Origin of the sequence: Longivirga aurantiaca (genome assembly GCF_042660085.1) — a bacterium.
Taxonomy (GTDB): domain Bacteria; phylum Actinomycetota; class Actinomycetes; order S36-B12; family CAIYMF01; genus Longivirga; species Longivirga aurantiaca.
This window is the reverse complement of sequence record NZ_JBHSTI010000003.1, coordinates 1-43,961: the sequence shown is the minus strand read 5'-3', so window position 1 is coordinate 43,961 and position 43,961 is coordinate 1. Positions and strand designations below refer to the sequence as shown.

40 protein-coding genes, 1 tRNA gene and 1 pseudogene are annotated in these 43,961 nt (G+C 71.9%); 13 read left to right on the top strand and 29 right to left on the bottom strand.

The features are described 5' to 3' along the window. The 4 genes from ACFQGU_RS03605 to ACFQGU_RS03590 all read right to left on the bottom strand — a co-directional run. Positions 1–442, bottom strand: a 442-nt coding sequence (locus ACFQGU_RS03605; protein WP_386763995.1) for a GAF domain-containing protein, incomplete at its 3' end; no start/stop codon positions are given. Positions 443–490: 48 nt separating this feature from the next. Then, the gene (locus ACFQGU_RS03600; protein WP_386763994.1) at positions 491–1,672 is read right to left on the bottom strand and encodes an FAD-dependent oxidoreductase; all 1,182 of its coding nucleotides are present in this window, start codon (positions 1,670–1,672) and stop codon (positions 491–493) included. 1 nt (position 1,673) lies between these two features. Then, complete coding sequence (locus ACFQGU_RS03595; protein WP_386763993.1) at positions 1,674–1,871, bottom strand: ferredoxin; 198 nt, start codon at positions 1,869–1,871, stop codon at positions 1,674–1,676. A gap of 4 nt (positions 1,872–1,875) precedes the next feature. Next, the gene (locus ACFQGU_RS03590; RefSeq protein ID WP_386763992.1) at positions 1,876–3,036 is read right to left on the bottom strand and encodes a cytochrome P450; all 1,161 of its coding nucleotides are present in this window, start codon (positions 3,034–3,036) and stop codon (positions 1,876–1,878) included. 391 nt (positions 3,037–3,427) lie between these two features. On the opposite strand from ACFQGU_RS03590, the gene ACFQGU_RS03585 reads away from it, so the two are divergent. From ACFQGU_RS03585 to ACFQGU_RS03555, 7 genes are all read left to right on the top strand, one after another. Then, a complete protein-coding gene (locus ACFQGU_RS03585; RefSeq protein ID WP_386763991.1) occupies positions 3,428–4,786 on the top strand; it encodes an aldehyde dehydrogenase family protein in 1,359 nt (452 codons plus the stop codon). Positions 4,787–4,876: 90 nt separating this feature from the next. After that, the gene (locus ACFQGU_RS03580) at positions 4,877–5,173 is read left to right on the top strand and encodes an indolepyruvate ferredoxin oxidoreductase subunit alpha (RefSeq protein ID WP_386763990.1); all 297 of its coding nucleotides are present in this window, start codon (positions 4,877–4,879) and stop codon (positions 5,171–5,173) included. Between the two features lie 14 nt (positions 5,174–5,187). Next, entirely contained in the window at positions 5,188–6,303 is a 1,116-nt protein-coding gene (locus ACFQGU_RS03575) for a zinc-binding dehydrogenase (RefSeq protein ID WP_386763989.1), read from the top strand. A gap of 73 nt (positions 6,304–6,376) precedes the next feature. After that, on the top strand, positions 6,377–7,852 hold the full coding sequence (locus ACFQGU_RS03570; RefSeq protein WP_386763988.1) for an aldehyde dehydrogenase family protein: 1,476 nt from the start codon (positions 6,377–6,379) through the stop codon (positions 7,850–7,852). Between the two features lie 35 nt (positions 7,853–7,887). Beyond that, positions 7,888–8,625: a gamma-glutamyl-gamma-aminobutyrate hydrolase family protein gene (locus ACFQGU_RS03565; protein WP_386763987.1), complete on the top strand. Its 738-nt coding sequence runs from the start codon at positions 7,888–7,890 to the stop codon at positions 8,623–8,625. Positions 8,626–8,659: 34 nt separating this feature from the next. Next, entirely contained in the window at positions 8,660–9,835 is a 1,176-nt protein-coding gene (locus ACFQGU_RS03560) for an iron-containing alcohol dehydrogenase family protein (protein WP_386763986.1), read from the top strand. A gap of 84 nt (positions 9,836–9,919) precedes the next feature. Then, a complete protein-coding gene (locus ACFQGU_RS03555) occupies positions 9,920–10,117 on the top strand; it encodes a hypothetical protein (RefSeq protein ID WP_386763997.1) in 198 nt (65 codons plus the stop codon). Here ACFQGU_RS03555 and ACFQGU_RS03550 read toward each other — a convergent pair. From ACFQGU_RS03550 to ACFQGU_RS03520, 7 genes and pseudogenes are all read right to left on the bottom strand, one after another. Beyond that, positions 10,062–10,424 (bottom strand): annotated as a pseudogene (locus ACFQGU_RS03550) (pyruvate dehydrogenase); the annotation flags it as partial. The gene ACFQGU_RS03555 and the pseudogene ACFQGU_RS03550 sit on opposite strands and share 56 nt — an antisense overlap. Then, a complete protein-coding gene (locus ACFQGU_RS03545; protein ID WP_449280323.1) occupies positions 10,424–11,305 on the bottom strand; it encodes a trans-sulfuration enzyme family protein in 882 nt (293 codons plus the stop codon). The pseudogene ACFQGU_RS03550 and the gene ACFQGU_RS03545, both read right to left, overlap by 1 nt. 163 nt (positions 11,306–11,468) lie before the next feature. Then, on the bottom strand, positions 11,469–12,212 hold the full coding sequence (locus tag ACFQGU_RS03540; RefSeq protein WP_386763985.1) for a transposase: 744 nt from the start codon (positions 12,210–12,212) through the stop codon (positions 11,469–11,471). Continuing rightward, positions 12,131–12,685 (bottom strand): IS110 family transposase, encoded by a 555-nt coding sequence (locus ACFQGU_RS03535; protein ID WP_386763996.1) that lies wholly within the window; start codon positions 12,683–12,685, stop codon positions 12,131–12,133. Before ACFQGU_RS03535 ends, ACFQGU_RS03540 begins: the two co-directional genes overlap by 82 nt. 306 nt (positions 12,686–12,991) lie before the next feature. Next, the gene (locus ACFQGU_RS03530) at positions 12,992–13,129 is read right to left on the bottom strand and encodes a hypothetical protein (protein ID WP_386763984.1); all 138 of its coding nucleotides are present in this window, start codon (positions 13,127–13,129) and stop codon (positions 12,992–12,994) included. A 3-nt stretch (positions 13,130–13,132) separates the two neighbouring features. Further along, the gene (locus ACFQGU_RS03525; protein ID WP_386763983.1) at positions 13,133–14,221 is read right to left on the bottom strand and encodes an IS110 family transposase; all 1,089 of its coding nucleotides are present in this window, start codon (positions 14,219–14,221) and stop codon (positions 13,133–13,135) included. A 518-nt stretch (positions 14,222–14,739) separates the two neighbouring features. After that, positions 14,740–15,102: a hypothetical protein gene (locus ACFQGU_RS03520; RefSeq protein ID WP_386763982.1), complete on the bottom strand. Its 363-nt coding sequence runs from the start codon at positions 15,100–15,102 to the stop codon at positions 14,740–14,742. Between the two features lie 454 nt (positions 15,103–15,556). On the opposite strand from ACFQGU_RS03520, the gene ACFQGU_RS03515 reads away from it, so the two are divergent. Both ACFQGU_RS03515 and ACFQGU_RS03510 read left to right on the top strand, forming a co-directional pair. Then, positions 15,557–15,790 (top strand): DNA-binding protein, encoded by a 234-nt coding sequence (locus tag ACFQGU_RS03515; protein WP_386763981.1) that lies wholly within the window; start codon positions 15,557–15,559, stop codon positions 15,788–15,790. A gap of 139 nt (positions 15,791–15,929) precedes the next feature. Then, positions 15,930–17,033, top strand: coding sequence for a tyrosine-type recombinase/integrase (locus ACFQGU_RS03510; RefSeq protein ID WP_386763980.1), 1,104 nt, complete (start codon positions 15,930–15,932; stop codon positions 17,031–17,033). A gap of 35 nt (positions 17,034–17,068) precedes the next feature. Here the strand turns inward: ACFQGU_RS03510 and ACFQGU_RS03505 are convergent. From ACFQGU_RS03505 to ACFQGU_RS03490, 4 genes are all read right to left on the bottom strand, one after another. Next, positions 17,069–17,145, bottom strand: a tRNA-Thr gene (locus ACFQGU_RS03505). 122 nt (positions 17,146–17,267) lie between these two features. After that, positions 17,268–18,854 carry an alpha/beta hydrolase gene (locus tag ACFQGU_RS03500; protein ID WP_386763979.1) on the bottom strand — a complete coding sequence of 529 codons (1,587 nt, stop codon included), beginning with the start codon at positions 18,852–18,854 and terminating at the stop codon, positions 17,268–17,270. A gap of 176 nt (positions 18,855–19,030) precedes the next feature. After that, entirely contained in the window at positions 19,031–19,861 is an 831-nt protein-coding gene (locus ACFQGU_RS03495) for a PSP1 domain-containing protein (RefSeq protein ID WP_386763978.1), read from the bottom strand. A gap of 78 nt (positions 19,862–19,939) precedes the next feature. After that, positions 19,940–20,794, bottom strand: a complete 855-nt coding sequence (locus tag ACFQGU_RS03490) for an alpha/beta fold hydrolase (RefSeq protein WP_386763977.1) — start codon at positions 20,792–20,794, stop codon at positions 19,940–19,942. A 304-nt stretch (positions 20,795–21,098) separates the two neighbouring features. Here ACFQGU_RS03490 and ACFQGU_RS03485 point away from each other — a divergent pair, with 304 nt between their 5' ends. After that, the gene (locus ACFQGU_RS03485; protein ID WP_386763976.1) at positions 21,099–21,923 is read left to right on the top strand and encodes a hypothetical protein; all 825 of its coding nucleotides are present in this window, start codon (positions 21,099–21,101) and stop codon (positions 21,921–21,923) included. 94 nt (positions 21,924–22,017) lie between these two features. On the opposite strand, the gene ACFQGU_RS03480 is transcribed toward ACFQGU_RS03485, so the two are convergent. Further along, positions 22,018–22,515, bottom strand: coding sequence for a MarR family winged helix-turn-helix transcriptional regulator (locus tag ACFQGU_RS03480; RefSeq protein WP_386763975.1), 498 nt, complete (start codon positions 22,513–22,515; stop codon positions 22,018–22,020). Positions 22,516–22,609: 94 nt separating this feature from the next. Between ACFQGU_RS03480 and icmF the strand changes: the two genes are divergently transcribed. Further along, positions 22,610–25,855, top strand: coding sequence for a fused isobutyryl-CoA mutase/GTPase IcmF (icmF, locus tag ACFQGU_RS03475; protein ID WP_386763974.1), 3,246 nt, complete (start codon positions 22,610–22,612; stop codon positions 25,853–25,855). A 19-nt stretch (positions 25,856–25,874) separates the two neighbouring features. On the opposite strand, the gene ACFQGU_RS03470 is transcribed toward icmF, so the two are convergent. From ACFQGU_RS03470 to ACFQGU_RS03460, 3 genes are all read right to left on the bottom strand, one after another. Then, positions 25,875–27,059, bottom strand: coding sequence for a DNA polymerase III subunit delta' (locus tag ACFQGU_RS03470; protein ID WP_386763973.1), 1,185 nt, complete (start codon positions 27,057–27,059; stop codon positions 25,875–25,877). Next, positions 27,056–27,781 (bottom strand): dTMP kinase, encoded by a 726-nt coding sequence (gene tmk / locus ACFQGU_RS03465; RefSeq protein WP_386763972.1) that lies wholly within the window; start codon positions 27,779–27,781, stop codon positions 27,056–27,058. The genes ACFQGU_RS03470 and tmk overlap by 4 nt, the downstream gene beginning before the upstream one ends. Positions 27,782–27,947: 166 nt before the next feature. Beyond that, positions 27,948–28,535 carry a DUF5701 family protein gene (locus ACFQGU_RS03460; RefSeq protein WP_386763971.1) on the bottom strand — a complete coding sequence of 196 codons (588 nt, stop codon included), beginning with the start codon at positions 28,533–28,535 and terminating at the stop codon, positions 27,948–27,950. Between the two features lie 232 nt (positions 28,536–28,767). Between ACFQGU_RS03460 and ACFQGU_RS03455 the strand changes: the two genes are divergently transcribed. Further along, on the top strand, positions 28,768–29,487 hold the full coding sequence (locus tag ACFQGU_RS03455) for a spermidine synthase (RefSeq protein WP_386763970.1): 720 nt from the start codon (positions 28,768–28,770) through the stop codon (positions 29,485–29,487). A 12-nt stretch (positions 29,488–29,499) separates the two neighbouring features. On the opposite strand, the gene ACFQGU_RS03450 is transcribed toward ACFQGU_RS03455, so the two are convergent. The 4 genes from ACFQGU_RS03450 to ACFQGU_RS03435 all read right to left on the bottom strand — a co-directional run bounded on the left by ACFQGU_RS03450 (position 29,500) and on the right by ACFQGU_RS03435 (position 36,593). Continuing rightward, the gene (locus ACFQGU_RS03450) at positions 29,500–30,315 is read right to left on the bottom strand and encodes a transglutaminase-like domain-containing protein (RefSeq protein ID WP_386763969.1); all 816 of its coding nucleotides are present in this window, start codon (positions 30,313–30,315) and stop codon (positions 29,500–29,502) included. Positions 30,316–30,574: 259 nt separating this feature from the next. Then, positions 30,575–33,310, bottom strand: a complete 2,736-nt coding sequence (topA, locus tag ACFQGU_RS03445) for a type I DNA topoisomerase (RefSeq protein WP_386763968.1) — start codon at positions 33,308–33,310, stop codon at positions 30,575–30,577. Positions 33,311–33,483: 173 nt separating this feature from the next. Then, a complete protein-coding gene (locus tag ACFQGU_RS03440) occupies positions 33,484–33,888 on the bottom strand; it encodes a globin domain-containing protein (protein ID WP_386763967.1) in 405 nt (134 codons plus the stop codon). Next, on the bottom strand, positions 33,885–36,593 hold the full coding sequence (locus ACFQGU_RS03435; RefSeq protein WP_386763966.1) for a LuxR C-terminal-related transcriptional regulator: 2,709 nt from the start codon (positions 36,591–36,593) through the stop codon (positions 33,885–33,887). The genes ACFQGU_RS03440 and ACFQGU_RS03435 overlap by 4 nt, the downstream gene beginning before the upstream one ends. Before the next feature lie 168 nt (positions 36,594–36,761). Between ACFQGU_RS03435 and ACFQGU_RS03430 the strand changes: the two genes are divergently transcribed. Then, positions 36,762–36,926 (top strand): hypothetical protein, encoded by a 165-nt coding sequence (locus ACFQGU_RS03430; protein ID WP_386763965.1) that lies wholly within the window; start codon positions 36,762–36,764, stop codon positions 36,924–36,926. Positions 36,927–37,026: 100 nt separating this feature from the next. Here ACFQGU_RS03430 and ACFQGU_RS03425 read toward each other — a convergent pair whose 3' ends face one another. The 6 genes from ACFQGU_RS03425 to ACFQGU_RS03400 form a co-directional block, all read right to left on the bottom strand. Further along, positions 37,027–37,827 (bottom strand): acetoacetate decarboxylase family protein, encoded by an 801-nt coding sequence (locus ACFQGU_RS03425; protein ID WP_386763964.1) that lies wholly within the window; start codon positions 37,825–37,827, stop codon positions 37,027–37,029. A gap of 198 nt (positions 37,828–38,025) precedes the next feature. Next, entirely contained in the window at positions 38,026–39,081 is a 1,056-nt protein-coding gene (locus tag ACFQGU_RS03420; RefSeq protein WP_386763963.1) for a Rieske 2Fe-2S domain-containing protein, read from the bottom strand. An 11-nt stretch (positions 39,082–39,092) separates the two neighbouring features. Beyond that, positions 39,093–40,067, bottom strand: a complete 975-nt coding sequence (locus ACFQGU_RS03415; protein WP_386763962.1) for a PDR/VanB family oxidoreductase — start codon at positions 40,065–40,067, stop codon at positions 39,093–39,095. Positions 40,068–40,069: 2 nt separating this feature from the next. Beyond that, the gene (locus ACFQGU_RS03410; RefSeq protein ID WP_386763961.1) at positions 40,070–41,332 is read right to left on the bottom strand and encodes a cytochrome P450; all 1,263 of its coding nucleotides are present in this window, start codon (positions 41,330–41,332) and stop codon (positions 40,070–40,072) included. 112 nt (positions 41,333–41,444) lie between these two features. After that, positions 41,445–42,665: an NAD(P)/FAD-dependent oxidoreductase gene (locus tag ACFQGU_RS03405; protein ID WP_386763960.1), complete on the bottom strand. Its 1,221-nt coding sequence runs from the start codon at positions 42,663–42,665 to the stop codon at positions 41,445–41,447. An 80-nt stretch (positions 42,666–42,745) separates the two neighbouring features. Continuing rightward, entirely contained in the window at positions 42,746–43,531 is a 786-nt protein-coding gene (locus ACFQGU_RS03400) for a maleylpyruvate isomerase N-terminal domain-containing protein (protein ID WP_386763959.1), read from the bottom strand. Positions 43,532–43,961 lie beyond the last annotated feature (430 nt).

Below are 43,961 nucleotides of genomic sequence, written 5' to 3'. Positions count from 1 at the left end.
TGGGCACGATGAGACAGGAGCGGAACTCGCTCTCCTGCAGCTCGGGGAAGATCACCACGCGCGGATCCTCGGCCAGCTGTTCGCCGATCAGCACCGGACGCCGCATCAAGGCGGACCATCCCGCCAGCCCCTCGCCCGGACGCAGGAAGATCCGCCCGACGAAGGCCTTCTGATGGCCCTCGGTCGCCGAGCGAAGGACGAAGCGGCCGCCCTCGTTGTCCCAGAGGTAGACGAATGCACCGCTTGCGTCGATGGCTCGCACGACGGCCTCGACCGAGCGCTGCAGGAGCGAGACTGCGTCGCGCGACTGGTTCAGCGCCTCGACGAGCTCGTTGAGGAGCGCCCCGCGGCGCTCGGCGTCCCGCAGCGCCTGGTGCAGGATCTCGACGTCCGCGGCGGCCAGGGCGGCGGCCGACGCGCTCGTGCTCTGCTTCCGCGGCAACGCTGGACCTTTCACGAGTGGTGCGGCTCGACGATCATCCCTCGGCCATCATCCCTCGGACGGTGCCCAGTCCGCGACGGATCCCGGCTGCGTCTGGAGCATGGCCACCAGACGTTGCGCGTTCACGCCGACATAGGCGACGACTGCGCCACCGAACGTGGCCTGGTAGAGGGCGCCGTGGGTCTTGGGCACCTCGGCGACGAGATGCAGCGCGGCCCCCAACGGAATGGAGCCCAGCACCTGGACCATCCGTCCGAACTGCCGGGTCCAGAAGTACGGGACCTCGTCCGGACCCGCGCCGTCGCCGAGGATCTCCCGGGCGACCGCCTCTCCGTCGATCCTGGCCGCGGTCCAGGACTCGCTGCGTACCAGCGAGCCGCCGGCGTCGCGCTGGAAGGCGAAGTCGCCCGCCGCGAGGATCCCGTCGAAGACCCTGCCGTCGAGGTCGACGAGCCGACGACGCCGGTCGACGACCGCGGTCCCCACCGGCCCGGCCGGACCCATCAGCATGAGGGGGGCGGGCACGCTGCCGACCGCCGTGATCATGCAGTCGAACACCTCGGCGGCACCTGTGCTGCGCACCGCCTCGACACGCCCACCGTCGCCGAGGGCGGACACCTTCGTGATCTTCGTGTCCAAGAGCAGCCGCACCCCCGCATCCCGCGCCCAGCCGGACACCTCCTCCCCGAGCGCGCCGCCGAGCAGTCTCTCCATCGGCGCCGACGCCGGGTCGACCACGGTGACCTCGGCGCCGTCGGACGCGAGCGTCGACGCGAGCTCGAGTCCGAGGGGCCCGGCGCCCTCGATGAGGAACCGTGACGCGCCGGACCTGCGCAGCTCCCTGACCCGCCGGGCGTCCTCCGCGAACCGCACCGTGATCACGCGGTCGGGACGGCCCGGCAGCGTGCGAGCCAGCGACCCTGCCGCGAGCACGACGGTCTCGGCGGTGAGCGATCGACCGGATGCCAGCCGGACGGCCCGACCCATGAGGTCGACGGCGACCACGCAGTCCGCGAGCCAGTCCACGGCACCGGGCGCCCACGGCGGCCGCTGGGTGAGGTGGTCCTCCTCGGCCAGGAAGGCCTTGGTCAGCGGCGGCCGGTCGTAGGGAGCGTGGGGATCCGGGTCGACGACGAGGACGTCGCTCCCCCGGCCGGCATCCTCCAGCGCCCTGGCCACGGTGCAGCCTGCGAGGCCACCCCCGACGACCAGGACGCCGACGTCGGACACGTCAGTCCTCGGAGATGACGATGGCCAGCTCGGGGCAGTTGGCGGCCGCGGTGCGTGCCTTGTCGGCGAGCTCGGCCGGCACCTCTCCGCCCCGCTGCGCGCTGGCGAATCCGTAGTCGTCCACCTCGAAGACCTCGGGGGCGAAGATCATGCAGCGGTTGTGCCCCTGGCACTTGCTGGAGTCCACCTGGACCTTCATCGGATCAAGCCTCTCGGACGAATCGGATGTGAAGCGGACCGACGCCGTGCCACTGCTCGGTGGGGTCCACCGCCTCGAAGAGCGGAGTGCGGGCGAGGAACTCGCGGAGGGCGACGACGACCTCACGGCGTCCGAGGTTGGAGCCCAGGCACCGGTGCACCCCCACGCCGAAGGCGAAGTGCCGGTTCTGCTCCCGGTCGATGACGATCTGGTCGGAGTCCTCGTAGGCATCCTCGTCCCGGTTACCCGAGCCGAAGGCGAGCACCACCCGATCGCCCTTCTTGATCGGGCACCCACGCACCTCGACGTCCTTGAGCGCCGTGCGCGCCATGCCCTGCACCGGTGCCAGCGTCCGGAGGAACTCCTCGACCGCTGCGGGGATCAGGTCGGGGTTCTCACGGAGCCGCTGCTGGTCAGCGGTGTTGCGCGCCAGGTGCCAGAGGCCGGCCCTGATGGTCCACGCGGTCGTCTCGAGACCGGCGATGAACAGCAGGTACTGGTAGCTCATCAGCTCGTCGTGAGTGATCGGCCGGCCGTTGATCTCGGCCTTGAGCAGGCGTCCCGTGATGTCGTCGATCTCGGGCTCGTTCCGGCGCCGCTCGACGAGCGCCTCGAGGTACGCGTGCACCTCCTGGGAGGCTCGTGTCGCGTCCTCGGCGTCCTCCGCCCGGGCGAAGATCCGGTCGATCCACTGGTCGAACAGGTGCCAGTCCTCGGGGGGATAGCCGATCAGGCTGCTGAAGACGATCATGGGGAGCGGGCGCGCATAGGTGTGGCTGACGTCCACGACGTCCTGCTTGAGAGCCTCGTCCGCGAGCTCACGAGCGGTCTGGACGACGAACGGAGTCAGCTCGTCGACCGCGGACGGGGTGAACAGCGGCAGCAGGATCCGCCGGTAGTGGGTGTGCTCAGGCGGGTCGACGTCGATGGGGATCATCGGCTCGACGTTGCCGAGATCGGGCAGCAGCATCGAGGGCGTGACGGAGTAGGTCTGCCAGTCCTGCTCCGCGTTGAAGATGTCCTCGTGCTTCGTGAAGAACCAGAACCCGCCGTAGCGATCGCTCCAGCCGACGGGGCACTCGGAGCGGAGGTCCCGATAGGTCTCGAAGATGTTGTCGAGCGCTTCGCCGTGGAAGTCGAAGTCTCGAACGGGCTGCTGCGTCATACTCGATCTCCCTGCGAGCGAGTCGTCCTGCGGAACGTCGTGAGAGGCCGCGCCGCGAGCGCGCTCGGGTAGCGCGCCCGGTGCGGTGGGGCGGCGGACATGCGACCGACCCTCCCCACCTCGTCACGACCGGGTCTCCTCGGCCGCGACGTCCTCGTCGTCCACGACCCTGCGACCTCAACCGGACAGCGGTCCTGGTCGCCGGATCGTGCATGCTCATCCAACTCCGACGCCGCACGTGGCGGTGTGGGCCGCGTGGCGACTCTCGCCGCGACCCTGTGTGCAGCGCGCACATTGATGGTCGGCGTCGGGCGCCGGAGGGTTGGCGCGTCGCGGCGATCGGCTCCGTCCACCGCGCCCACGCACCCGAACCGTCGGAACCGAGGCCCCCATGTCGCAGATCGTCAACCCGTCCAACCTCGAGGTCATCGCAGAGCCGACCGTCACCCCGGTCGAGCGCATCGATGAGGTGGTCGAGCGGGCGACGCGCGCACAGCGGCAGTGGGCAGGACTCCCTCAGCGCCGTCGGATCGAGGCGCTCCGCCGTCTCGCCGAGCTCATCCGTGCCGACGCGGAGACCCTCGCGCAGGTGGAGACCGCCAACGTCGGCAAGCCCATCGGCGACAGCCGCGGCGAGGTGGCCATGGTGGCCGACACCTTCGACTACTACGCGGGAGCCATCGACAAGAGCTTCGGCGACACGATCCCGGTGGACGGCGGACTCGACTTCACGGTGCGCGAGCCGATCGGCGTCGTCACCGTGATCGCACCGTGGAACTTCCCCCTCGTCATCGCCGCGTGGAACATCGCACCGGCACTCGCCTGCGGGAACGCGGTCATCGTGAAGCCGGCGGAGCTGACTCCGCTCTCCGTGCTCGAGCTGGAGCGGATCTTCGCCCAGGTCGATCTTCCCGACGGGCTCTTCCAGGTCGTCCACGGCCCGGGATCGACCGTGGGCGCCGCCCTGACGGAGCACCCCGGGGTCGGCAAGATCAGCTTCACCGGCTCGACCCAGACCGGCCAGACGATCATGCGCGCCTCGGCCGGCACGATGAAGCGGCTCACCCTGGAGCTGGGCGGCAAGTCGGCGGCGGTCGTGTTCGCCGACGCCGACCTGGAGAGGGCGGCCTCGGCGAGCACGGGAGCCGTCTTCGGCAACTCGGGCCAGGACTGCTGCGCACGGAGCCGGGTGCTGGTCCAGCGCGACGTCTACGACGAGTTCGTCGCCTTGTTCGTCGCCGCGACCTCGACGTTCACGGTCGGCGACCCGCTCGACTCCACGACGGCCATGGGCCCGCTCGTCTCCGCCCCTCATCTGGACAAGGTGCGGTCCTTCCTCGACCCGGCGCTCGACATCGTCGCCCCGGTCCCCGGACCGAGCGGTCCGGGCCACTGGATGGCTCCGCACCTGGTCCTGGACCCGCCGCGCGAGCACCGGATCGTGCGCGAGGAGATCTTCGGGCCGGTGGTGGCGGTGCTCCCGTTCGACGACGAGCAGGATGCGATCGCACTGGCCAACGACACGATCTTCGGCCTGTCCGGGTCGATCTGGACCCGCGACCTGGGCCGGGCGATCCGGGTGGCCAGGGGGCTGGAGTCCGGGTCGATCTCGGTCAACTCCAGCACCTCGGTGCGGCTGCAGACACCCTTCGGCGGCTTCAAGCAGTCAGGGTTCGGCCGCGAGCTCGGAATGGCCGCCATGGACGGCTACACCGAGCTCAAGAACGTCTTCATCTCCACCGCCGAGTGATGACCGACGCCGGGGCGATCCGCCGCGCCGCCTCCACCGCTCCGGGTCTCCGGGCGCACCCCGGGCCCGGCCCAGCTCACGGGAACTGACATGCCCTACGTCATCTCCGAGGTCTGCGCCACGAGCATGGACCGCTCGTGCGTCGACGTCTGCCCCGTCGACTGCATCTACGAGGCCGGCGACCAGCTCTACATCCACCCCACCGAGTGCATCGAGTGCGGCGCCTGCGAGCCGGAGTGCCCGGTCGAGGCCATCACCTTCGCCGACGGCGGCGCCGACCTGGATCGCGCGCGCCGTCTCTTCTTCGAGGTCCTGCCCGGCCACGACTCCCCGCTCGGCTCCCCCGGTGGCGCGGCCGAGCTGGGTGCCATCACCGCCATCCCCTGACGCGAGGTAGTCGCATGCCCCTTCCCATCACCGCCGCCGTGCTGCTCGACGGCAGCGACCGCCTCACCCTCACCGACGTCCTGCTCGACGATCCGCTCGACCGTGAGGTCGTCGTACGCACCGAGCACGTGGGGCTGTGCCACAGCGACGTGCACTACGTCGAGGGCTCGCTCGGCATCGACCGGCCGGCCGTCCTCGGGCACGAGGTCGCCGGCATCGTCGAGGCGGTCGGGGCGCAGGTCAGCCGGGTGCGGGTGGGGCAACGCGTGGTGGCCACCGTGACGCCCTCGTGCGGACAGTGCCCGCACTGCCTGGCCGGACGTCCGACGCAGTGCAGCCGCGTGGCCGAGGTGCGTGCCCGCCCCCGCCCGCGGTTCGCCCTCCCCGACGGCACGCCGGTCCAGGCGCTGGCGGACATGGGCGCGTTCGGCGAGGCCTTCCTGGCCTCCGAGGACTCCCTCGCCATCGTGCCGGACGACGTCCCGTCGGTCGTCGCCTGCCTTCTCGGCTGCTGCGTCACGACGGGGGTCGGGGCGGTGGTCCACGGTGCCCAGGTGAGGAGCGAGGACACGGTGGCGGTCATCGGGTGCGGCGGCGTCGGGATCGCCGCCCTCCAGGGCGCCCGGCTGGCCGGGGCCCGCCGGATCGTGGCCCTGGACAGCCAGCCGGCGAAGCTCGAGGTGGCGCGACGCTTCGGCGCGACCGACACCCTCCTCTCCCAGGGCGACCCGGCCGACGTGGTCCGCCGGCTGCACGACCTCGTGCCGGGAGGCGTCTCGCACGCCATCGAGGCCGTCGGCAACCCGGCCACGGCGGCACTGGCCTTCGACCTGCTCGCACCCGCCGGGACGGCGACGGTCCTCGGTCTCATGCCCGAGGGACGCACGATCGGCATCCCCGCCGACGCCCTCGTGTACGGCGACCGGCGGATCCAGGGCGCCTACATGGGTGCCAACCGCTTCCTCAGCGACGTCGACATGTTCGTGGACCACTACCGGTCGGGTCGTCTCGACCTCGACGGCATGGTGACCGAGGTGCTGCCGTTCGACCAGATCGACGAGGGGCTACGTCGCATGCGCGACCCCGGCACGATCCGCGTGGTGCTCCGCGTCGGGGCGGGTGCGGCATGACGGCTCCAGCCACTCGCATGCGGTCGCCGATCCCCGGACCGGCGACCGACCCGACCCCGAGGAACGGATGACGATGGCGACCCTCCCCCCGTTGCAGCCGCCCCGACCCCAGGTCGACCTGGTGGACGGAGCCTGGCAGGAGCCCGCCGTGACCCTGGGCTCGCTCGCCGACCCCAACACCGGTGCCGTGCTCGCGCCCCAGCTCGCCACGGCGTCGGACCAGGTGGAGCGGGCCCTGGCCGCCGCCGACGCCCTGCACCGGAGCGGGGCGCTGGCCACGCTGTCCATCGACGTGCGCGCGGCCGTCCTCCAGGACATCGCCGCCGGGCTGACGCTGCGTGCGGCGGACCTCGCCTACGAGGACGCGATGTCCACCGGCAACGCCATCCGGGTGGCGCGGGCCATGGCCGCCTACATCGGCCCGCGGGTGCTCGGCTCGCTCGAGCAGCTGCGCTCCGTGGGCGAGGCGGACGTGCTCGACGCGGACCGCAGCGTGGTGCTCCTGCGCCGACCGCTCGGTCCCGCTGTCGTGCTCGCCCCGTGGAACGCACCCACCTTCGTCGCGGTGGCGAAGCTCTCGAGCGCGCTCGCCGCCGGCTGCCCGGTCATCCTCAAGCCGTCGGAGTGGGCGCCCGGCGGGTGCCAGATCGTCGCCGACGTGGTCGAGGAGGTGGTGCGCCGCCACGGGCTCCCGCCGGCGACGTTCCAGCTGGTGCACGGCGCCGCCGCCGTGGGCTCCCAGCTGGCCGGCGACCCGCGCGTGCGCGCGATCTCGTTCACGGGCGGGGCACCGGCGGGTCGCGCGGTCGCCACGGCCGCGGCGCCGCACTTCACCGCCCTCCAGCTCGAGCTCGGCGGGCACAACCCGGCCGTGGTCCTCGACGACGCCGACATCGAGCTCACCGCAGCCGCTCTCGTCGACGGCATGACCAAGCTCAACGGCCAGTGGTGCGAGGCTCCGGGGAAGGTTCTGGTCCCGCAGCACCTGCACGACCCGCTGGTCGAGGCGCTGCTGGACCGGCTCGGCTCGGTCGTCGTCGGCCACTGCCTCGACGAGGCGACGGACGTCGGGCCGCTGGCGTACGAGCTGCACCGCTCACGGGTCGAGGAGGAGGTCGACCGGCTGGTGGCAGCGGGCGGCACCCGCCTGGCCACGGCCGAGGTCCCGGACCTCGACGGCTGGTTCTTCGCGCCGTCGCTGATCGTGGGGCTGCCCGCCGCCGCCTCGACCCGGGAGCTGTTCGGGCCGGCGATCACCGTCCACGCCGTGCCGACGGTGGCCGACGCCGTCGCCGCGGCGGAGGGACCGGAGACCGGCCTGGCGGGTTTCGTGTTCGGAGCGGACACGGCCGCTGCGCTCGAGGTGGCCGCGCGCATCCCGGCGGGCGAGGTCCGCGTCAACGGGTGCAAGCTCGCCGACCTCGCCGACGGCTCGGAGCAGACCTTCTGGAACAACGCCGGGATCGGCGGGCACGGCCCCACCGACATGGTTCGGTTCTTCCAGGGCCGCCGGACCATCGGCGTGGACGACCCCGCCCTGCCCATCTGATCGACCGCGAGCACGACCGACGAGAGGCAGGCAGCATGACGACGCGACCGGTGATCGGGATCCCCGCCGTGTTCACGACGGCGCAGTGGGGGTTCTGGCACGAGCACGCCCACCTCGTCGCCGACACCTACCTCGCGGCGGTCTGGGAGGCAGGCGGGCTGCCGATCATCGTGCCGCCGCTCGGGGGCGGCGACCCCGACGCGATGGACCAGGTGCTCGAGCGCGTCGACGGTCTCCTGCTCGTCGGCGGCGCCGATCTCGATCCCCTCGAGTACGGCGAGCACCCGCACGAGCTGCTCGAGGAGACCTCGCACGTGCGGGACAGCTACGAGATCCCGCTCGTCCGCCGCGCGATCGAACGGGACGTCCCCCTCCTCGGCGTGTGCCGCGGCCTGCAGGTGATGAACGTGGCGGGTGGCGGGACGCTGCACCAGGACCTCGTGCACGCGGGCTTCTCCGACCACCGCCCGGCACCCGGGCACCTGGACCACACCACGTTCCACGAGACGCGGGTGGCGGAGGGCACCGCCCTGGCGGGCATCGTGCGCGCCGACACGCTCCAGACCAACTCCCACCACCACCAGGGCGTGGCCACGGTCGCGCCTGGCGCCACGGTCGCGGCGCGGGCCACCTCGGACGGCTGCGTCGAGGCCCTCGAGTGGCCTGCCAACCGGTTCACCGTCGGGGTTCAATGGCACCCCGAGAAGCCCCGCATGACCGCGTTCTTCAGTGCTCTTGTCGAGGCGGCGTCGCAGCGCCGTACCGACGCCTGACCACCTCGAGACGACCAACGGAACGGAGCACCCCATGTCCCAGCCGATCACGGCCTTCGCCAACCACCTCCCCGTCAGGATCCGTTTCGGCGAGGGAGTGGCCGACACGCTGAACGACGTCGTGCGCGAGGCGGGCGACACGCGGGCCTTCGTCATGCTCGACGAGGGGATCGAGCAGTTCAACCCCGCGGCCGCGGCGCTGGTGGGCCAGCTGACGAACGACGCCGGGCTCGAGACCACCTTCTTCCACAAGCCGGCCGGCGAGCCGAGCATCGAGATTGTCGACGACGCCATCGCCACGCTCGCCGCGTCCGGAGCCGGCGTGGTCGTGGCGATCGGGGGCGGCTCGGTCATCGACACGGCCAAGGCCGCCCGCCTGTGCGCGGAGCTCGGCGTGGACTTCCGTGGCTTCCTCGCCTCCGACCGCACCTACCCGACGCCGTCCCGGTCGCTGATCGCGCTGCCCACCAGCGCCGGCACCGGCTCGGAGGTGTCCGGCGGCGCGGTCATCTCCGACCTGCAGAACAACACCAAGTCGGGCATCGCCAACCCGAGCCTGCGTCCGCAGTACGCGCTGGTCGACCCGCGGCTGACCTACTCGATGCCACCGTCGATGACCGCCAATACCGGGATCGACGCGCTCGCCCAGGCCATCGCCGGCATGGTGGCGAAGGTGCGCACACCGATCGGCGACGCGATCGCGCTCGAGGCGATCCGCATGATGGGACGCTCGCTGGCCCGGGCGACCAAGGACGGGTCGGATGCCGCGGCCCGCGCCGACATGGCGTGCGGCAGCACGATGGCGGGCCTGACGATGAACATCTCCGACTGCACGGCGGAGCACTCGCTCGGCCAGGCGATCGGCGGGGTCAAGCACGTGCCACACGGCCTCACCATCGGCCTCGTCCTCGCCGAGACGCTCGAGCGTGAGGCTGCGCACGTCCCGGACCAGCTCGAGCGGGTGGCCGACGCCCTCGGCGTCCCCCAGGACGGCACCTCGGACGGGTCGCGCTGCGTGCGGGCGATCCGACAGATCCTCGCTGACCTCCGGTTCCCGGTCCTGCGCGACGTCGGCGTGACCGAGGACGAGCTGGACCTGCTCACCGATCTCGCCCTGCAGGACTTCTTCGTCACCATGTCGCCCGTCGCGTGGACCAGGGACGAGGTGCACGCCGCGTTCCGGGCCGCGTACGACCTCGAGACCCGCTGACCCCTCTGCCCGACCACAGCAGCACGGCCCGGGGCCGACCGACCGCCGTGGCCGCGGAGACGCCCGCCCAGGACAGGACCCGCCATGGCCGACAGCGCCCGGCTCAAGCAGCACGTCCACCGGCACTACCCCACCGTCGACCGCGGCCACGGGGTCTTCCTCTACGACACCGATGGCAAGCGCTACCTGGACGGGTTCGCCGGACCGATGACGGTGAGCATCGGGCATCCTTGGTGCGCGACGGATAGGGTTGCAGGCCACCACGCGCGCGCAGCCGGGTGAGGTAGGACCGGTCGAGATCGCCGAGCAGATAGTTCATCGCGTGCAGCACAGGCGACGCGTGCGGCTTCACCGCCACGCGGTCCTGTGCCTCGAGATGGGCGAACCAGAGCGCGGTCATCGCTGTGACCAGTGACGCGCTCGACGCCTGGTGCCCACCGACCTTCACCCCGTCGCTGGCATCACGGTCGTGGTTGGCGGAGTCGACCATCCGCACGGCCAGCCACAGCACCCGACGCTGGATCTCGTCGAGCAGCTCGAGGTCGGCCTCGCCGCCAGACGCGAAGGAACGCGAGTGCCATTCCACCATCACGGCGCACGTAGTGCGTTGTCGAGATCGGCGATGAGGTCCTCGGCGTCCTCGAGCCCCACGGACATACGCAGGAGGGACTCGTGCGGGCGCGCCGAGGCCTCGACCGGTCGGTGCGTGAGCGAGGCCGGATGCTGCACCAGCGAGTCGATCCCCCCGAGGGAGACCGCGTGAGTGATCAGCTGCAGCGATTCGACGACGCGACGCGCAGCAGGTCCCTCGCTGAGCACGTCGAGCGCCAGCAGACTGCCCGGCCCGGCCTGCTGCTTGCCCAAGAGCCCCAATGGATCGGCGCCCGGCAGGCTCGGGTGGTGCACCGCGGTAACGGCGGGATGGCTGCTGACCCAGGTCGCGATCTCGGTGGCGGTGCGCTGCTGCGCTTCGACTCTCAGCGGGAGCGTGGGCAGTCCGCGCTGCAGCAGATAGGCGGCGAGCGGGTGCAGCAGAGCACCCGTGATCGCCCGCACCCCGCGCAGCCGCCCGGCCCAGTCCTCCTCGCACGCCACTACACCTCCGATCACGTCGCCGTGGCCCCCGAGGAACTTGGTCGCGCTGTGCATGACCAGGGCCGCGCCGTGCTGGGCGGGCTGCTGGAGGACGGGGGTTGCGAACGTCGAGTCGACCAGCACGGGCACCTCACCCGCCTGCGCCACGACGTCGGAGATTTCGAGCAGCTCCAGGGTCGGGTTCGTCGGCGTCTCGCAGATCACCAGCCCCGTGTCCGGGCGGTTCTTGTCTTCGAACACCTCCATGGCGAGGGACTGCTCGACGCCTGAGTACATCGGGCCAGAAGCGAGCCGCACCCCCGGCGGGGGTGACCGTGACTGACATCGGCGAACGGCCCTCCCGACCGACCTGGTCCATGAGCGGCGGCCGACCACCGCGCAACCATCGGACCGTCCGGCTTCCCCTTGCGGAACGTTGGCGCAGCGAGCTGCTCAGGCCCAGCGTCCACTGACCCGAGAATGACGTGCACGAGGGCGCGACAGCATCCGGCGCGGCCCGGATGAACTGCCCCGTAACGGTTTCCGGCGGTCGTAGGTGTTAGGCGACGGGGTCCAGGACGACGGTGTGGCCGAGCCGTTCGAGCTGGGCGACAAGGCGCCGTGCGTGCGCCTCGTCATTGCGCTTGGTCAGCCAGTCCGGCCCCAAGTCTTGGTAGGGCTCGTCGCGCACGAGCATCCAATAGGCGGAGACCAGCCTGGAGTGCGCGACGGCGACCGCCGCTCGACCGTGGCCTCGCCGGGAGGCGATCCGTTTGAACTGCGATGCGAGGTAGGTGTTCTTCGTGCGCGATGCGGAGTTCGAGGCCTCGACCAACATTGACGTCAGGAACTTGCTCCCCCGGCGGGATCCCGCCGGCGTTCGCTTCCCGGCCGACTCGTGGATCGCAGGGGCCAGGCCGACCCAGGCCGCCAGGCGCTCGGGCGACCCGAACTTCGACATGTCGCCACCGGTCTCGGCGATGAAGCCCTGCGCAGTCACCAACCCGACACCCGGGATGGTGCCCAGCAGCTCAAGCTGCCGCGCGGAGGGCACCATCCGGATCTCGAGCTCGGCGTCGATGCCCCGAAGTCCGGTCTCGGTCTGCTCCAGTTTGGTTGCCGCTGCCCGACGATCGCCGCGTGGTGATCGTCGAAGCGCCCGGTCAACGCATCGGTCAGATCGGGATCTTGCGCCGCAGCGTGAGTGCGCGAGGTCGGCCATCACCGCCGCGTCCCGCTCGCCGGCCACCAGCGCAGCGAGCATCTCCCGCGACGACGTCGCGGTGATGTTCGACGCGACCACCGACAGCTTGATCGAGGCGCCTCGAGCAGCTTCTCCAACCGACCCGCGGCCCGGGTCCGATCCCCCATCAGCTGGAGCCGGTACGGCGTCAGGTTCCGCAAGGTGCGGACCTCCGGCTGCGGCACGAACGACGGACTCACCAGCCCGTGTTCCAGGAGCTGAGCGATCCACTCCGCATCACGCACATCGGTCTTGCGGCCGGGGACCGCCTTCATATACGCGGCGTTGAGCAGCCAGCACTCCATCCCTTCCTCGAGACAGTAGAAGGTCGGCTTCCAGTACGTCGCGGTCGACTCCATCGCCATCAGCGTCACACCGCACTCCTCGAGCCAGTCCGCCATCACCACCAGCGACCTGGTCATCGTCGCCGAACATCCGCGTTTCCGACGACCGGTGCCCGGTGTCCGCACGCACACCGTCACCGTCGCCTTGCCGACATCGATCCCGGCAACCCGGCCGAACAACACATCCATCACGACCACCCCCGACCATCAGCGAACGAGACGCCACCCGGAGGGACCTCTGCCATGGATACAGACCCACGTGCTCGCAGCAACAACTTCGACACACCCGAGGTCCCCGCACCGGACTCTTCTTCGGGCTCTCCGGCACCAGAGTGAAAGGGCGTCGCCGAGCGGCCCCACCATTCTCATCCCCACAACCCAACGATCAAGATCGCCAGCGCGGACTGACCCGAGAATGAAGTGCACCAGGGCGCGACAGCATCCGGGCGCAGCCCGGATGAACTGGCCCGGAACGGTTTCCGGCGGTCGTAGGTGTTAGGCGACGGGGTCCAGGACGACGGTGTGGCCGAGCCGCTCGAGCTGCGCGACCAGGCGTCGGGTGTGCGCCTGGTCGTTGCGCTTGGACAACCAGTCAGGGCCGAGGTCCTGGTAGGGCTCGTCACGGACCAGCATCCACTAGGCCGAGACGAGCATGGAGTGCGCGACCGCCACCGCAGCGCGCTTGCCGCTGCGACGCGAGGCCAGGCGCGCGTACTGAGCGGCGAGGTAGGTCCCGTTGGACTGCGCTGCGGAGTGCGCACCCTCGACCAGCGCCGCGGTCAGCCACTTGTTGCCCCGCCGCGAGCCGGCGGGTGTGCGCTTGCCGGCGGACTCGTGCACCGCAGGTGCGACACCGACCCACGCCGCCAGCGACTCCGGCGACCCGAACCGGGACATGTCCCCGCCGGTCTCGGCGATGAACGCCTGGGACACCACCGGACCGATCCCGGGGATCGTGCGCAGCAGATCGAGCTCGTGGGCCCACGGCGTCATCTCCGCCTCGATCTGCGCATCGAGCCGGACCAGCGCCTCATCGACCAGGTCGAGCTCACGCAGCATCGCCCCCACCAGCAGCGCGTGGTGATCGTCGAACCGGCCGATCAGCGCCTCGGTCAGGTCAGGGATCTTGCGGCGCAGCGAGGAGTGCGCCATGTCGGCCATCACCGAAGGGTCCCGGTCACCGGCCACCAGCGCGGCCAGCATCTCCCGCGAGGAGGTCACGGTGATGTTCGAGGCCACCGACGACAGCTTGATCGAGGCATCCTCGAGCAGCTTCTCCAGCCTGCCCGCATGCCGGGTCCGGTCACCCATCAGCTGCACCCGGTAGCGGGTCAGGTTCCGCCGCCGGCGCACCGACGGCGGAGGCACGAACGAGGGCCGCACCAGCCCGTGCTCGACCAACTGCGCGATCCACTCCGCGTCACGCACGTCGGTCTTGCGGCCCGGCACCGCCTTCATGTGAGCCGCGTTGAGTAGCCAGCACTCCACCCGGTCCTCCAAGCCGTAGAACACCGGCTTCCAGTAGGTGGCGGTCGACTCCATCGCCGCGACCTGCACACCCTCCTCGACCAGCCACTCGCCCAGCACCTCGACGTGGCGGGTCATCGTGCGGAACGTGCGGATCTGCGAGACCCGCCGCCCCCGCTCCCCCGGTGTGCGCACGCACACCACCACCAGCTTCTTCCCGATATCGAGCCCCGCCACCCGATCGAAGACGACATCCATCACGCGCCTCCGCACCCTCATGGCCCCGGCACTGCACCGGCGCCACGGCGCCACCCGGAGGGAGCTCTGGACGGGAGACAGACCCACGCGCTCAACGGCAGCAATCCGGCGACCCGGGCACCCCGCACCGCACTGTTCTACGGGCTCAGCCGCACCAGAGTCTTTACGACGTCGCCGAGTGACCCACCCATTCTCACCACCACGGTGAAACGATCAAGATCGGCAGCGTCCACTCCTCTGGCTCCAAGGAGCATTCGGCCGTCGCGGCCCGATTCCGCAGCCACAGCAGGCACTCTGGCGCCCAAACCATGCCGCAGCAGATGTCACAACCCGGCACGGCTCGAGCGGTGCGGTCAACTGGCCCCTCGTGCAGTTGCGGTGCGCCTTGCGGGCGTCAGGAGCCGAGCCACAAGGCGAACGATGACGGCCGCCGACTCCGTCACGGGCAAGACCTAGAACGCCGCACACACTGGTATCTGGATACCCCGGCGCCAGCGGTCGGGTGGTCCACTCGCCGGTCAGCTTGATTCCCAGGAGCCCGGGAGGAGCACGCGTTCGGCCTCCGAGAGAGCGTGCGCCGCCCGGGCCAGCAGCAGGAGCAGGTGGGCTGACAGCCCCAAGGCTTCGGCGTCGTCGACCAGGAAGGCCACGGCGGCACGCGCCGACACCAAGCGCTCGGCCGGCCCGCCGGAGCGCACGCCGTGGCCCGTCGTCCTCGTGCTCAGAGTCTGCAGGATGGCGCTCAGGCGCCCCGTGGCGCCGACGACGCCGAGGGACACGACGTGGTCGCGCCTGTGCCGGCGCAGATCGGCCAGAAGGCCCACCAAAGCAATCTCCAGCGCCGCCCGCGCGGGGGCTCCCGCATCGTCGACGTCGTCCATGGTGGCCTCCAGTTCGCCAAGGTGACCGATGGCGAACGAACCCGCGTCAACGTCACGTGCCCACCTGTGGACAACACGCGAAGCCGAATGCGTCGATCAAACAGCGAGGCAACGACCTCGATGCCGCGGCCGGAGTCGGGGTCCTCAACGTGCGGGAGCCCATGGACGCACTGACGGAGTCGGTGACGGACTCCATGACAGCGCCGGCACCGCCCTTGACGCCGTGACGGAGTCGGTGACGGACTCCATGACAGCGCCGGCGCCACCGTCCATGTCGTGACGGAGTCGGTGACGGAGTTGGTGACGGAGTCACGCACCATCGTCCACTGATGACGGAGTCCGTGACGGACTCGGTGACGGACTCGGGCAGCGGCCGATGCGTGTCGAGGCCTCTCGACGCGCACCTGGTGGTACCTGCCGCTGCCAGGTGGCACCCACCCGCCAGGAGACGCCCATGACCCACATCGAACTCGCGCAGCTCCCGCCTCTCGTCGACCTCCCCACAGCTGCAAGCGTCCTGGGCATCGGTCGCGGGCTGGCCTACGAGCTTGTCCGCACCGGCGCCTGGCCCACCCCGGTCGTGCGCATGGGCAAGCTCATCCGCATCCCCACCGCCTGCCTTCGGCGGGTGCTGGACGGCGAGGTGCTGACGGAGGCTGCGCCCAGCGTCGCCGACCGCCAGCGCTGAGCGATCTCCGCGTGTCGTCCACAGGCCGGCGCGCCCACTGCTTGTCCGCTGTCGGCGGTGGCTGCGATACCGGAGGAAACCGTGCTCCAGGAGTCTCACCATGATCAACAAGACCGAGGCGGGCCGCTACCGCGTCCGCGTGAAGGTCCGCGGCCGCGTCGTCGCCGACCAGACCTTCGCGCAGCGCCGCCAGGCCGAAGCCTGGGAGCGGCAGCAGCGCGCCCGCATCGACAGCTCGGGCTGGGTCGATCCCGCCCTGGGCCGGGCGACGCTCGCCGAGCTCGCCGCGCAGTGGCTGCCGGTGCGCGAGCCTCAGGTCGAACGCCGAACCTTCCAGAGCGACCAGAGCGCACTCGCCGTCCACATCCTGCCCACCCTCGGCAAGAAGCCCATCGGCGTCATTCGGCGCACCGACGTCGAGGAGTTCGCCCGCACCCTGGTCAGCGACAAGCGGCTGTCGCCGGCAACGGCGACGCGCGTCCTTGCCACGCTCAAGGCCCTGCTCAGCTTCGCCACCCGCGACGGCCGGATCACCCAGAACGTCGCCTCCGACGTCACCGTCCGCCGCGCACCCGGACGCGGCCGAGATGAACAGGCTCAGCGGGCACGACCCCTCACGCTCACAGCCCTCCGCGCGCTGTACCAGGAGCAGCTTGAACGCAGCCCGCAGGCAGACATCACGCTGGTGCTCGGCCTCACCGGCCTTCGCTGGGGCGAGGTCGCGGGGCTGCGCGTCGGCGACGTCATGATCGGCACCTCCGTCACGGGAGGGACGACCATGACGCTGGACGTGAGCCGGACCGTCATCTACGACCACGGCGGAGGCAAAGCCAGCCTGAAGCCGTACCCCAAGGGGCGCCGGCGCCGGAGCGTCCCCGTCGCCAACGCCGCCGTGCCGCTGGTGCTCGCCCGCATGGAAGGCAAGGGCCATAATGAGCCGCTCTTCTCGGCACCCGGCGGCGGCTTGATCAGCGAGTCGAACTGGAGGCGCGCCGTCGGTTGGACGACCGCTGTCGGTCACCGGCCCCACGACCTGCGCCACACGGCGGCGTCGCTATTCATCGCCGCCGGCGCCGACCTCAAGAGCGTCCAGTCGCTGCTCGGCCACCAGTCCAGCCGGACCACCCACGACACCTACGGGCACCTGCTGTCCGCCGACCACCTCAACAGCGCCGTTCGCAGGCTCGACACGATGATCGGGGACGAGATGGGGACGAGTGACCCGGAAAGCCAGCCCAATTGAAAGCGCCACCGGCGGTATCACCGCAGGTGGCGCTGTGGAGCCGCCTATCGGAATCGAACCGATGACCTACGCATTACGAGTGCGTCGCTCTGACCGACTGAGCTAAGGCGGCGTGGTCGCCGCAGGCGGCGAGCACGAGTCGGAACGATACCCGACCCCCGGCCATGCCTCCGAATCGGCCGTACGCCGTTCGCGGCCGACCGCTGCACCCGTGAACGGGAGCGAAACCGCAGGTCAGCGGCAGATGGTGCCGTCGGCCGGCGGCTCACCGGTCACCAGGTAGGTGTCGATCGCCTCGTCGATGCAGGGCGACCCCATGCCGTACGCCGTGTGCCCGTCGCCGACGCGGGTCAGGAGCACACCGCCCTCGAGCTGCTTGGCAAGGGCCTGCGCCCAGGGGTACGGCGTGGCCGGGTCGTACGTGGTGCCGACGACGAGGATCGGCCCGGTGCCGGGCGCCGTGATCTCGCCCGGCGTGCCGGTCGCCTCGACCGGCCAGTAGCCGAAGACGAGGGTGCCCCAGCCGAGGTAAGCGCCGAAGACCGGCGACTCCTTCTCCCACATCGCGGCCATGTCGGCCGACTCCGCCGTCGTCGGTCGGTCCGGCCGGTCGACGGCGCTGATCGACAGGAACGACGAGTAGGGGTTGTAGGCGAACTTCCCGTCCTCGGTCCGCTGCACGCGCGCGTCGAGCATCGACAGCAGCACCGAGCCGTCGCCCTCGAAGGCGAGCTGCAGGCCGAAGCGCAGCTGCTCCCAGTCGAACGGCGGCACGTAGAGATAGCCGAGGATCGCGTTGGCCGCGAGCGCCTGGGTCAGCGGGCGCTTCGGGTCGCCGGTGGCGAGCGGGTTCGCGTCGAGGTCGTCGAGGAACTGCTTGATGCGGTCGACGCCGGCCTGCTCGTCGCGCGGCAGCGGGCAGTCGGCTTGCTTGGCGCAGTCCTCGACGAAGTGCTGCAACGCGAGCTCGAAGCCCTTGGCCTGGCCGTGCAAGAGCTCGTTGTTCGACAGCGCCGGGTCGAGCGCGCCGTCGAGCACCATCCGGCCGACCTTGTCCGGGAAGAGGCCGGCGTACGTCGCTCCGAGCAGCGTGCCGTACGACGCGCCGAGCCAGTTGAGCTGCTTGTCGCCGAGCGCCGCGCGCAGCACGTCGATGTCGCGGGCGGCGTTCTCGGTGCCGATGTGGGCGAGCAGCTTCGAGGAGTTCTTCGCGCAGGCGTCGGCGAACTTCTTCGAGTCCTTCTCGAGCTGCGCGACCTCCTCGGGGGTGTCGGGCGTCGCGTCGGCTGCCATGAAGGCGTCGGTCTGCGCGTCCGTCAGGCACTTCACGGCGTCCGACCTGCCCACGCCTCGCGGGTCGAAGCCGACGACGTCGTAGACGTCGCGCACCTTCTCGTCGACGACGGCGCGGGCTGCGCGCGCGTAGTCGACGCCCGAGCTGCCGGGGCCGCCGGGGTTGAGCACGAGCGAGCCGATGCGGTTGGCCTCGTCGGCCGCGGGCAGCTTGATGAGGGCGATGGCGAGGGTGTCGCCGTCGGGCTGGGAGTAGTCGAGCGGCACCGTGAGATCGGCGCAGCGGAACGACCCGCCGCAGCCCTTCCACGCGATCTTCTGGCCGTAGAACTGCGCGAGCCCGTCACCGCCCGACGACGGCGACTCGGACGACGAGCCGCTCGGCGTAGTGGTGGGCGTGACCGACGTGCCGGGGTCCGGGGCCTGCGTGCAGGCGGCGAGCAGCGCAACCGATATGAGTGCCGCCGACCCGTGGAGCACACGCCGGGTGCGCGAGCCCGGGAACAGTCGGTTCGGGCGAGAGGTCACTGCGCGGGCTCCGGACTGCAGACGGTGGGGCAGGACCACCCTGCCATCTTCCGAAGGTGGGACGCCCCGCCGACGCCGCGAGTTCCGCCGTCACCCGCACGGGCGGGCCGTCCCGGGTGGCCGACGTCACCGCGCGTGACGCCGTATGGCACGCGAGCAGCTCGAGCAGCCGGTGGTCAGCGGGAGTCGTAGGCCGCGCGGCTCGCGCAGACCGAGGCGCGGTCGCAGACCGTGGCCTTGCCGCCCGCCTCGAGGCGTACGACGACCTGGTCGCGCGGCACGTCGTGCGCCACGACCTTGCCGTCGCCCTCGGGCGTCTCGACCTTGGTGCCGACGGCCGGCGTGGTCGCGCGGAACTCGTCGTAGATCGGGTGCTCGTACTTCAGGCAGCACATGAGCCGGCCGCAGGCACCCGAGATCTTCATCGGGTTGGCGGGCAGGTCCTGGTCGCGCGCCATGCGCACCGTGACCGGCTCGAAGTCGACGAGGAACGTCGAGCAGCACGTGTCGCGGCCGCACGAGCCGATCCCGCCCTGCACGCGCGCGTCGTCGCGCGCCGACAGCTGCGTGAGCACCACCTTCGCGTCGATCGTCTGCGCGAGGTCGCGGACGAGCTGGCGGAAGTCGACGCGGGTGGGAGCGGTGAAGTAGACCGTGGCGGTGGCGCGGCCCGACTCGTGGCCGACGTCCGACCAGTCGACGCCGCTCACCTTCATCGGCAGCTTCGACGCGCGGATGAGCTTCTGCGCCGCCACCTGGATCTCGGCGCGCTTCTTCTTGTTGGTCTCGTCGCGGCGCTCGTCCTCCTGCCCCGCTCTGCCAGCGCAGACGGGCAGGCCGCCGACATCGTCGCTGACCCACTCCGGGCCCCACACCACCTCGGCCACCTCGGGCGAGGACGACGTCGGGTAGAGCACCTTGTCGCCGACCTTCGCCGTCACGTCCCCGGCGTCGAGGTAGTAGAGGCGACCGGCACGGGTGAACGTCACCGCCATCATCATCGGCACGACGCGCACCTCCTGCCGTCGGCGTACGACGGTCGCTGCACGTCCACGTGGCTCGTCATCCGCGGGATCCTCTGCACCTCAGCCGATCCGGGCGAGGATCGCGTCGACGAGCGCGTCGGGGTCCTCGTCAGGGATCCAGTGGCCGCGGTCGGTGAGCACGCGCATCTCGAAGTCGTTGCGGCACCACTCGCCGCACCCGCGCGCGGCCTGCGCGCCGATCGCGACGTCGTCGTTGCCCCACACGAACGTGGTCGGCACGTCGACCGGTCCGATGTCCTTGAACTGGTCGCCGCCCATCGCGGCGTACCACCGCAGCGACGCCTCCATCGCGTCGTCGTCGCTGAAGAACTCGACGTACCGCTCGACGTCGACCTTGTGCACGGCATCGCCGTACACCTCGCGCAGCGCCTTCGCGCCGTCGCGCAGCAGCACCTGCGCGGCCTTGCCGGGCGCGGTGCGGAACAGCGCCATGTACGCCGACTTCTTCCACTGCACGGGGTCGGACTTCAGCGCGGCGTTGAACGCCTGCGGGTGCGGCACCGAGACGGCGGTGAGGGTGCGGACGAGCTCGGGGCGCTGGGCGGCGAGGGCCCAGGCGACGACCGCGCCCCAGTCGTGCCCCACGACGTGCGCGCTCTCCCAGCCGAGCGCCTCGATCATGCCGACGGCGTCGTGCACGAGGTGCGGCAGCGCGTACGCCGAGACGTCGACGGGGCGGGTCTGCGGCGAGTAGCCGCGCTGGTCGACCGCCACGACCTTGCAGCCCGAGCTCGCCAGCGGCGGGATGACCTGCCGCCACGACAGGGAGGTCTGCGGCCAGCCGTGCAGCAGGAGCACGGGGATGCCGTCGTCCGCCCCCGCCATGACCGCGTCCAGCACGACCGAACCCAGCACCGGGTCGTCCAGATGCAGCTCCGCGCTCTCCACCGGCATCCCCCGAGCCTACGGGGTTCCACATGAAGGCGACCTTCATCCAATAGAGCAGTACTCAGGTTCCCATCATCGTCGTGAGCCGGATTGCCGCGGCGGACGTGCACTGGATCTGGGCCTTCTGGTCGGATGCGTACACCCGCACAGATCACGCCGTGGGCACGACCGGCCCCGACCGGGCCCGCTTCCCTTGTCTCATGGTGGGAAGGATTGTTCGGGTCTATTGGATGAAGGACTCCTTCATCGCAAACTGCCGGGTCGGGGATCGGGCATGACCGGGGCGGGGGTGCGGGCTTACCGTGGGGGTGTGGGCAAGGACGTCGCCAAGCTGGCCGAGCGGGTGACCGCGCTCGTCGAGCAGGGGCTCGACGTCGCGGAGGCGTACGCGCTCGCCCAGGGATCGGGCACCAAGGCCACCCGAGAGCACGCGAAGGCGATGGAGGCCCACGCCAAGGCCGTCACCAAGCACCAGAAGCGCGTCGTCGACCTCCGGTCGCGCGCGGTCACCAGCACCGCGATCGCCGCCTCGGCAGGCACGCTCGGCCTCATCGACGCCGCCACCGTCGCCACCGACAACGGCGTCATCCCCGGCGCACCATGGTGGTGGCTGCTGGGGTCGGCCCTGTTCGCCGTCCGTGCCGTCAGCGCCCGGCACCGCTCGCGCACGATCACCCCGCCCGAGCCGCCCACGATGTCTGCCATCACCCGCGCCGACGACCTGCGCCGCGACGCCATCGGATTCACCGAGTCGCAGGGCCTGGCCGCCGTACGCCGGCAGCTCGTCAGCATGGTGCCGGCCGTCGCCTCGCTCCACCCGGACGCCGGCAAGGAGCTCAAGGCTGCCGACGACGAGGCCGCGCCCGCATTCACCGCGCAGGTCGCCCGCCTCGCCGTGCTCGACCAGGTGCGCCGCGAGCTGCCCGGCTCGACCGCCGCGACGGCCGCCACGGACGCCGCCGAGCAGGTGCGCGGCCGGCTCGCGCAGGGCGTCGCGGTCTACGACCGGCTGCTCGCCGCCGCCTCCACGATGCTGGCCTCGCCCGACCTCGGCCGCAGCGGCGACGACGTGCTCGGCCCGGCCGCCGACGCGCTCACGGCGTACGCCGAGGGCCTGCGCACCGCATCGTCCTGACGCCGGCAGGCGTCTCGAGTTACTGCCCAAAGGGTCGCTGAGCGATGCCCTTCAACGACCATTCGGGCAGTAACTCGCGAACGACGACGCGGGGTCAGAAGTCGCCGGCGCCCTGGCGGTAGCGGCGCAGCACCGAGACCAGGCTGGTCACCTGGGACGCCGGGAGCCCGGGATCGGCGAAGACCTGCTCGTTCAGCGCTGCGGTGGCCTTCTCCGCGAGCGCGGAGCCCTCGGGGGTGATCTCGACCAGGGTCGAGCGGCGGTCGTCCGGGTGCGGCGTGCGTACGACGAGGCCTGCGGCCTCGAGCCGGTCGACGGCGTTGGTCACGCTCGTCTGGTGCACCTGCAGCCGCGACCCGAGCACGCGCATCGGCAGCGCGTGCCGCCGCGACAGGTGCAGGAGCATGAGCGTCTCGTACCGCGCGAACGAGATCCCGAGCGGCCGCAGCACCGCCTCCACCCGCGACATCGCGATCTGGTGCGCGCGCATGAGCGAGGTGATCGCGGCCATGCCGTCGGCGGCGTCCTCCCACCCGTGCGCGACCCACTGGCGGTGGGCCTCGGCGATGGGGTCGCGCGGCTCCTCGGTCACCGTCCGATCGTAGCCGCTGGCCCATTGCCTTCAAATAGTCGGACGTCCTACTATTTTCCCACCCGGCGATCCCGGGCCGACCCGAGGAGGAGCCGTGGACCCGGCCGCCCTGCACGCACCCGTGAACCCCGTCCGCTTCGTCACGGCCGCGAGCCTGTTCGACGGGCACGACGCCGCCATCAACATCATGCGGCGGCTGCTGCAGGCCCAGGGCGCCGAGGTCGTGCACCTCGGCCACGACCGCAGCGTCGAGGACGTCGTCACCGCCGCGGTGCAGGAGGACGTCCAGGGGATCGCGGTCTCGTCGTACCAGGGCGGGCACGTCGAGTACTTCACCTACCTCGTCGAGCGGCTGCGCGAGCGCGGCGCCGGCCACGTGCGCGTGTTCGGCGGTGGTGGCGGCGTGATCGTGCCCGAGGAGATCGACGCGCTCGCCGCCGTCGGCGTGCGCATCTTCTCCCCCGCCGACGGCCAGCGCCTCGGACTGCCCGGAATGATCAACGAGCTCATCCGCACCTGCGACGTCGATCTCGCAGGCGGCGAGGTCGACGTCACCGCGCTCCGCACGGGCGACGTCACTGCGCTCGCGCGCGCGCTCACCGTGCTCGAGTCCGGACGCCGGCCCGAGCTCGCGGCCGAGCTGCGCACCGCCACCGCGGTTCACCCCGCGCCCGTGCTCGGCATCACCGGCACAGGCGGCTCGGGCAAGTCGTCGCTCACCGACGAGCTCGTACGCCGGCTGCGCCGCGACAGCCAGGACAAGCTCCGTATCGCCGTCCTCGCCGTCGACCCCACGCGCCGCCGCGGCGGCGGCGCCCTGCTCGGCGACCGCATCCGCATGAACTCGATCGATCCCGACGTCGTCTTCTTCCGCTCGTTCGCCACGCGCGACGCCAACACCGTCGTCCCGCCGTCGCTCGACGACGCCGTCGCCGCCTGCCGCGCCGCCGGCTACGACCTCGTGATCGTCGAGACGCCCGGAATCGGCCAGGGCGACGTCGCCATCTCGTCGCACGCCGACGTGAGCCTCTACGTCATGACGCCGGAGTACGGCGCCGCCTCGCAGCTCGAGAAGATCGACATGCTCGACTTCGCCGACGTCGTCGCGGTCAACAAGTTCGAGCGCCGCGGCGCCGAGGACGCGCGTCGCGACGTCGCGCGCCAGATGGTGCGCAACCGCGAGGCGTTCGGCACGCCGTGGGAGGACATGCCCGTCTTCGGCACGAGCGCAGCGCGTTTCGACGACGACGGCGTGACCGCGCTCTACCAGGAGCTCAAGAGCCTGCTCACCGCGAAGGGCCTGCGCGAGTTCGACGGCACGCTCGCGCCGGTGACCACGCGCTTCTCCACCCACATCGCCCGTGTGCTCCCCCGCGGCCGCGAGCACTACCTGGCCGAGATCGCCAGCACCGTCCGCGGCTACCACGCGGAGACCCAGCGGCTCGCAGCCCTCGCCCGCCAGGCGCAGCAGCTCTCGGCCACGCTCGACCTGCTCGCCGCCGAGGGCGAGTCCTCCGCAGCCGCTGCCGTCAGTCGTCTGCTCGGCGCTGCCCACGAGTCGATGCCCGCCTCGGTCCGAGAGCTGCTCGACGGCTGGCCGGCCGTGAGGGCGTCGTACACCGGCGACCACCAGGTGTACGTCGTGCGCGGCAAGGAGATCACGACGCCGCTCACGCGCGAGACGCTCTCGGGCAGCCACGTGCCGCGCGTGGCACTCCCCCCGGACGACGACCACGGCTCGCTGCTCCGGTTCCTTCGCGCGGAGAACCTGCCCGGCTCCTACCCCTTCACCGCCGGCGTCTTCCCGTTCAAGCGCGAGGGCGAGGCGCCCGCGCGGATGTTCGCCGGCGAGGGCGACCCCGCACGCACCAACCGGCGCTTCCACCTGCTCTCGCAGGGTCAGCCGGCCACGCGCCTGTCGACGGCGTTCGACTCCGTCACGCTCTACGGCCGCGACCCCGCGCCGCAGCCCGACGTCTACGGCAAGGTGGGCACGTCCGGCGTCTCGATCGCGACGCTCGACGACATGAAGGACCTGTACGCAGGGTTCGACCTCTGCTCGCCGACCACGTCGGTCTCGATGACCATCAACGGCCCGGCGCCCACGATCCTGGCGATGTACTTCAACGCCGCGATCGACCAGCAGGTCGAGCGCTTCCGCACCGACGAGGGCCGTGAGCCCGACGCCGGCGAGCTCGACGCGATCCGCGCCCGCACGGTGTCGACCGTCCGCGGCACGGTGCAGGCCGACATCCTCAAGGAGGACCAGGGCCAGAACACCTGCATCTTCTCGACCGAGTTCTCGCTGCGCGCGATGGCCGACATCCAGCAGTGGTTCATCGAGCACGACGTCCGCAACTTCTACTCGGTCTCGATCAGCGGCTACCACATCGCCGAGGCCGGGGCGAACCCCATCAGCCAGCTCGCGTTCACGCTGTCGAACGGGTTCACCTACGTCGAGTCGTACCTCGCGCGCGGCATGGACGTGAATGACTTCGCGCCCAACCTGTCGTTCTTCTTCAGCAACGGCATGGACGCCGAGTACACCGTGATCGGCCGCGTCGCGCGCCGCATCTGGGCCGTGGCGATGAAGGAGAAGTACGGCGCGGACGAGCGCGCGCAGAAGCTGAAGTACCACGTGCAGACCAGCGGCCGCTCGCTGCACGCGCAGGAGATGGACTTCAACGACATCCGCACCACGCTGCAGGCGCTCTGCGCCCTCTACGACAACGCGAACTCGTTGCACACCAACGCGTACGACGAGGCGGTCACCACGCCGAGCGAGTCGTCGGTGCGCCGCGCGCTCGCCATCCAGATGATCATCGACAAGGAGTGGGGCCTGTCGATGAACGAGAACCCGCTCCAGGGCTCGTACGTCGTCGAGCAGCTCACCGACCTCGTCGAGGAGGCCGTGCTCGCCGAGTTCGAGCGCATCTCCGACCGCGGCGGTGTGCTCGGCGCGATGGAGACCGGCTACCAGCGCGGCAGGATCCAGGACGAGTCGATGCTCTACGAGCACCGCAAGCACGACGGCTCGCTGCCGATCATCGGCGTCAACACGTTCCTCGCGCCCGCGTCGTCCTCCGACTGCGAGACCGCGCACGGACTCGAGCTCGCCCGTGCGACCGAGCACGAGAAGCAGTCGCAGCTCGACCGGCTGCGCGCGTTCCAGGAGCGGCACCAGGCGGAGGCACCCGAGGCGCTCGCCGCGCTGCAGGACGCCGCGGTCTCGGGCGGCAACCTGTTCGAGGCCCTGCTGTCGGCCGTGCGCGTGTGCTCGCTCGGGCAGATCACGCAGGCGCTGTTCGACGTCGGCGGGCAGTTCCGCCGCACCGTCTGACGAGGTACCAGGCTCGGTCTCAGACGAGCGAGGGGTCGCGCAGGCTCACGGTGAGCGACTCGAAGGCGAGCAGCGGCGCGACGTTGGCCTCGAGCAGGTTGCGGGTGCGCTCGAGCGCGTCGACGCGGTGCAGCGTGTCCTCGGGCGACGACTCGGCCGCGAGGCGCTCGATCTGCGGGCGCATCTCGTCGTTCACGAGCGGCGACGCCGCCCCGAGCTGCACGACGAGCACGTCGCGGTAGAACGCGATGAGGTCGACGATCGCGCGGTCGAGCTGGTCGCGCACGACCCGGCGCCGGCGCCGCTTCTGCCTGTCCTCCAACGCCTTCAGCGCGCCCTTCGCGCGGCGCTCGACGGTGCCGATGCCGCGTCCTTCCGAGCCCTCGCCGTACGCCGCCCGCAGCGCCGACATCTCGTCGGAGTCGAGCGGGTCGCAGATCGAGGCGGCGTCCTCGGTGACGGTGGCCACGAGGTCGGCGGCGAGCGCGAGGCACGAGCCGAGGTCGCGCAGCTGGCTCGGGATGCGCAGGACGTCCTGCCGGCGCAGGCGCGCGCTCTCGTCGGTGGCGAGCGCGCGGGCGCGGCCGATGTGGCCCTGCGCGGCGCGGGCGGCGAACGACGCCATCGCGGGATCGACCCCGAGCACCCGCTGCAGCGCATCGGCCACCTCGGCGGTGGTGGGGGTGGCGAGCATGAGGTGGCGGCAGCGCGAGCGGATCGTGGGGAGCACGTCCTCGGTGCTCGGCGCGCAGAGGATCCACACAGTGCCCGGCGTGGGCTCCTCGATCGACTTGAGCAGAGTGTTGGCGCTCTCGGGGTTGAGGCGGTCGGCGTCCTCGAGCACGAACACGTGCCAGGGCGCGCGCGACGGCGAGATGCTCGACCGGCGTACGAGCTCGCGCGTCTCGTCGACGGCGTAGGTGACCGACTCGGGCACGACGTGCTCGACGTCGACATGCGCGGAGTGCCGCACCGACGTGCACTCCTGGCAGGTGCCGCAGCCGCCCTGCGGGCAGACGAGCGCCGCGGCGAAGGCGAGCGCGGCTGTGCTGCGGCCCGACCCGGGAGGGCCGGTGATGAGCCAGGCGTGCGTCATCGCGGTGGAGTGCTGCCCGGCGCGGGCTGCAGGGGCGTCGGCGGCCGCGGCGCGCAGCAGCGCGACGGCGTTGTCCTGCCCGACGAGCCCGCTGAAGACGTCGCTCATGACACCCCCTGCTCAGACTGGTCAATCCGCTGCTTCCCAGCCCCGGAAGCGACGGATTGATCAGTGTCAGCGAGGAGGGTCTGCACTCGGGCGAGCACGGTGGCGGCGATCTCCTCGCGGCTTCCCGACGCAGGGATCACGAGGTAGCGCCCGGGCTCACGGGCGGCCAGGTCGCGGAACGCCTGGACGACGACGGCGTGGAACGACGTCGGCTCGTCCTCGAGCCGGTTGGGGTCGGTGACGCGGTCGAGGCCCGTGCCGGCCTCGACGTCGAGCAGCACGGTGAGGTGGGGCAGGAGATCGCGCGTGGCCCAGAGGTTGAGCTGCTCCACGACCTCGAGGCCGAGGCCGCGGGCGATCCCCTGGTAGGCGATCGAGGAGTCGAGGTAGCGGTCGGTGATGACGACGGCGCCGCGCTCGAGGGCGGGGCGCACCAGGCGCGCGACGTGCTCGCCGCGCGAGGCCGCGAACAGCAGCGCCTCGGCCCGGGCGTCGAGGCCGGCGTACTGGGGCGTGAGCACGACGTCGCGGATCGCCTCGGCGGCGGGGGTGCCGCCCGGCTCGCGGGTGAGCACCACCTCGCGGCCCGCGCCTTCCAGCGCTGCGGCGAGCGCGCGCGCCTGGGTCGACTTGCCCGCGCCGTCGCCACCCTCGAACGCCACGAACAGCCCCGGCAGCGCGCCAGCGGTGGGCGCGGCGCTCGTGGGGGGCTCGGTGCTCACCCCGGCACCCTACGACCCCGCAGCGACACAACGCCGCGCACCTCGGGCGGCTGGGCCGGCGTACGACGGCCTCCCACGCCGCCCTCGCTGCACTTCTGCACCCCTAGGGTCGATCACGGCAGTTGAACTGCACTCCTCGACCCCCACTCGCGATCTTGGTGCCGTGTCAGACGGTGATGCGGGCGGCGGCAGACGCGGAGCCGAGCCAGGTGTGGGGGTTGCGGTCCCAGCACCAGCCGAGCCGGGGGGCGCCGTACGACATCCAGAGCGCGGGCACCCGCTGGTCGGCCCGGCGGCTCGCGAGCAGGCTGTACGCCGTGCGCGCGTGCAGCGCATCGGGCACCTGCAGCAGCATGCTCACTCCCTCGTCGATCGTCAGCGGGGTACGGCCCTCCGCACGCAGCGCGATCAGCGCGGCCTCCGGCGTCGCGTTGCGGAACCGCGCACCGAGATCGACGTCGAGCAGGAGGTACGGCGAGGCAGGCGGCTCGGTGCCCTCGATCGGCGCGAAGTCGTGCGGCCGCAGCGGGGTCATGTCGACCCGCCCGGGCTTGCCCTTCGCGATCACGTGAGCCATCGCGGCGTCGAGGTCGAGGCCGCCGGCGACCAGGACGAACGGCAGGTGGGTGGGGTCGGTCGCCGCTGCGTTGTCGGCGTACGGACGGAGGGCCTCGAGGTCGGCGCCCACGCCGACGCTGCGCAGGAGGGCTGCCTGCTCGTCGAAGGTGGGCGCTGTGGTGGTGGCTGCCGGCACGGGCTGCGGTCCTTTCGTCGGCGGACCCTGGTCAACGCACGGGCGTGCGCGCATTGTTCCCCGCGAGAGCCCCCGAGCAACCGCCGCAGTCCTCGGTGTGGCGCCCCAGGACCGAGGACTCGGGCGGCTACTCGTGGATAGGGCGTGGGTGCGGTTGACTCGTGGCAGCGCCGGGACGTCCTGGCGGATCGCTGCAGCGGGCAGGGCACGACCAGCAGGCGGGTGCAGAGCGGTGGCGGCTCGGTTCGAGGTGCTCGACCTGGTGCCCACGCCGATGGGCGACATCAGCCTGTGGCGGCGCATCAACCCGTCCGGCGGCGACGACATCTACGAGGTGAAGCTCGGCGACGAGTACCTCATGTCGAGCGTGTTCACCGTCGCCGAGGTCGAGGTGGCTCGCCTCGCCCTCGCGGCGGCGCCCGACCGGCCGCTCGACGTGGTGGTGGGCGGCCTCGGCCTCGGCTACACCGCGCAGACAGTGCTCGACGACCCGCGCGTGGCGTCACTGGTCGTGGTCGACGCGCTCGCGCCGGTGATCGACTGGCACCAGCGCGGGCTCGTGCCGGTGAGCGTGTCCGCGGCGTCCGACCCGCGCTGCACCCTGCTGCACGGCGACTTCTTCGCGCTCACGGCATCCGGCGGCTACTCCGCCGGGGACCCCGTACGCCGGTACGACGCGATCGTCGTCGACATCGACCACTCGCCGCGGCACCTGCTGCACCCGAGCCACGCGCCGTTCTACACGGCGGACGGCGTGCGGGTGCTGGCGTCGCGGCTGCGGCCCGGCGGCGTCTTCACGCTGTGGTCGAACGACCCGCCCGACGACGACTACCTCGCGGTGCTGCGCACGGCGTTCGTCGACGTGCGCTGCGACGTCGTCGAGTTCCCCAACCCGCTGCAGGAGCGTGCGGCGACCAACTCGGTGTACGTCGCCTTCGTGCCGTCTGCCTAGCAGCCGATTCCTCTACTGCTGCGGGATATCGCGGGCGGTCACGTGCATCGAGGCGAGGATGGGGCCGCCGAAGGTCGTGGCCATCGCGACGTCCGCCGCGTCACGCCCGACGCCGATGAGCACGCGGCCCTTGCGCCGCACGTTGTTGCGCGGGTCGAACGTCCACCAGCGGTCGCCGAGCCACACCTGCATCCACGCGGCGAAGTCCATCTCGACCTGCTCGACCGCGACGTCGATGTCCGGCAGGTAGCCGAAGACGTACCGCGCGGGGATGTTGAGGGCGCGGCAGAACGAGATCGCGAGGTGCGTGTAGTCGCGGCAGACGCCGAGGCGCGTGCTGTTGACGTCGGCCGCGGTCGACCATGCGGTGGAGCTGCCGTACTGGAAGGTGAGGTGCTGGTTGACGTGGTCGCAGATCGCCTGCACGCGGCCGTAGCCGGGGGCGACGTCGCCGAAGAGCGTCCACGCCTCGTTGGCGAGCACGTCGGGGAGGCAGTAGCGGCTGGGGAGCGTATAGACGAGGACGTCGTCCGGCAGGTCGTCCGGTGCGACCTCGGGCGCGTAGAGGTCGAAGTCCTCGGTCGTGTCGGGCACCTCGACCTCCGCGGCGTACCGGAAGCTCGAGCGGCCGGCGGGGAGCACCACGCGCGTGCACCGGTTGCCGTAGACGTCGACGTACGACCGGAGGTCCATGGTGGGCTGCGCCGTCCACGACTCGACCACGTGCGTCACGACCGGCGAGGGCGACGGCTGTACCTGGAAGATCGTGGGTGTGGCGACGGCGGAGTCGTAGATGAAGTCGCAGCCGACCTCGATCCGTCTCGTCATCGGGTGAGCCTCGCACGATCCGGACGTCCGTGGGTCGCTGCCGGACGCCGGATCCGCCTCGACCGGTGCTGGCGTGCGGCGCTGAGCACGCGCGGACGGCCTCCGGGTGAGCGGAGTCACGGGTGCTGCAGGCGTACCCAGATCACGAGGACGGGTCAGAACGTGCAGTCGAACTGCCTAGATCGACCCTAGGGGTCGAGAACTGCGGTTCAACTGCCGTGATCGACCCTCAGGGTCGACAAGGGCAGGTGGCGGGGGGTCAGTCGACGGTGAGGGTGGTGGTGGTGCCGCCGCCGGTGGGGGGCTGAGGGTCGGCGGTGGCTGCGATCTTCTTCGCAGCAGCCGTCTTCTTGGCGGTGGTCTTCTTCGCAGCCGCCTTCTTCGCCGGGGCCTTCTTGGCGGTCTTCTTGGCCGCAGCCTTCTTCTTCGGCGCCGGCTCCTTGGCGCGTCGCTCGGCGAGGAGGTCGGCGGCGCGCTCGATGCCGATCGTGGCCGGGTCGTCCGCGCGTCGCAGCGAGGCGTTGGTCTCGCCGTCGGTCACGTACGGGCCGAAGCGGCCCTCCTTGAGCGTGACCTCGCGGTTGGTCGCCGGGTCGATGCCGACCACGATGCCGGGCTTTGCCGCGGCCTGGCCGCGACGCTGCTTGGGCTGGGCGAGCAGCGCGAGCGCACCGTCGAGGTCGATCGTGAAGATCGACGCCTCGTCGGGCAGCGAGCGCGAGTCCTTGTCCTTGGTGATGTACGGGCCGTAGCGGCCGTTCTGCGCCGTGATCAGCACACCGTCCGCCGGGTCGGCGCCGACCTCGCGCGGGAGCGACAGCAGGCGCAGCGCGTCCTCGAGCGTGATCGTGTCGAGCGACATGTCGGAGAACAGCGAGCCCGTGCGCGGCCTGGCCGACTTGGGCGCGCCCTCGGCGAGCACCTCGGTCACGTACGGGCCGTAGCGGCCGTTCTTGGCGAGGATCGTGAGGCCGGTCTCCGGGTCGACGCCGAGCTCGCGGTCGTGCGAGGGCATCGCCATGAGCTCGGCGGCCTTCTCGGCGGTGAGCTCGTCGGGGGCCAGCTCGGCCGGCACGTTGGCGCGCTCGCCGTCGCGCTCGATGTAGGGGCCGTAGCGCCCGACGCGCAGCACGATGTCCGAGCCCTCGATCGGGAACGACGCCAGCTCGCGCGCGTCGATCTCGCCGAGGTCGTTCACCAGCGGGTGGAGGCCGGCGAAGTCGGCGTCGCCGCGGTAGAAGCGGTCGAGCACGGCCACGCGGTCGGTCTCGCCCGACGCAACCGTGTCGAGCACCTCCTCGAGCCGCGCGGTGAAGTCGTAGTCGACGAGCCGGGTGAAGTGCTCCTCCATGAGGCGCACGACCGAGAACGCGAGGAACGACGGCACCATGGCCGACCCGCGCTTCACGACGTAGCCGCGGTCGACGATCGTGCCGAGGATCGAGGCGTACGTCGACGGGCGGCCGATGCCGCGCTCCTCGAGCGCCTTGACCAGCGACGCCTCGGTGTAGCGGGGCGGCGGGTTGGTCGAGTGGCCCTCGGCCTCGAGCCGAACGGCGGTGATCGTGTCGCCGACCGAGACGTTCGGCAGCCGGCGCTCGGCGTCGTCGTCGTCCTTCTCGCGGTCGTCGTCGACCGACTCCTCGTACGCCGCGAGGAAACCGCGGAACGTGATGATCGTGCCGGACGCCGAGAACTCGGCGTCGCGACCGTCGGCGGCACGGGCGCCGAGGCGGATCGTGGCGGTCTGGCCGCGCGCGTCGGCCATCTGCGAGGCGACGGTGCGCTTCCAGATGAGGTCGTAGAGCGCGAAGTCGTCGCCGCGCAGCTCGCCGGCGACGTCGGCCGGCGTGCGGAACGAGTCGCCCGCGGGGCGCACGGCCTCGTGCGCCTCCTGCGCGTTCTTCACCTTGCGGTCGTAGCGGCGCGGCACCTCCGACACGTGGTCGGCGCCGTACAGCTCGGACGCCTGCCGGCGCGCGGCCTGCACGGCCGACTCCGACAGCGTGGTGGAGTCGGTACGCATGTAGGTGATGTAGCCGCGCTCGTAGAGCCCCTGCGCCACGCGCATTGTGCGCTGGGCGCCCCAGCGCAGCTTGCGCGAGGCCTCCTGCTGCAGCGTGGAGGTCATGAACGGTGCCGCGGGCGAGCGCTTGTAGGGCTTGTCCTCGACCGAGCGCACGGCGAACGACGAATCCTGGAGCGCAGCCGCGAGCGAGGTGGCGGCCTCCTCCGACAGGTGCGCGGCATCGGCCCGGGTCAGCGTGCCGCGGTCGTCGAAGTCCTTGCCCGACGCCACCCGCTTGCCGTCGACCGCGACGAGCTTGGCGGTGAACGCCTGCGGGTCGAAGAGCCCCTCGATGTCCCAGTACGACGCCGAGCGGAACGCGATGCGCTCGCGCTCGCGGTCGACCACGAGGCGCGTGGCGACGGACTGCACCCGGCCCGCGGACAGGCCGGTCATGACCTTCTTCCACAGGACCGGCGAGACCTCGTAGCCATAGAGGCGGTCGAGGATCCGGCGGGTCTCCTGGGCGTCGACCATGTTCTGGTCGAGGTCGCGGGTCTCCTCCGCGGCGCGCTGGATCGCGTCCTTGGTGATCTCGTGGAAGACCATCCGCTTCACGGGCACCTTCGGCGAGAGCACCTCGAGCAGGTGCCACGCGATGGCCTCGCCCTCGCGGTCCTCGTCCGTCGCGAGGAGGAGCTCGTCGGCGTCCGCGAGCTTCTTCTTCAGCTCGGCGACCTTGGTCTTCTTGTCGGCGTCCACGACGTACAGCGCCTGGTAGCCGTGGTCGACGTCGACGCCGAGCCGCGACCACGACTCGCCCTTGTACTTGGCCGGGATGTCGCTGGCCCGCTTGGGGAGGTCGCGGATGTGCCCCACCGAGGCCTCGACCTCGTAGCCGTCACCCAGGTAGCCCTGGATGGTCTTGGCCTTGGCCGGCGACTCGACGATCACGAGACGGCGGACAGCCTTCGACTTGGGGGGCACGACACTCCTTATCTAGCGGTGCACCGCGCTCGCGGTACGCAGGGAGTCTGACGGCACCACGGGGCGGTCTGTCAAACGGGCTGATCATGGCCCGGCAGCCGACCGGCCGCGCGACCAGGGTCGTCGTCGCAGGTCAGGGGCCTGCAGGCGGGGTCGTCCGGCGGTGACCGGCCTCACCCGCGGGCGGCGAGCTGCATCGACTCCGCGAGCAGGTCGTACGCCGTGGCCCACGCGGCCCGCGTCGCGTCGTCGAAGCCGGGATCGGCCCCGGCGAGCGCCTCGAGCAGGGCTGCGCCGACGGCGGAGTACTGGCCGGCGGTGACGCGGTGCGCGGCGTGCAGGCGCCCGAGCTGGCCCGTGCGGTCGGCGAACGCCACGAAGTCGGGCATGGCCTCGACGATCGCCGCGATCGAGGCGGCGAACTTCGTCTCCTGGCCGCTGTTGTCGGCCGGGAACATCTCGCGCACCTCGGGGTGGGCGGCGAACAACCGGCCGTAGAAGTCGGCCGACACCTCCCCCAGCGCCGGGGCGACGCGCGCGGCGCTCGCCGTCACGAGATCGATCTCCTCGGGCGTCATCGGTCCCTCCCGGATCTCGCGGCCGGTACGGCGGTCGCCGCATCGACCAGGCCGAGCGCCGGTGCGAGCTGGGCACGCCCCGCGATGCCGAGCTTGGCGTAGACGTTGGCGAGGTGGTTGTCGATCGTGCGGACGGAGAGCACGAGGTCGGTCGCCACCTCCTTGCTGCTGCGGCCGCGTGCGACGAGCGAGGAGATCTCGCGCTCGCGCGGCGTGAGGAGCGCGGCGCCGGCGGTCGAGCCGAGGCCCTCCACCTGGATGCCCGGCGAGAGGTCGGCCCAGGCGCGCGCCTGGGCCTCGGCGGCGGCCGCCGCGCGCGGGTCGCCATCGGCCCGCAGCACCTGGGCGGCACGCGCGGCCATCGTGGCGGCGGAGTGCACGAAGCCGCAGCCGGCGAAGCCCTCGGCCGCGGCCAGGAGGTCGGACGGCGCACCCGTGAGCAGCGCCTGGGCCCGGAGCCTGCGCGCCCGCCCGACGGGCGTGGGCACGCGGTCGATCACGACGAGCAGGGCCTCGGCGGCATCGCGGTCGCCGAACATCACCGCCTCGTCGAGCAGCACCGCGGCCTCGCGCAGCTCGTCGCGGGCAGCCAGCTCGAGCCCGGCGTCGTGCAGCAGCGCCGCCGCCTGCCGGGTGTCGCCGTCGGCCGAGGCGAGCCACGCGCGTGCCATCACGGTCGCGGGGGCGAACGCCGGCGCCGCCGCCGGGAGCGCCTCCGCACGGTCGAACCAGGCGTGCGCACCCGCGGCGTCGCCCGTGAGAGCGCGGCACTCGGTGAGCCCGAGGGCGGCGAGGTGCTCCACCTGCGCGAAGCCGCCTCGCCCGGCTGTGGCCGCGAGCTCGCGGAACGCGGCCTCGGCGTCCTCGGCGTACCCCATGACGAGGTCGACGGTGGCCACGGCCCAGGCGAGCCACGCCGCCTGGAAGGGCACGCCCTGGGCGATCGCGACGTCACGGCCCTTGGCCGCGAGCGCGCGCGCCTCCTCCGGCCGGCCGAGCTCGAGGTGGGCGAGGGCAGCCACCATGAGGTCGCCCGCGGGGTGCAGGAGCCCGGCGGGCGCGTCCTCGCGGATCCCCGCCTCCCAGGCGGCGAGCGCGGACTCGGCCGCGGCCTCGGCCTCGCCCGTGCGGTAGTGGGCCCAGGCGTGGGCGCGGGCGTGCACCGCGCGCATCACCGGGTCGGACGGCGGCTCCGCGGGCAGGGCGTCGAGCGCCTCACGGCTGCGCCCGCCCTGGGTGAGCAGCAGGGCCCGCATCGACTCGAGCACCGCCGTCCGCTCGGCCGCCTCGTCGTCCGTGAGGCCCGCGCCTGCGACGGCCGACGACGCGGCACCGAGCCGGTCGAGCGCCGCCTCGGACCTGCCGAGCCCGAAGAACAGCACGATCCCGTGCATGAGCGCGATCCGGACGGCGTCGCCCGAGGCCTGGTCGTCGCCCAGCGCCGCTGCGGCGGAGGCGAGCGTCTCGTCGGCCTCGTCGAACCGGCCCTGCTCGTACAGCGCCTCGCCGAGCAGCGTGCTCGCGACGGCGTCGGGCTCGAGCAGCAGCGCGGCGCGCGCGAGCCGCTCGACCTGCAGGTAGTCGTGCGACGTGCGGGCGAGCTCGGCACCTGCCACGAGTAGCCGCGGGTCTGCCGTTCCCGTGGCGTCGAGGCGCCACGCGGCCACGCGGAGCACGTCGTCGCGGCGACGGGATCCGTGCGCCTCGGTGCGCGCGACCTGGTCGAGCAGCAGCCGGCGTGCCTTAAGCCGCGGGAGCGATCCGCGCAGCACCTGCACGTGCACGGGGTGCGCGAGCGTGACGAGCTGACGGCGCCGGTCGGCGCTCACACGGATGACGCCGCCGGCCTCGAGCGACTCGAGGACGTCGAGCCGGGCGTGCGCGGCGAGCTCGTCCACGCCGAGGGGGGCGCAGAGGGCGAGCAGCTCGACCAGGTCGCGCTCGTCGGCGTCGAGGTGCCCGATGCGTTCGGCGACGAGCCCCGCGAGGCCTCCGCTCACGTCGAGGGCGCCGTCGAGCACCCACACGCCGTCCACCGGCGCGAGCCTGTCGGCGAGGACCGCGCTCGTGACCAGCTCGCGCAGGTAGAGCGGGTTGCCCTGCGCGACGTCCCAGAGCGCGTGCTCGGCGCCCGCCGAGACGGGCCCGCGCAGCACGTGGTGCAGGAGCGAGGAGGCCGACGGGCGCGGCAGGTCGCCGAGATCGATGCGCAGGACTCCGCCGCGGCGCTGCTCGGTCATCAGCACGCCCGGGGTCGCGGTGCCGGTGCGCTGCGTGGCCACGACGGCCACGAGCCCGTCGCGCCAGAGCCGGGCCAGGAGGTCGGCCGACACGACGTCGAGCTGGTCGATGTCGTCCACGTGCACCACCACGCGGGCGCCGTCCCCGAGCTCGCGGACATGGTCGACGACGCTGTCGAGGACGGCGCCCGGGTCGAGCGCGGGCGACGTACCGGAAGGCAGCAGGGGCGACAGCGCCGACAGGGGGACGACGGCCGCCGCCTCGGAGGCGGCGACGTGGGCGACGGGGTAGCCGTCGAGCTCGGCGCCGCGCAGGGCCTCCTCGGCGAGGCGGGACTTGCCGGTGCCGGCGTCGCCGACGAGGTGGACGACCCGGACGGAGTCGTCGGCGAGGGCGGAGACGATGCGCTCGAGGTCGGCGGTACGTCCGACGAGGGGCCACGTGAGAACCGTGGTCGTGCCCATCCGCGCCCTCCCCGTGCTCCGCCCGGACGCCAGGGTAGGGGGTCGCGGACTCCGCGCGGGGTCACTCGCATGGGTGGCGCCGGATCTGGGTAGTGACTACTCAGGCCCCCTGCCGCCCGTCCGGGAAGGCTCGGGGCACGAAGAACGGACGTGCCCCAGGAGGACCCCATGAGCAGCCACACGATCCCGCCGATCGCCGACCAGGCCACCCAGGACGACGTCGAGCGCCGTCAGCGCGTGCTCCGCGCCCTGCGCGAGCGCCGTCGCCGGGCCGCCGTGGGCACGATCGCCCAGCGCTGCAGCGCGCAGACGCTCACCCGCGCGTGGGAGTAGCCCGCCGGACGCCGTCCGCGCCAGCGCCGCGCGAGGTGCTCGGCACCCACCGGACAGGTCCGCTGTCCGGTGGGCCTCGCGCACCTCGTCGTGCAGGGGGTCAGCGGTGGGCGAGGGTGCTGCCGCCGTCCCAGCTCGTGCCGACCTGGCAGTAGTAGCCGCCGATGATCTCGCGCACCGGCAGCGTGGAGGCGACGTCGTCCCACGGGGAGTCGAAGAGCTCGAGGGTCGCGTCGGCCTTCCAGGCCTGGCCGCGCTCGAACGACGCGCCGCTCATCGTGAGCACCTCGTCGAGCGCCCAGCCGGTGGCGCCGCGCTCGATCGGGCGCACCTGGCGGTGGTGCAGCATCGGGAGGGCGTTGACGAAGCCGTTGGTGTCGCTGGGCTCGGTCAGGGTGATCACGGCCTGGGCCAGGCGGTGGTCGTACGCCGCGACGGAGGCGCCGAACCGGCCGCCCGCCTCGATCCTCGGGGCGCCGGCGCCGTACGGCATGGGCCGGGTCTGGTGGATCGAGCCGAGCTTCTTGGGGTAGCCCTGGTGGATGCCGCGGGCCATCGCGAAGTCGGTGGTGACCCAGATGAGCGCGCAGCGCGAGTAGGTGACGCCCTCGAACTGGCAGCGGACGACCGCGAAGGCCTCCTTGTACTGCGACCGGGCCGGGTCCAGCAGCTCCTCGCCGCCGGTCGAGCACGACTGCCAGTCGGCCCAGATGAACGCGACCGCGCCCGGGTCCTCGGGCGCGAGCTCGACGTCCGCGGGCAGCAGCGCGCGGACCTTCTCGACGTCGGTGCGGTACTCCACGGTCAGCAGGTCGCCGCTGTAGAACCACGGCGGGTTCGGGATCAGCGCGCTGCGGCCGCTCACGGTGTACGGCGGGGCGAACCCCTGGAGCTCGGACACGGGATCTCCTTGTCGGTGCTGCGGTCGGTCGGTGCTGCGGCTGGTGCTGCGGTGGCCGCCGTACGGCGGAGCACGGATCGTTTGATGATGGCCGGGATTGTTCGGCTCTATTGGATGAAGGTCGCCTTCATCCAGAACGCTGGATGATGGCCGGGATTGTTCGGTTCTATTGGATGACGGTCGCCTTCATCGCGAACGTCAGAGGCGGGCTCGGCGGGTGGTGATGACGGCGGGGGACTCGGTGGCGAGCATGGCGAGGACGATCTCGCGGACCTTGAGCGCGGCGACGTCGGCCGCCACGTTGACCTCGGGGCCGGGGCCGTCGACGTCGAGCACCTCCTGGGCGGTCTCCATCGCGACCAGGACGCGGTCGTAGTAGTCGCCGAACATCTCGAGCATGAGGTCGTCCGCGCCGTCGTCGCCCACGGCGAAGTCGCGGTCCACCTGCCAGTGCAGCTGCGACAGCCCCTCGTCGAGCGGGGTCACCAGGTGCGTGAAGCGGAGGCGTGCCGTGGTGCCATCGGCGCCCGTCACGTCCCAGCGGTCGACCCACGCCGCCGGCGAGAGGAAGTAGCCCTCCTGCAGCGTCTCGAAGGCGGCGTCGCCCGCACCGAGCAGATCGGCCTGCCAGGCCGGCAGCGGCGCGGGCGCGAACTCGCGGCGCAGGGTCACCGTGGTCTCGGTGACGACGACGTCGAGCGGCGGCGCGACGGCGATCACGCTGGGCGCGATCTCCGGCGCGACGAACGGCACCTGGGTCACGTCCGCGAAGTTCTCGTGGAGCAGGAGGTAGCCGGCCGCGACGACGGACGAGCCGCCGACGCCGGCCCACGCCTCGTCGTCGAGCCACGGCAGCTCCGGCACGCGGGCCAGGCGCGCCCGGCCGGGCTCGCCGAGCCAGACCCACACGAGGCCGTCGCGCTCCTGGACGGGGTACGACGCCACCTTCGCGCCGAACGGCACGCGCGGCTGCGTGGGCACGGAGACGCACTGGCCGTCGGCGTCGTAGACGAAGCCGCAGAGCCCGCAGCGCAGGCCGCCGTCCACCACGACGCCGGCGGACAGCGGGTAGGCGCGGTGGGCGCAGCGGTCCTCGAGCGCGACGGCGCTGCCGTCGGCCGCGCGGAAGAGCACGACGGGAAGGCCCAGGGCCCGAAGGCCGAGCGGCTCCTGGTCGACGTCGCCGGAGCGCGCGAGCGCGTACCAGCAGTCGGACGGGAAGGCGGCGGAGAAGGCGCGACGCGGAGAGCTCATGGTCATCTCCTCTACAGGTCCAGCACGAGTCGGTCGGACGTGCAGCGCGAGACGCAGACCATCATCGCGTCGTTCGCGGCGCGCTCGGACGCGCTGAGCACCGAGTCGCGGTGATCGACCTCGCCCTCGAGCACGATCTGCTCGCAGGTGCCGCAGATGCCCTCGTGGCAGGAGCCGAGCACGCTGATGCCGGCGTCGAGGATCACGTCGAAGATCGACTTGTCCGGCGGCACCGTGAGGGTGACCCCGGAGGCCGCGAGCTCGAGCTCGAACGAGCGCTCACCCTCGGCCGGGGCCTCGATCTCCTTGGCGGCGAAGCGCTCGAGGTGCAGCGCCCCCGCCGGCCAGTCGGCCCCGCACTTCGCCTCGACGGCGGAGAGCAGGCCCTCGGGGCCGCAGACGTACACGAGCGTGTCGTCGCGCGGGTCGCCGAGCACGGTGGCGAGGTCGAGCATGCCGACCTCGTCCTGCGGCACCAGCGTGACCTTGCCGCCGTACTGCGCGAGCTCGTCGACGAAGCCCATCGACGACCGGGCGCGACCGCCGTAGTAGAGGTGCCAGTCCGCGCCGGAAGCCTCCGCCTCGGCCACCATCGGCAGAATCGGGGTGATGCCGATGCCGCCGCCGATGAAGATGTAGCGCGGCGAGGCCACGAGCGGGAAGTGGTTGCGCGGCCCTCGGACGCGCACCACCGAGCCGACGGAGAGCTTCTCGTGCACGTAGGCGGAACCGCCCCGGCTCTCGGGCGCCCGCAGGATGCCCAGCCGGATCGTGCGGCTGTCGCCAGGGCTGCTGCAGAGGGAGTACTGGCGGACCAGGCCGCCCTCCATGATCAGGTCGACGTGGGCGCCCGGCGTCCAGGCCGGCAGGGGGTCGCCGTCGGGGTCGACCAGCGTGAGGGCCACGACGTCCTCGGCGACCACGTCGGCCGCCTCGACGAGCATGTCGCCCTCGTACTCGCGGACGGTCGTCTTCGTGCCCGTCATGCTCAGGCCTTCTTCGACTCGATACGGACGGGGAAGCCCTTGATGCCGTTCACGAAGTTGCTGCGCACGCGACGGATGTCGCCGGTCTGGGTGATCGAGACGAGCCGCGGGAGCAGGGTCTCGAAGATGATCCGCATCTCGAAGCGCGCGAGGTTCGAGCCCATGCAGGTGTGCGGGCCCTTGCCGAACGTCATGTGGTCGTTGGGGAATCGGCTGAGGTCGAGGCGGTACGGGTCGTCGAACTTGGTCTCGTCCCGGTTGCCCGAGGCGAACCACATGACGACCTTGTCGCCCTCCTTGATGGTCTTCCCGTGCAGCTCGACGTCCTTGGTCGCCGTACGGCGGAAGTGGTAGACCGGCGAGGCCCAGCGCAGCAGCTCCTCGATGGCCTGCGGGTACTTGTCCGGGTTGTCGAGCAGCCACTGCATCTGGTCGGGGTTGTCGATCAGCGCCTTCATCGAGTGGCTGATCGCCTGACGCGTGGTCTCGTTGCCGGCGACCACGAGCAGCAGGAAGTAGTTGTCGAAGTGCTCGGGCGAGAGCGGGATGCCGTCCTCGGGGATGCGGTTGACGAGCTTGCTGACGAGGTCCTCGCCGTCGCCGCCCTTGCGCTCGGCGGCGAGCTTGCGGCCGTACTCGAAGATCTCCTGCGAGACCGGCGAGCTGAACGGCAGGTGGCGGTACTTCTCCGCCTCCTCGCTGTTGACCAGCACGCGCGCGAACTCGGGGTCGGAGAAGCCGACGATCTCGTTGCCCCACGAGATGAGCTGCGGCGTCATCTCCTCGGGGGTGTCGAGCAGGCGGGCGAGGACGGCGATCGGGTAGTCGGCGGCGATGGCGTCGACGAAGTCCATCTCCTCCTGCTGCAGCGCCGTCTCGACGGTGAGCGCGGCGAGGCCGCGAAGGAAGTCCTCGTAGCGGCGGAGCTGCGCGGGGTTGAAGTCGCGCATGAGGAGCTTGCGCAGCGACAGGTGCCGCGGGCCGTCGGTCTCGAGGATCGAGCGACGGAGCTCCTGGAACTCCTCCGGCGGCTCCTCGAGGTTGGTGAACTTCATCGAGGTGAAGGTCTCGGGGTCCTTGTCGATCATCTCGATGTCGTCGTACCGCGTGACCGACCAGAAGCCGGAGCCGCCGTCGTGCTCGGGGTTCCAGTGCACGGGGGCCTCGCGCCGCAGCGTGTCGAACATCCCCCACGCCTGGTTGCTCTCGAACGCGTCGAGATCGGCGAGGTCGACCTGGTCCAGGGGCACGGGGGTCGGCTGCATGAGGGCTCCTCGGGTCGGGTCCGGCGACGGTGCTGGGAGATCGTTTGGATCCGAACGGGACACTAGGGGGGTGTCGCCGAGCCGTCAAGGGTCCCCGCAGGATCCGGCAGCGTCAGGGGCGGGTGCGGCCGAGCCGGGGGCGGTAGGCCGTGAGCTCGCGGAGCATCCCGAGGCCGACGACGCCCACGAGGTCGTGGCCGCGGTGGTAGCCCACGATGCAGTCGGCGGCAAGGTCGCCCTCGAGCAGGCGGATGCCGTCCGGGTCGGCGAGGCCGGGCATCCCGAAGGACTGCATCCGGATGTCGTACTGGTCCGACCAGAACGACGGCAGCAGGTCGAACGGTGCCGCGACGACCGCGTCGTAGCCCTCCCCGGCGAGGTACGCCGACAGCACGGCACCGGCCCGCTTGCCCGTGTCGGTCGGCACGCTCCAGTGCTCCACACGCTGCGCGCCGTCCGCGAACCGGTGGTGCGGGAACCGCGCGATGTCGCCCACGACGGCCACGCCGTCGAGCGGCACCCCGTCCTGCAGCGGGCGCAGCGCGGTGTCGGCGAGCACGCCGTCGGAGAGGTCGAAGCCCTTCCCCTCGAGCAGCCCGACGTTGCAGAGGGATCCGAGCGCCTCGACCAGCACGTCCGCCTCGAGCGCGGTGCCGTCCGACAGCACGACGCCGGTCACGCGGTCGCCGCCGACGATCTCCGCCACCCCCACGCCCAGGTGGAACACCACTCCGTGCGCCTCGTGCCGGCGCTGCAGCTCGGCGGCGAGCATCGGGCCGAGCGGGCGGACCATCGGCAGGGGGTCGAGCGCCACCGCGCGGACGTGGCAGCCGAGGCCGATCGCTGTCGCCGCCACCTCGCACCCGATGAACCCCGCTCCGAGCACCACCACGCGGGCGCCCGGGCGCAGCGCCTCGCGCAGCGCCACGGCGTCGTCCAGGGTGCGCACCACGTGCCGGCCCGCGGCCGCGGTCGCCGGCGGCCCCGGCACGGGCAGACGACGTGCGCTCACGCCGGTGGCGAGCACGAGCGCGTCCCAGGCGAGGGTGTCGGAGCCGAGCGCGACCGTCCGCCCGTCGAGGTCGAGCGAGGTCACGGTCTCCCCGAGCCGCCAGACCACGTCGTCCACGCTGGCCCGGCGGCGGAACTCCAGCCGGTCGTGCGCGATCTCGTCGGCCAGCGCCTCCTTCGACAGGGGCGGCCGGTTGTACGGCGCGTAGGGCTCGTCGCCGACCACCACGAGCTCGTCGGCGTACCCCTGCGCCCGCAGGGCCTCGGCCGCGCGCAGCCCGCCGAGACCTGCCCCGACCACGACAACCCGTTGCTCGCCCACGCCGCGAACCTAGCCGGGGCTTCCTGATCTGGATGCCTGGGAGGCCCCCAGAGGTGACGCACAGGCATCCAGCTCGAGCGCTAGAGCCCCTGGAAGACCCGGCGGAGGTCGGCCAGCCCGCGCACGCCGGACTCGGTGATGCCGGCAGGTGTGTGGTCGACGTCGAGCCGACCCGCGATGAGGCGCAGCAGGGCCTCGCCGGGCAGGGACACCTCTCCGTCGTACGACGCCGTCTCGTCGGCCGCGCCGAACTCCGCCGTCGCGCCGGCCCGCACCGCCCAGGCGCCGAGGCCGTCGGTGGTCACGAGCCGCACCGAGAACGCAGGGTCGGCCGGCTTGCCCGCCCGCTCCGCCATCTGACCGAGGCCCGGCAGCAGCAGGGCCGCGGCGTCCTGGGCGACGGCGGCCGCGGGGTCGAGGAAGACCGCGACGTCCCACGTGTGCAGCGCATGCTCGCTCAGCCGCATGCGGACGAGTCCGGCGATGTCGACGGAGAAGGGGCCGAACGAGATCTGCACCGAGGCCGCCTGCTCGGGGGTGATCGCCTCGAACAGCTCGACGAGCGCGGTGTTCGACGCGAGCGCGTCGTCGCGCATCGCCACGGGGCTCTTGGCGTTCCAGACCGCCCAGACCGCCTGGAACTGCTCGCTGCCGGGCGAGTCGGCACCCGCCAGCGAGGCCTGGGCCATGAGCCCGAAGATCTCGGCGCCGCTGCCGATGTGCGAGAGCACCTGGGCCACGGTCCACTCGGTGTCGTACGACTGCGCGACGAGCTGGTCCTCGGTGAGACCGGCGGCGATCCCGGACAGGCGCTCGTGCGAGGCGCGGGCGGCGCGGATCCAGTCGACGTGCGTGGGCTCGGTCATCGGGGGCCTTCCGGTCGGCTCGGTGGTTGAACCGTCAACTCAATCCTCGGCCGTCGTGTTCCCGGGTACCGGCACCTTCGTCCCGTACCGCGCTGCCCCGTCGGCGTCGCAGGCTGCCGCAGCGGAGAGCCACAGGGCTCGGGGACCGCGCGACGAGCCGGGCGACGGAGCCTGCGTGGAAGGAGGAACCGTGCAGCGATCCACCGTCAGTGGCGCCGCCGCCGTCGCCGTCCCGCTGGTGGGGCTCGTCGCCGCCGGACCGGCCTCGGCAAGGGCAAGCACTCGTTCACCATCGATGCGGTCGACCTCACGAACGGCTCGGGCCGCTCGGGGCTCATCCCCGCGCGGACCTGAGGCGTCGGCCGCCCGCCCTCCGGTCGGAGGGACGTCGGAGGGCGGGCGGCGCAGCGTTTCGTCGTCCGGGTCGAGG

Coding starts and splice junctions, on each gene's coding strand:
- ACFQGU_RS03400 (WP_386763959.1), bottom strand. CDS start 43,531: ATGACCGAGCCCACGCACGTCGACTGGATCCGCGCCGCCCGCGCCTCG.
- ACFQGU_RS03535 (WP_386763996.1), bottom strand. CDS start 12,685: ATGGATGTGTTGTTCGGCCGGGTTGCCGGGATCGATGTCGGCAAGGCG.
- ACFQGU_RS03420 (WP_386763963.1), bottom strand. CDS start 39,081: ATGAGCTCTCCGCGTCGCGCCTTCTCCGCCGCCTTCCCGTCCGACTGC.
- ACFQGU_RS03490 (WP_386763977.1), bottom strand. CDS start 20,794: ATGCCGGTGGAGAGCGCGGAGCTGCATCTGGACGACCCGGTGCTGGGT.
- ACFQGU_RS03525 (WP_386763983.1), bottom strand. CDS start 14,221: ATGGATGTCGTCTTCGATCGGGTGGCGGGGCTCGATATCGGGAAGAAG.
- ACFQGU_RS03430 (WP_386763965.1), top strand. CDS start 36,762: ATGAGCAGCCACACGATCCCGCCGATCGCCGACCAGGCCACCCAGGAC.
- ACFQGU_RS03570 (WP_386763988.1), top strand. CDS start 6,377: ATGGCGACCCTCCCCCCGTTGCAGCCGCCCCGACCCCAGGTCGACCTG.
- ACFQGU_RS03415 (WP_386763962.1), bottom strand. CDS start 40,067: ATGACGGGCACGAAGACGACCGTCCGCGAGTACGAGGGCGACATGCTC.
- ACFQGU_RS03580 (WP_386763990.1), top strand. CDS start 4,877: ATGCCCTACGTCATCTCCGAGGTCTGCGCCACGAGCATGGACCGCTCG.
- ACFQGU_RS03585 (WP_386763991.1), top strand. CDS start 3,428: ATGTCGCAGATCGTCAACCCGTCCAACCTCGAGGTCATCGCAGAGCCG.
- ACFQGU_RS03560 (WP_386763986.1), top strand. CDS start 8,660: ATGTCCCAGCCGATCACGGCCTTCGCCAACCACCTCCCCGTCAGGATC.
- ACFQGU_RS03520 (WP_386763982.1), bottom strand. CDS start 15,102: ATGGACGACGTCGACGATGCGGGAGCCCCCGCGCGGGCGGCGCTGGAG.
- ACFQGU_RS03555 (WP_386763997.1), top strand. CDS start 9,920: ATGGCCGACAGCGCCCGGCTCAAGCAGCACGTCCACCGGCACTACCCC.
- ACFQGU_RS03450 (WP_386763969.1), bottom strand. CDS start 30,315: ATGACGAGACGGATCGAGGTCGGCTGCGACTTCATCTACGACTCCGCC.
- ACFQGU_RS03470 (WP_386763973.1), bottom strand. CDS start 27,059: ATGAGCGACGTCTTCAGCGGGCTCGTCGGGCAGGACAACGCCGTCGCG.
- ACFQGU_RS03440 (WP_386763967.1), bottom strand. CDS start 33,888: ATGACGCCCGAGGAGATCGATCTCGTGACGGCGAGCGCCGCGCGCGTC.
- ACFQGU_RS03435 (WP_386763966.1), bottom strand. CDS start 36,593: ATGGGCACGACCACGGTTCTCACGTGGCCCCTCGTCGGACGTACCGCC.
- ACFQGU_RS03565 (WP_386763987.1), top strand. CDS start 7,888: ATGACGACGCGACCGGTGATCGGGATCCCCGCCGTGTTCACGACGGCG.
- ACFQGU_RS03575 (WP_386763989.1), top strand. CDS start 5,188: ATGCCCCTTCCCATCACCGCCGCCGTGCTGCTCGACGGCAGCGACCGC.
- ACFQGU_RS03515 (WP_386763981.1), top strand. CDS start 15,557: ATGACCCACATCGAACTCGCGCAGCTCCCGCCTCTCGTCGACCTCCCC.
- ACFQGU_RS03590 (WP_386763992.1), bottom strand. CDS start 3,036: ATGACGCAGCAGCCCGTTCGAGACTTCGACTTCCACGGCGAAGCGCTC.
- ACFQGU_RS03595 (WP_386763993.1), bottom strand. CDS start 1,871: ATGAAGGTCCAGGTGGACTCCAGCAAGTGCCAGGGGCACAACCGCTGC.
- ACFQGU_RS03410 (WP_386763961.1), bottom strand. CDS start 41,332: ATGCAGCCGACCCCCGTGCCCCTGGACCAGGTCGACCTCGCCGATCTC.
- ACFQGU_RS03530 (WP_386763984.1), bottom strand. CDS start 13,129: ATGCTGGTCCGTGACGAGCCCTACCAGGACCTCGGCCCTGACTGGTTG.